The sequence below is a fragment of the Streptomyces sp. NPDC047841 genome (assembly GCF_040704085.1).
Taxonomy (GTDB): domain Bacteria; phylum Actinomycetota; class Actinomycetes; order Streptomycetales; family Streptomycetaceae; genus Streptomyces; species Streptomyces argyrophylli.
Genome location: NZ_JBEYRP010000007.1, coordinates 111,219 through 168,889, shown reverse-complemented (window position 1 = coordinate 168,889; position 57,671 = coordinate 111,219). Strand labels below are relative to the sequence as shown.

Here is a 57,671-nt window from a genome sequence, read left to right as displayed (position 1 = left end):
GGGACCCGTTCGCCGACCGGCTGAACTCCATGAAGAAGTACGTCGTGACCGACACGCTCGGCGAGTCCGAGCTGAGCTGGGAGAACACCGCGCGGATCCCGGGGGCGCGGGCCCTGGACACGGTGCGGGAGCTGCGGGCCGCCGAGGGCGGGGACCTGGCGATGATGGGCAGCCCCACGCTGGTGCGGGCGCTGATCTCGGCGGAACTCGTGGACGAGTTGCGGCTGGTGGTCATGCCCGTGCTGCTCGGAGGCGGGAAGTCGGTCTTCCCGGCCGACGGGGGGCTGCGCAGCTGGGAGCTGGTGTCGTCGGCCACCGCGAAGACCGGGGCGCAGGTGAACGTGTACCGGCCGGCCGGGCGCTCGTAGGCGTGGACGGGGGCGCGGGGGCGTCCTAGGCTCGGGGGAGCAGGATCTCTGACTGGGTCAAGCATCCGGGGGCGATCGTGACCGTCCAGGACGTCCGCGCTTTCAACCGGTTCTACACGGGTGTGATCGGCGCCCTCGACTACGAGCGCCACCTGTACGCCCCGTACACCCTGACCGAGGCCCGCGTGCTGTACGAACTCGCGCACGCGCCGTACCTCGACGCGGCCGACCTGCGCGGTGGGCTGGGGCTCGACGCCGGGTACCTGAGCCGGATCCTGAACCGTTTCGAGGAGGACGGGCTCGTCCGGCGGGAGCCGTCGCAGGACGACCCGCGGCGGCGCCGGATCACGCTGACCGCGCGCGGGCGTGAGACGGCCGCGCTGCTGGACGAGCGGGCCCGGGAGTCCGTCCGGGCGCTGCTCGACGGCGTCGCCCCGGCGGACCGGGACCGGCTGGCCGAGGCCATGCGGACCATCCGGGAGATCCTGGGCGGGCAGAAGCAGGCCGCGGACGTGGTGGTGCGGGAGCCGCGGGCCGGGGAGCTGGGGTGGATCGTGCAGCGCAACGGCGCGCTGTACGCGGCCGAGTTCGGGTGGAACACCGAGTACGAGGGGCTCGTCGCCCGGATCGTCGCCGACTACGCGGCGGATCACGATCCGGCTCTGGAGCGGGTGTGGATCGCGGAGCTGGCCGGGCGGCCCGTGGGCTGTGTGATGTGCGTACGGGACGACGCGCCCGGCACCGCGCGGCTGCGGCTGCTGCTCGTGGAGCCCGGGGCGCGCGGGCACGGCGTCGGCGACCGGCTGGTGCGGGCCGTGATCGACTTCGCCCGCGGGGCCGGCTACCGGGAGCTGGTGCTGTGGACCAACGACGTGCTCGGCAGCGCCCGCCGCCTCTACCAGCGGCACGGGTTCGTCCTGGTCGCCGAGCGGCCCCACCGCTCCTTCGGCAAGGACCTGGTCGGCCAGGACTGGCGACTGCCGCTGCGCGGACCGGGCGAGTGACGGCGTCGCCTCCGCCGCGGGCGACGGTTCCCGCCGGCCATACCCAGCACCCCTCACCCCGCCCCCGCTCCGTCCCCGCCACTGCCTCCCCCGGCCACGGCCCGGCCCCCGGCCAACCGAACCCGGTACCCGCCCCAGGCCACGGCACACCGCGCCCCGGCCCCCGGTCCGCCCGGCGCGGGGGGTCGTATCGTGTGGCGGGTGGGGCGGGTAGGGTCCCTGCCCATGAAGCTGGCGTTCTCCACTCTCGGTGTCCCCGGCCTGCCCCTCCCGGAGGTCCTCGCGCTCGCGACCGCGCACGGCTACCACGGTGTCGAACTGCGCGCCCACCCCGAGGAACCGGTGCACCCCGGCCTGAGTCCCGCCCGGCGAGCCGAGACCGCGGCCCTGTTCCGGGATTCCGGGGTCGAGGTGCTGGGCCTCGCCGGGTACGCGCGCGTCGCGGCCCCGGGCGACGACGCGCCCGTGCTGGAGGAGGTCCGGGACCTCCTGCGGCTGGCCCACGACCTCGGCGCGCCGTTCGTCCGGGTCCTCCCCGGCGCCGACCCGGACCGGCCCCGCGAGGAGTCGGACGCGATCGCCGCCCGGCGGCTCGGCACCGCCGCCGAGGACGCCGCCGCCCTGGGCGTCCGGATCCTGCTGGAGACCCACGACTCCCACCGCACCGGCGCCGACGCGATCCGGGTCCTCGGCCCGGTCGGGCACCGGCAGGTGGGGGCGCTGTGGGACGTGATGCACACCTGGCTGGGCGGTGAGCAGCCGTCGGACACCTACGCGGCCCTCGCCCCGCACCTGGGCTACGTCCAGGTCAAGGACATCGCCTCGGCCGAGGACACCACCCCGCTGCCGCTCGGCGCCGGGGTGCTGCCGCTCAGCGAGTGCGTGGACGTGCTGTCCCGGCACCACTGGGACGGCTGGCTGTGCTGGGAGTACGAGAAGCGCTGGTACGAGGAGGCCGCGCCGCTCGCGGATCTGCTCGACGCCGGTCGTGAGCACCTGCTGAGGTTGCTGGGCGAAGCCGCCTAGACTCCGCCGCTCCCTCCGCGGACAGCCGCTTCCCGCGCCGAATTCGCTGGCCGGGGCGTCGGCGTACGGTTACCCTCCCCCGGTGATCCAGCCACCGGGGCCGTGCGCCCGCCTCCGCTCATGAGCCTCACCCGCTCGCTCGTCGACGTACGCCCCCTGCGCACCTCACCCGTCTTCCGGCGGCTGCTGATCGGGCGGACCGTGTCCGTGCTCGGCGGGTTCATGACCATGGTGACGGTCATGTACCAGGTCTGGGACCAGACCGGCAGCACCGCGTGGACCGGAGCCGTCGGGCTGGCCCAGGCGCTGCCGCTCGTGGTGTTCGGGCTGTTCGCCGGGGCGTGGGTGGACCGGGCCGACCGGCGCCGCGTCTTCCTCGCGGCGACCGTCGGCCAGGCGGTCTGCTCGCTGCTGCTCGCCGCGCAGGGCTTCACCGGGCACGTGCCGCCGGCGGCCGTCCTGCTGCTCGTCGCCGTGCAGTCGGGCTTCGGCGCGCTGGGCGCCCCGGCCGCCGGGGTGTTCGTACCACGGCTGCTGCCCAAGGAGCAGGTGGCCGCCGGGCTGGCGCTCCAGCAGGTGAGCGGTCAGTCGATGATGCTGATCGGCCCCGCCCTGGCCGGGCTGCTGCTGGGCTGGTTCGGCATCGGCGTCTGCTACCTGCTGGACGCCCTCAGCTTCGGCCTCGCCTTCTACGGCGCCCGCGGGCTGCCCGCGCTGCCGCCGCAGGGCGAGCCGTCGCGGGCCGGACTGCACGGGGTGCTGGACGGGCTGCGGTTCCTGGCCGGGCACCGGGTGGTGCGGGGCGCGCTGGTCACCGACCTCGCCGCGACCGTGCTGTCGTTCCCGGTGAGCCTGTTCCCGCTGGTGAACGCCGAGCGGTTCGGGGACGATCCGCGCACCCTCGGCCTGTTCCTGTCGGCGCTGGCGGTGGGCGGGGTCACCGCGACCGCGCTGTCCGGCCCGCTGACCCGGCTCGCCCGGCCGGGCCCGGTGATGCTGTGCGCGTCCGCCACCTGGGGCGCGGCCCTGGTGCTGTTCGGCCTGGCCGGCGACCCCTGGCTGGGCCTGGTCCTGCTCGCGCTGGCCGGCGCGGCGGACGCCACGGCCGTGGTCTCGCGTTCCACGATCGTGCAGACCCGCACCCCGGACGCGCTGCTCGGCCGGGTCACGGCGGCCGAGCAGATCGTCGGGCAGGCGGGTCCCAGCCTCGGCAACGCGCGCGGCGGTCTGCTCGCCGGCTGGACATCGGGCACGACCGCCCTGATCAGCGGCGGCCTGCTGTGCGTGCTGGCGGTGGCGGCGGTCGCGACGACGACATCTGAACTACGGGACGGGGCTAGCGCGGTGCCGGACGTGCCGTGAGCGGCACGGTGCCGTCGACGCACCAGTCCAGGACCGCGGGCCAGGGGCCGTACCCGGCGTCCAGGTCGAGGTGGGCGGCGCCGGGCAGGATGTCGGCGGGGATGCCGAGGGGCTCGGCGAAGACCGTGTCCGCGCCCCCGGGGCAGTAGGGGTCGTCGTCGCCCGCGACCAGCCGGGTCGGCCCGGGCAGGGTGAAGCCGGGCGCGGGCGGGGCGAAGGCGGCCACCTCCGGGTACCGGGCGAGGACGGGACCGGACGGCGGGGAGACGAGCAGCACCCGGTCCGCGTACCGCTGCTGCTTCATGCCCCGGGCGGCGGCGTGCAGCCACAGCACGGCGGACAGGCTGTGGGCCACCACGACCCGCTCCTGAGGTCCGTTCAGCTCCTCCAGGTGGCGGGCGAGTTCGCCGAGCCAGACGTCCAGGTCGGGGTCGTCGGCGTCGGGCAGCTGCGGGTAGCCGACCCGGTGGCCGAGGGCGGTGAGCCGGTCGGCGAGCCAGTGCTGCCAGTGCGCCGGCGGGCGGTGGTTCTGCCAGCCGTGCAGGATCAGGTACGCGCGTGTGGTCATGCCGGTGATCCTCCACGGCGGGTGTCCACCGGTCCAGCGAGCCCCCCCCCGGAAGCCGGCGGAACGCCCGGACGCGCGCCGCGTGCGCGGCCAACCGCCCCCTCGGTGGTTACTGTGCATTCCCTTGACGGAAAGAAACTTCCCGGATATTGGTGACTCCTCGGAAGTTTCCTTCAGCGGTTCTCCTCGGGAAGGAGCGCACGTGCACCACACCAGCACGGGAAGCGGCACCGGCACGGGAAGCGGTGCGGAGGACTCCGCGCGTGCCGGCGGACGCACCGCACGGCCGTCCAGACGCGCCGTCCTCGCCGCGACCGCGGGCCTCACCGCCGCGCTGACCGTACCGGCGACCGCCCACGCCGCCACCCCCGACGACCGCCGGCTGCGCGCCCTGATCTCCCGCATGACGCTGGAGGAGAAGGTCGGCCAGCTCTTCGTGATGCGGGTCTACGGCCACTCCGCCACCGCCCCCGACCAGGCGGACGTCGACGCCAACCTCCAGGAGATCGGCGTCCGCACCGCCGCCGAGCTGATCGCCAAGTACCGGGTCGGCGGCATCATCTACTTCGCCTGGGCGCACAACACCCGCGACCCGCACCAGATCGCCGACCTCTCCAACGGCATCCAGCGCGCCTCCCTGGACCAGCCGCGCGGGCTGCCGGTGCTCATCGCCACCGACCAGGAGCACGGCGCGGTGTGCCGGATCGGCAAGCCCGCCACCCTCTTCCCCGGCGCCATGGCGATCGGCGCGGGCGGCTCCCGCTCCGACGCCCGCGCCCTCGGCCGGATCTCCGGTGCCGAGCTGCGCGCGATGGGCGTCAACCAGGACTACTCCCCCGACGCCGACGTGAACGTCAACCCGGCCAACCCGGTCATCGGCGTCCGTTCCTTCGGCGCCGATCCCGAGGCCGTGGCCGCCCTGGTGGCCGCCGAGGTGACGGGCTACCAGGCCGCGGGCGTCGCCGCGACCGCCAAGCACTTCCCGGGCCACGGGGACACCGCCGTCGACAGCCACTACGGCTTCCCGGTCATCACCCACAGCCGCGCACTGTGGGAGGAGCTGGACGCCGTGCCCTTCCGGGCAGCGATCCGGGCGGGCATCGACTCGATCATGACCGCGCACATCCAGTTCCCGGCGCTGGACGACTCCGGCGACCCGGCGACCCTCTCCCACCCGATCCTGACCGGCATCCTGCGCGGGGAACTCGGCTACGACGGTGTCGTGATCACCGACTCGCTCGGCATGCAGGGCGTGCGCACCAAGTACGGCGACGACCGGGTGCCGGTGCTCGCGCTCAAGGCCGGCGTGGACCAGCTGCTCAACCCGCCGTCGCTGGACGTTGCCTGGAACGCGGTGCTGAAGGCCGTGCGGGAGGGCGAGCTGACCGAGGCCCGCCTGGACGAATCGATCCTGCGCATCCTGCGCCTGAAGGCCCGGCGCGGGCTCTTCGACCGCCCCTGGGCAGACCGGGCGGACGTCGACCGCACGGTGGGCACCAAGGCCCACCTGGCCACGGCCGACCGCATCGCCGAACGCACCACCACCCTGCTGGTCAACGAGGACGCCACCCTGCCCCTGGACCGCCGCACGCGGCGCAGGCTCCTGGTCGTCGGCGCCGACCCCGCCTCCCCGTCCGGCACCACGGGCCCGCCCACCGGTGTCCTGGCCGCCGCCCTCACCGAACTGGGCTTCACCGCCACGGCCCTGTCCACCGGCACCGCGCCCTCCGCCGCGGTCATCGACCAGGCGGTCACCGCCGCGCGGGACGCGGACGCGGTGATCGTGGCCACGTACAACGTGACGGCGTCCAGCAGCCAGCGCACCCTGGTCGACCGCCTGCTGGCCACGGGCACGCCGGTGGTCGCGCTGGCCGTCCGCAACCCGTACGACGTCGCACAGCTCCCGTCCGTCCGCGCCTGCCTGGCCACGTACTGCTGGACGGACGTCGAACTGCGCGCCGCCGCCCGGGTGATCGCGGGCCGGGTGAGACCGCGCGGGAAGCTGCCGGTGCCGGTGCAGCGGGCGGACGACCCCACGCGGGTGCTGTACCCGATCGGCCACGGGCTGACCTACTAGGGGCACCCGTCCGGCGTCCGCTCCCTACGGCTCCCTCCCGGCCGCGCACGTGTCAGTGCCGGCCGGGACGGGGGCTACGGGCGCCCATTTCCACCAGGGGGAATTGCGCTCCGGATCAGCGGCCGGGCCCGGGGGCCGCGGTCAGCACAGGATCCAGCCCGAGCTGACGGAGTACTTGCCCACCGAGCCCTTGATCCACACGCAGCGGTGGCCGGCGTGCACGGTCACCGGGCCGGCGTGGTGCCGGTAGCGGCCCTTGTCGACGACCGGCCGGTTGCCGCGGGCCTGCACGCTGACCGACATGGACCGGCTGGGGCCGGGCTGTCTGGCGACGGTGACGGCGCAGACGTAGCCGTCGCGCTTGTAGACGTGGGTGATCCCGGTCGCGAACGGGAGCGTCCGCACCTCGCGCCCGGCGCAGCCGCTCGCCGACTCGGCCCGTGCGGTCCCCGTCGCCGTCAGCCCGAGCACCCCGGACGCGGCCAGCACGGCCGCAGCGAGCGCCAGCCGCCGGCGCGGACGCCGGCGTATCGCACCACTGTCCACTGTCGTCCTCCCCGTCCCGGTCACACACCGCGTGTCCGTACTGATGTACGGACGCACGGGTGTGCCGGATGGTTGCACGACCGTCACCGAGACGCCCCCGCGGCAGGGCCCGGGGCGGCGGCCCGGCCGGGCCCCTCAGCGGGAGGCGCCGACCGGCTCCTCCGGCTCGGGCTCGCCGACGAAGGTCTGCCACAGCTCGGCGTACAGGCCGCCGCGGGCCAGCAGTTCGTCGTGGGTGCCGTCCTCCGCGACCCGGCCGTGGTCCATCACCACCACCCGGTCCGCGCGGGCGGCGGTGGTCAGCCGGTGGGCGACCACCAGGGTCGTACGACGGCCCGCCAGCCGGTCGGTGGCCTGGTTGACCTGCGCCTCGGTGGCCAGGTCAAGGGCCGCCGTGGCCTCGTCCAGGAGCAGGATGTCCGGGTCGACCAGTTCCGCGCGGGCCAGGGCGATCAGCTGGCGCTGGCCCGCCGAGAGGTTCCGGCCGCGTTCGGCGACCTCGTGCAGATAGCCGCCCTCCAGCGTGGCGATCATCTCGTGCGCGCCGACCGCGCGGGCCGCGGCCTCCACCTCGGCGTCGGTGGCGTCGGGACGGCCGTAGGCGATGGCGTCGCGGACGGTGCCCGGGAAGAGGTACGCCTCCTGCGGGACGACCCCGAGCCGGTGGCGGTACGCCGTGAGGTCCAGGGCCCGCAGGTCCGTGCCGTCGACCGTCACCCGGCCCTGTGTCGGGTCGTAGAACCGGGCCACCAGCTTCACCAGCGTCGACTTGCCCGCGCCCGTCTCGCCGACGAACGCGACCGTCTGCCCGGCCGGGATCGTCAGGTCGATGCCGGACAGCGCCTCCTCCTCGTCGCCGTACGCGAAGCGCACGCCCTCGAAGGCGATGTCTCCGCGCAGGGACGGCACGTCGAGGGGTTCGTCGGCGGTCCGCGTGGACGTCGGCTCGCGCAGCAGCTCCTGGATGCGGCCGAGCGACACCGTGGCCTGCTGGTAGCCGTCGAAGACCTGGGAGAGCTGCTGGACGGGCGCGAAGAACAGGTCGATGTAGAGCAGGTACGCCACCAGGGCGCCGGTGGTCAGCGTGGCCGCCTCCACCCGGCCCGCGCCCGCGATCAGCACGGCCGCCGCGGCCACCGAGGACAGCAGCTGCACGAACGGGAAGTACACGGAGATCAGCCGCTGGCCGCGGACGCGGGCGCTGCGGTAGGCCTCGCTGCGCTCGGCGAACCGCCGCCCGCCGTCCCGTTCCCGCCGGAAGGCCTGCACGATGCGCAGCCCGGCCACGGTCTCCTGGAGGTCGGCGTTCACCGTCGACACCCGCTCGCGGGCGAGTTCGTACGCCTTCACGCTCGCCCGGCGGAAGAAGAAGGTGGCCACGAACAGCGGGGGCAGGGTGGCGAAGACGACGAGCGCGAGCCGGAGGTCGAGCACCAGCAGCGCGACCATGATCCCGAAGAAGGTCACGACCGACACGAACGCGGTGACCAGTCCGGTCTGCAGGAAGCTGGAGAGCGCGTCGACGTCCGTCGTCATCCGGGTCATGATCCGGCCGGTCAGCTCGCGCTCGTAGTAGTCCAGGCCGAGCCGCTGGAGCTGGGCGAAGATCTTCAGCCGCAGCGTGTACAGCACGCGCTCGCCGGTACGGCCGGTCAACCGGGTCTCGCCGGTCTGCGCGGCCCACTGGACGAGCACGGTCAGCAGGCCGAGCAGCGCCGCCGCCCAGACCGCGCCGATCGCCATCCTGGTGACGCCCGAGTCGATGCCGTGCCGGATCAGCACCGGCAGCAGCAGGCCGGCGCCCGCGTCGACGGCGACCAGCAGCAGGCTGGCGAGCAGGGGCAGGCGGAAGCCGCGCAGCAGGTGGCGCAGGCCGTAGGAGTCCTCGGGCAGGACGGCGCGGGCCTCGTCGATGTCCGGGGTGTCGGTGGCCGGGGGCAGCGCCTCGACCTGGGTGAGCAGCTCCGGGGTGGCCGGGGTGCCGGCCAGCGCCGTGTCCTCGGCGCTCTTGGAATCACGGTCGCCCGTCCACAGCCGCGGGGTGACGCCCCGCTCGGCGTCGAACTCGGCCTCCAGCTCGTCGCGGACGGAAGTGTCCTCCCGGCGCTCGGCGGGCAGGGCGCGGCCCGGGGAGACCCCGCCGAGCTCGTCCGGGTCGGTGAGCAGACGGCGGTACAGGGCGGAGCGCTCCTGGAGTTCCTCGTGGGTGCCGACGTCGGCGAGCCGGCCGCCGTCGAGCACGGCGATGCGGTCGGCGAGGTTGAGGGTGGAGCGGCGGTGGGCGATGAGCAGGGTCGTACGGCCCTCCATCACGTGCTTGAGCGCCTCGTGGATCTCGTGCTCGACGCGGGCGTCCACGGCCGAGGTGGCGTCGTCCAGGACCAGCAGGCGCGGGTCGGTGAGCAGGGCGCGGGCGAGGGCGACGCGCTGGCGCTGGCCCCCGGAGAGGGTGAGGCCCTGCTCGCCGACCTTGGTGGCGTAGCCGTCGGGCAGCTCCCTGATGAAACGGTCCGCCTGCGCGGCGCGGGCGGCAGCCTCGATCTCCTCATGGGTCGCGTCCGGGCGGCCGTAGGCGATGTTGTCGCGGACGGTGTCGGAGAAGAGGAACGAGTCCTCCGGAACCAGTCCGATCGCGGCCCGCAGCGAGTCCAGGGTCAGCTCGCGGACGTCGTGGCCGCCGATCAGGACGGCGCCGTGGGTGACGTCGTAGAAGCGCGGCAGGAGCAGGGAGAGGGTGGACTTGCCGGAGCCGGAGGAGCCGACGACGGCGAGGGTCTCGCCGGGGCGGATCTCGAAGCTCAGCCCTTCCAGCACGGGACGCTCGGGGTCGTAGCCGAAGGACACGTCGTCGAACTCGACGGTCGCGGGCGCGTCGGGCGGGAGGGTCTTGGTGCCGTCCCCGAGGGTCGGCTCGGTGTCGATCAGCTCCAGGACGCGCTCGGTGCCGGCGCGGGCCTGCTGGGCGACGGTGAGGAACATCGCGAGCATGCGGACCGGGCCGACCAGCTGGGCCAGGTAGGTGGAGAAGGCCACGAAGGTGCCGAGCGTGATGTGGCCGTGCACGGCGAGCCAGCCGCCGAGGGCCAGCATGGCGACCTGGCCGAGCGCGGGCACGGCCTGGAGCGCCGGGGTGTACCTGCTGTTCAGGCGGATCGTGCGCAGGCGTCCCGCGAACAGCCGGCGGCCGACCTCGCGCAGCTTGCCCGTCTCCTGGTCCTCCTGCCCGAACCCCTTGACCACGCGGACGCCGCTCACCGCGCCGTCCACCACGCCGGCCACTGCGGCGGCCTGGGCCTGCGCGTACCAGGTGGCCGGGTGCAGCCTGCTGCGGCTGCGTCTGGCGATCCAGCCGAGGGCGGGCGCGACGGCCAGGGCGACCAGGGTCAGCGGCAGCGACAGCCACGCCATGATCACCAGGGAGAGCAGGAAGAGCACGACGTTCCCGATGGTCATCGGGAGCATGAAGAGCAGGCCCTGGATCAGCTGGAGGTCGCTGGTGGCACGGCCGATGACCTGCCCGGTGGACAGCTCGTCCTGGCGGCGGCCGTCCAGCCGGGTGATCGTGCCGTACATCTCGGTCCGCAGGTCGTACTGGACGTCGAGGGCGAGCCGGCCGCCGTAGAAGCGGCGGATGTAGGTGAGGGCGTAGACGAGGACGGCGGCGCCCACGAGCGCGCCGGCCCAGGGGGCCATGGCGCGGGTGTGGGCGCCGATCACGTCGTCGATGATCACCTTGGTGATCAGCGGGACGACGGCCAGGACGGCCATGCCGGCGAGCGAGGAGGCGAGGGCGAGGACGACGTCCTTCGGATACCGCCAGGCGTACCCTGCCAGACGTCGTGTCCATCCCCGTTGCGCTGCCACGCCGGTGCCTCCTGGTTGCGGCCATGCTCTACCGGAAGGCGTCAACGCCGGGCGATGCGGATTTCATCCCTCCGCAACAAACCGCGGGCCGCGGTCAGACGCGTACCCGCAGGTAATAGAACCTGGTCGTCTGGGCCGCGTTCTGGTTGTCGTCGCTCACGAGGAGCACCTTCAGCCGGCCGGTGCGGTCGCGGCCCGTGATCGTCATCCCCTCGATGTTGTCCAGGAGGGGGTTGGGCTGGGGCTGCTTCGCCGTGGCGCCGAGGGAGGGGCAGGCGGCGATGTCGGCCAGGAGCGTCTTCCCTGCCAGGCGGACCTCCGGCTGACCGGTGAGGTTCTCGATGCCGCTCGTGTCGGTGGCGTGGCGGGGGTCGGCCAGGTAGAGGCGGACCGTGTTGCCGACGCCGGCGGTGAAGCCGCGCTCCAGGACGAGGAGGCGGCCGTCGGGGGTCGCCTGGACCTCGGGGACGCCGAGGCCGGTGTCGGTGCGGTAGGCGTACTGGGCGCCGGGCGTGAAGCGGCCGTGGTGGCGGGTCCACGTCTGGAAGCGGACGATGCCGGCCGAGTCGCCCGCGAGCGCGTACTCCATGGACGCCAGCAGGGTGTGGCCGCCGGGCAGCAGGGTCAGGCCCTCGAAGGTCTGGTTGGCGGTGGCGCGGCCGGCCGGGGCGACCTGGAGGGCGGGCGGGACCGGGAGGCGCTCGAGGAGCGTGCCGTCGCGGGAGTAGCGGCGGACGGACGGCTCGGTCTCGGAGGAGATCAGCCGGGTGCCGTCCCGGTCGATGACGAGGCCCTCGGAGTCGAGGTCGGCGCCCTTCTCGTCGGCGAGGCGGACGACCTCCCGCGGCTGGAGCGTACGGGCGTCCAGGCGGAACAGCGAGGAGCGGTCGGCCAGGGCCGCGAGCGAGCCGTCCCGGTCGACCGCGAGGGCGGAGAAGTTGCCGACGAAGGTGCCCTCGTACGTGGTCTTGTCGAGCGCGTCGGAGAAGCGGTCGACCGACACGGTGGCCGAGCAGGCGTGGCGCGCTGGGGCGCCGGCCGCGGGCCCGGCGGCCGCGGGCCCGGCGGCGGCCGGACAGGTGGCCGTCGCCAGGCCGGCGGTGAGGGTGGCGAGTAAGGTTCTCAGGCGCATGCCTCACACCGTAGGACCCGCCGTTGACGTGCGCGAGACCGCCTCGTGGGGGGTCAGCCCCGCGGCGGCACGGCGACGAACGCCTCGCGCGGGCGGCTGGTCGGGGTGTACCGGGTGACGCCGCTGGTGGTCGGCACCAGGTCCTTGTGGATCGCCTTGGCGACGTTCTGGATCGTGGTGACGCCGTAGCTCATGGTGCTGTTGTCCTGCGTCAGCACGGTGATCGTGTAGTCGTGGCCGGCGCCGTTGAAGGTGCCCAGGCTGTGCACCCGCCAGCCGTGCGTGGAGCGCTGCAGCCAGCCGTTCTTCACGTGCACGGAGACGGAGGACGGCGCGCCGGCCGGGGTGCCCCAGCGCTGCGAGGAGACGACCTGGCCCATCAGCTTCAGGATGTAGGCGCGGGAGTTGTCGCTCAGCACGCTGTTCTTGGCGGTGACGAGGCCGAGGAGCTTCTGCTCGTCGTTGACGTTCTCCTGGGTCAGGCCCCAGTAGCCGTTCGCGCCCGGCACGGTCTTGGTCATCCCGGCGGCGGCCAGGAAGCCCTTGATCTTCGTCATGCCGAGCTGCTTCCAGAGCTTGCTGGTCGCGTTGTTGTCGGACTGGGTGATCATGGCCTTGGCGAGCGACTGCTCGGTGCTGGTCAGGTACCGGTTGTGCTTCTTCGCGTCCCACAGCAGCGTGGCGAGGACGGTGACCTTGACCGTGCTGGCCGAGTCGTAGGCACTGGTGGCCCGCAGGGTGCAGGTGGTCTTGGTGCTGCGGTCGTACAGGCCGATGGCGACCGTGCCCTTGCGGTTGGTGAGGGCGGCCGTGATGTCCTTCTTCAGCTTGGCGGCCAGGCCCGCCTTGGCGGACGTACAGGCCACGGCGGGCGTGGCCGCGGCGGCCGGGGCGGCGGCGGTGACCGCCGGCACGAGCAGCGCGGCACTGACGGCGGCCGCGAGCACGCCGGCCCGGCCGGATATCCGGTGAGTCATGGAAAAGTTCCCCCTTGAACGTCGTACGGGCGTCCCCCTGAACGCCGTTGAGCGCACCCATGCGCTGCATCACTGGACTCGCCGGGGTGGTCGATAGTTGTACGCGCGTTCGGAGATGAGGAGTTGCTCACCATTGGCAGGGCCATGCCATGCAGGAAAGTACGGGTCCCCCGGTCCTACTAGTCCCACTTCTTCCCTCACACCGGCGAAGGCGGTCTCGCCGCCGGGCGTGTCCCGCCGGCCGGCCCCCACCATGGCGATGCCCGGCGCACTGCCGGGCGTCCCGACTCCCCTTCCTGGAGAGCCACATGAAGCAGCAGCTCCGCGCCTGGACGCTGGCCGCCGCCCTCGCCGTCACCGCCGTACTCGTGCCCGCCGGGACCGCCACGGCCCGCGCCGCCCAGCCCTCCTGCCCCGACGGCTCCGTCTGTCTCTGGAGCGGTGAGGGCTTCGGCGGCGCGTACTGGGAGTGGACGGCCCGCAGCGGCTACCGCGACCTGCCGCCGAGCCTGCACGACCACGTGGGCTCCTTCGTCGCCTCGACCCGCGCCTGCTTCGTCAACTGGGGCCCGGTGGAGAAGCGGGACGTGTTCAACGGCGACTGGCGCTCCCGCTACCTCGGCGACTTCGGCGGCCGGATGGACGGGTTGGGACCGGGCGGCTGCTGACCCCGCCGGAACCGGTGGGGCGCGTCAGCCGCCCAGGTGCGTCGGCGCGAACATCCTGAGCACGGCAGGGAGCACGACCACCGACGGGCCCGGGGTGCCGAGCGCCTTCGCCAGGTCCTGTTCCAGCGTCTGCGGGGTGGTGCGGACCCCCGGTACGCCGAAGGACTCCGCGAGGGCCACGTAGTCCGGGCGGGTCAGTTCCGTCGCCGTCGCCTGGCCGAAGGCGTCCGTCATGTACTCGCGCAGGATGCCGTAGCCGCCGTCGTCGACGATCAGCCAGGTGACGTTCAGGTCGTACTGGCGGGCCGTGGCCAGTTCGGCGATGGAGTACAGGGCGCCGCCGTCGCCGGACACCGCCAGCACCGGGCGCGTCGGGTCGGCCGCCGCCGCGCCCAGCGCCGCCGGGAAGCCGTAGCCGAGGCCGCCCGCGCCCTGGGCCGAGTGCATGGTGTTCGGGCCCTGCGCGTCGAACGCGGACCAGGCCCAGTAGGCCAGGATCGTCATGTCCCAGAAGGACGGGGAGCCGGCGGGCAGGGCGCGGCGGACCGAGGCCAGCACGTCCTGCTCCAGGGTCAGTTCCTGGGCGGCGATGCGCTCGGACACGCGGGCCAGGAGGTCCCGCACCCGCTCGGGAGCGGAGTCGTCCGTGCGCTCCTCCACCGTCTCCAGCAGCGCCTGGAGGGCCGGCCGGGCGTCCGCGTGGATGCCGAGGGCCGGGTGGTTGGACTCCAGTTTGCCGAGGTCCGCCTCGATCTGTATGACCCGTCCCCGGGGCTGGAACGTGTGGTAGTTGGAGGACAGTTCGCCGAGGCCGGAGCCGACCACCAGCAGGACGTCCGCGTCCTCCAGGAAGTCCGTCGTGTGCCGGTCCTCCAGCCAGGACTGCAGCGACAGCGGGTGGTGCCACGGGAACGCGCCCTTGCCGCCGAAGGTCGTCACGACCGGCGCCTGGAGCTTCTCGGCCAGCCGGAGCAGCTTGCCCGACGCGTCCGCGCGGACGACCCCGCCGCCCGCGATGATCGCCGGACGGGCGGCGCGGGACAGCAGGTCGGCCGCCACCGCCGTCAGTTCCGGGCGCGGCACCAGGTCCTCGGGGGTCGCGTCCATCGCCGTCACCACGGGCAGCGAGGTCTCGGCCAGCAGCACGTCCTGCGGGATCTCCACCCACACCGGGCCGTGCGGGGCCGTCAGGGCCGACTTCCAGGCCGCCGCGATCGCGGAGGGGATCTGGGAGGGGGTGCGGACCGGGTGCACCGACTTCACCACGCCCCGGAACGAGGCCGCCTGGTCCGGGAGTTCGTGGAGGTAGCCGTGCCGGCCGCCGCCCAGGCCCGCCGTCGGGATCTGGCTGCTGATGGCGAGCACCGGCGCGCTGGCCGCCGCCGCCTCCTGGAGCGCGGCCAGGGACGTCAGCGCGCCCGGCCCCGTCGAGAGCAGCAGCGGCGCCGCCTCGCCGGTGATCCTGCCGTACGCGTCCGCTGCGAAGCCCGCGTTGTTCTCCACCCGCAGGCCCACGTACCGCAGCGAGGAGCGGCGGAGCGCGTCGAACATGCCGAGGGCGTGCTGGCCGGGCAGGCCGAAGACGGTCGTCGCGCCCAGCCCGGCCAGCGTCTCCACGACCAGGTCTCCGCCGTTGCGCCCCGGGGGAGGGTTCAGGGCGGCGGTGATCTGCGCCGGCGTCGGGCGGAGTACCAGGTCGTGGTCGTGGGTCACTTCGCTTCCGCGTCCTTCCGGGCCGCCGCGATCTGGCGGCTCATGATCGTGGTCAGTTCGTACGCCGTGTGGGAGGCGGCGACCGAGGTGATCTCGGCGTGGTCGTAGGCCGGGGCGACCTCGACGACGTCCGCGGACACCAGGTTGCAGCCCGCCAGGCCGCGCAGGATCTCCAGCAGCTCGCGGGAGGTCATGCCGCCCGCCTCGGGGGTGCCGGTGCCGGGCGCGTGCGCCGGGTCGAGGCAGTCGATGTCGATGGAGATGTACAGCGGGCGGTCGCCGATGCGCTGGCGCAGCTGGTCGGCCACCTCGTCGGCGCCCCGGCGGTAGACGTCGGCGGAGGTGACGATGCCGAAGCCCATCTTCTCGTCGTCCGTCAGGTCCTGCTTGCCGTACAGCGGGCCGCGGGTGCCGACGTGGGACAGGGCGGAGGTGTCGAGGATGCCCTCCTCGACCGCGCGGCGGAACGGGGTGCCGTGCGTGTACTCGGCGCCGAAGTAGGTGTCCCAGGTGTCCAGGTGCGCGTCGAAGTGGAGCAGGGCGACCGGGCCGTGCTTCTTCGCCACCGAGCGCAGCAGCGGCAGCGCGATGGTGTGGTCGCCGCCGAGGGTCATCAGCCGGGCGCCGGTGCCGAGCAGGTCGTCGGCGGCGGCCTCGATGGTCTCGACGGCCTCGTTGATGTTGAACGGGTTCACGGCGATGTCGCCGCCGTCCGCGACCTGGGCGAGGGCGAACGGGGAGGCGTCCTGCGCCGGGTTGTAGGGGCGCAGCAGCCGGGACGCCTCACGGATGGCGTTGCCGCCGAAGCGGGCGCCCGGCCGGTACGAGACGCCGGAGTCGAACGGCACGCCCACGACGGCGACGTCGGCGGTGCCGACCTCGTCCAGGCGGGGCAGCCGGGCGAAGGTCGCGGGACCGGCGTACCGCGGGACTCGGGAGGAGTCGACGGGGCCGCGGGGCGTCTCGTTGCTGCTCATGGTGAAATGCCTTCTTCCTTGCGCTTCTTCGCGCATGTACTGCTTTCTCTGCGACTCTACTGGTGAGCCGGGACCGGTTCGGACGGGAGTTCGGGGGTGCGTCCGGCGAGGCGCTCGCGCCAGGTGGCGAGGACGGTCTCGTCGGTGGGCCTCGTGGCCAGGGAGACGGCGACGTAGGCGGCGAGGGAGGCCAGCAGGCCGTAGTAGACGGGCTCGTTGGCGAGGATGCCGTAGCCGGCCATCAGGCCGATGACCGCGAGGCCGCCGACGATCACGGAGGCCAGCGCGCCCTGGACCGTGCCGCGCTTCCACAGCAGGCCGCCCAGGATGGGCACGAGCAGGCCGCCGACGAGGAGGTTGTACGCCACGGTGAGCGCCTCGACCACGTTGTTCAGGGCGATCGCCGTGCCGATCACGGCCAGGCCCATGACCAGGATGAACACGCGGTTGCCCGTGACCTCGTCGTGGTCGTCGCCGTCCCGCCGCACGACCCCGCGCAGACGGGACCAGATGTCGTTGTTGGCGACCGTGGCGCAGGCGATCAGGGCGCCGGAGGACGTCGACATCACGGCGGCGAGGGCCGCGGCCAGGACCAGCCCGCGCACGCCGACGGGGAGTTCGTCCTTGACGATGGTGGCGAAGGCGTCGTCGGGGCTGCCCAGCTTGGGGTACATCACCTTGGCGGCCGTGCCGATCACCGCGCCGGCCAGGGCGTAGGCCAGACAGTAGGTTCCGGCCACGGTGCCGCCCCACCGGGCGGTCCTGTCGCTGCGGGCGGTGAACACGCGCTGCCAGATGTCCTGGCCGATCAGCATGCCGAACGTGTAGATCAGGACGTAGGTGAAGATCGTCTCGCCGCCGATGCCCAGCGGGTCGAAGTAGCCGGTCGGCAGCTTGGCCTTCATCTCGGAGAAGCCGCCGGCCTTGACGACCGCGATCGGCAGGAGCAGGAGCAGCACGCCGATGGTCTTGACGACGAACTGGACCATGTCGGTGAGGGTGATGGACCACATGCCGCCGAGGGTCGAGTAGGCGACGACGATGGCGCCGCCGAGGATGATCGCGACCGTGCGGTTGATGTCGAAGAGCACGTCGAAGATCGTGGCGTAGGCGATGGTGGAGGTCACCGCGAGCATGAGGGTGTACGCCCACATGACCACGCCCGAGATCACGCCGGCCCGGCCGCCGTAGCGCAGGTCGAGCATCTCGGAGACCGTGTACACCTTCAGGCGGGCGATGCGGGCCGAGAAGAAGACGGAGAGGGCGAGCAGGCCGAGGCCGATGGTGAAGACCATCCACGCACCGGAGAGGCCGTACTGGTAGCCGAGGCCCACGCCGCCGATGGTGGAGGCGCCGCCGAGGACGATCGCCGCCATGGTGCCGGAGTACATGGCGGGCCCGAGGCGGCGGCCGGCCACCAGGAAGTCGCTCTTGGACTTAGCGCGGCGCATGCCCCACCAGCCCATGGCGAGCATGCCGGCGAGATAGACGACGATCACTGTGTAGTCGACGGCCATGGGGCCCTCCTTCGCGCACTGTCCGGTGGCGTGTCGTGCAGGTTCTTCGCAGATGCGCCGGCAGCGGCTCGCGGGGACATCCGCCCGTACCCACGGCTGCCGTGCCCCTTGAGGCTAGGTGGCCGGAAAGCGACTGCGAAGTGTACGTTTCATCCATATGTACGGGGCGGGATGGAGGGAACGCACACCATGCCCGAGACGATCGCCCCGGCGGTCCCGCCGACCCCGCCGGTCACACTCCAGGCGCTGCTGGCCCGGGACGACCTCGCGCTGCGGCAGATCGCCGGGCCCGCGGACCCGGGGACCGTGATCCACTGGGCGCACACCTCGGAGATGGCCGACCCCTACCCCTATCTGCTGGGCGGCGAGCTGCTGCTCACGGCCGGGGTGCACATCCCCGAGGCGGCCGGCTCGGGCACCTACTTCGACGACTACGTCTCCCGGATCGTGGCCGCGGGCGGCGCGGCCCTCGGCTTCGGGGTGGCCCCCGTGCACGACACGGTCCCGCGCGCCCTGGTCGCCGCCTGCGACCGGTACGGGCTGCCGCTGCTGGAGGTCCCGCCGCAGACCACGTTCTCCGGGGTGGCCCGCGCGGTCTGGCAGCTGATGGCGCAGGCCCGGCTGGCCGAGCTGCGCCGGGTCACCGAGGCGCAGCAGAGTCTCGCGGCCGCCGCCTCCCGGCCGGACCCGGTCCCCTCGGTGCTGCGCCAGCTGGCCCAGCGCCTGGGCGGCCGGGCGGTGCTCTACGGGCCCGACGGCACGGAGATCGCGGGCGCGGGCCGGGAGGCACCGCAGGGCGCGCGGACGGCGCTGGCGGAGCTGGCGGGCGTGGTCAGGCACCCGGCCGCTCCCCCACCGGCCGTGCCCCGCGGCCGGCCGCACCCGGTCCCTTCCGCACCGGGCAAGCCGGGCACGCCGGGCGCCCAGGGCACAGCCGGAACAGGGCACGCACGGAGCACACCCGGCACGCCGGCCCCCCGCCCGCACCCCGCCTCCGCCACCGACACCCACGGCACCACCCACCTCGCCGTCTACGCCCTCGGCGCCGGGGAGGGGTTCGTGCTCGGGGTGGCCGCGCCCCGGCGTGACCCGGGTGACCACACCATCGCCTCCGTCGCCGCCGTCCTGCTGGCCCTGCTGACCGGGGAGCACCACAGCGGTGCCGGGGCCGCCCGGTCCTCCGCGCTCGTCCGGCTGCTGCTCGGCGCCCCGCCCGAGGAGGTGGCGCCCCTGCTCGGCACCGGGCAGTGGCTCGTGGTGCACGCGCGGCCGGAGGTCCAGGCCCCGGACGCGGTCGCCGCCTCCGCGCTGGGCGCCGCCCTGGGCTCGCCGCTGGTCGACCTCGCCCGCGACGTCGTACGGGTGCTGGTGCCGGCGGACCGGGAACCGGGGCCGCAGCCCGGCTGGACGCTCGGGGTGAGTGCCGCGGCCGGGCCCCGGGAGTGGCCGGCCGCCGACACCCAGGCCGCCCGTGCCCTGGCCCGGGCCCGCGCCACCCGCACCCCGCTGGTCCGGCACGCGGCCCGCCCCGCGCTGGCGGACCTGGTGCCGCGGGCGGACGCCGAGACCCACGCCCGTGCGCTGCTCGGCCCCCTCGCGGGGCAGGCCGCGCTCGCCGACACACTGCGCACCTGGCTGTCCCTGCACGGCAGTTGGGACCGTACGGCGGTGGCGCTCGGCGTGCACCGCAACACCGTGCGGCAGCGGATCGCCCGCTGCGCCGCCCTGTTGGCCGCCGACCTGGACGATCCGGACGTGCGCATGGAGCTGTGGTTCGCGCTGCGCCGGGACTGACGGCGACCGTGGGTGACCCCCGTCCCAGCGGACGGTACGCCGAGGACGCGTGCCGGGCACTGCCCCACAATGGGAGGCATGCCGATATCCGGGACACCCAGCCGCGCCCAGCTCGTCGACCACCTGGTGCGCACGCGTATCGCGGGGGACGTCGCCACGCCCCGCGAGAACAACCTCTCCCACTACCGTCAGCTCGCCAACGGTGTCCGCAACTACTGGCTCGGCCTGGAACTGGGCGACCGCTGGACGGACGAGCAGGACGTGCTCGCGGTCATGGCCGAGCGGGTGGGCGTCAACGACGACCCGGAGTACCGGTACGGGCAGGACACCATCGACCCCGAGCTGACGGTGGACGCCCTCGACCGCATGGCGGCGCGGCTGCGCAAGGCGGCCGAGGACCGGCAGCGGGTGCTGTTCGCGACCGGGCACCCGGGCGGTCTGCTGGACGTCCACCGGGCCACGGCCGCCGCGCTGCGCGCCGCCGGCTGCGAGATCGCCGTCATCCCGGACGGGCTCCAGACGGACGAGGGGTACGTGATGCAGTTCGCGGACGTGGCCGTGCTGGAGCACGGGGCGACGCTGTGGCACACGCACTCCGGTGAGCCGATGCGGGCCATTCTGACGGGACTTGAGCGGGAGGGGCGCCCGCTGCCGGACCTGGTGGTCGCCGACCACGGCTGGGCCGGGTACGCGGGGCAGCACGGTGTCGACTCCGTCGGGTACGCCGACTGCAACGACCCGGCGCTGTTCCTGGCCGAGTCCGAGGGCACCGTGCAGGTCGTCGTCCCGCTGGACGACCATGTGGTGAGCCCGCGTCACTACGATCCGATGACCGCGTACCTGCTCGCCGCGGCCGGTCTGGTCTGACACCGTGTCGCGCCGGGGATCCCACGCTCCGGCGCGGAAAGAGGTGCGGCCCCGCGAACGGGGCCGCACGTCGTCAGTCAGTGGCCGGCTCAGTGGCCGCCGCCACCTCCGCCGCCGCCGTGGCCACCGCCACCGCCGCCGCCGTGACCGCCGCCACCGCCGCCGTGACCGCCACCGCCGTAGCCGCCACCGCCGTGACCGCCACCGCCGTAGCCGCCACCGCCGTGACCGCCACCGCCGTAGCCGCCACCGCCGTAGCCGCCACCGCCATGGTCACCGCCGCCGTAGCCGCCGCCGTGGTCGCCGCCATAGCCGCCGCCGTGGTCGCCGCCGTAGCCGCCGTAGCCGTTGTCTTCATCGCCCCAGTTCCAGCTGTAGGAACCGCGGTCGCTGTGGGTCGAGGCTGAGGCGGTTCCGGCGGTACCGATCGCGGCTCCGCCGGCCAGCAGCAGGCCGCTGGCGGAAATCGCGACAAGACGCCTCACGCGCTGTGATCGCATAGGAATACCTTCCATCTCCATCGTCTCTCACGGCTCCCTGGGGGAGACGCGAGGTGGATGGCCGTCGCCGCTGCGAAAGGGGAAGAGTGCGGCGCGGTCTTCAGATGTCACCGCAGACAGTTGGAACCGATACGGTGCCTGGCACCTCACACTCGGGTCTGCCGGGCATGCCGTTCACTGCGGCCTTCACTCAGAGAGCCTAGTCCCACATGGGTCACGCGTCATCTCGGAGAGCACGCCGGTCACGGCCGTCTCGGCACCCGGACGACACCTTCCTGGATGACCGAGATGGCGAGCCGCCCGTCCTGGGTGTAGATACGGGCCTGGCCGAGGCCCCGGCCGCCGTGCGCGGACGGTGACTCCTGGTCGTACAGCAGCCATTCGTCGGCCCGGAAGGGGCGGTGGAACCACATCGCGTGGTCCAGGGACGCGCCGACGACGTCCCCGACGGCCCAGCCGCCGCGCCCGTGCGCCAGCAGCACCGAGTCGAGCAGGGTCATGTCGGAGACGTAGGTGGCGAGGACGACGTGCAGCAGGGGTTCGTCGACGGGGCCGCCGAGCTTGCCGTTGGTGCGGAACCACACCTGGGAGTGCGGCTCGCGCGGCTCGCCGTACCGCCCGTACGGCGGCTCGTCCACGTACCTGAGGTCGATCGCCTCGCGCGCCTGGAGGAACCGCTCCACGACGTCGGGGGCGAGGTGGCCGTAGCCGCGCAGCCGCTCCTGGGAGGTCGGCAGGGTCACCGGGTCGGGCGCGGGTGGCATGGGCGCCTGGTGCTCCAGCCCGTCCTCGTACGCCTGGAAGGACGCCGACAGGTGGAAGATCGGCTTGCCGTGCTGGACGGCGACCACCCGGCGGGTGGTGAAGGACCGGCCGTCGCGGATGCGGTCCACGGTGTAGACGATGGGCGCGCCCGGGTCGCCGGGGCGCAGGAAGTACGCGTGCAGGGAGTGGGCGGGCCGGTCCGCGGGGACCGTCCGCCCGGCGGCGACCAGCGCCTGCGCCGCCACCTGCCCGCCGAAGACGCGCGGGACGACGGCGGGGCGGGAGCGGCCGCGGAAGATGTCCTCCTCGATCTGCTCCAGGTCGAGCAGATCGAGGAGGTCCTGGAGTGCCTGGCTCATGTGTCCTGGTGTACCGGCCAGTGATCGCGTGTCGGTGTCCGGGGCCTTACAGGCCCATGTCCTTGGCGATGATCGTCTTCATGATCTCGCTGGTGCCGCCGTAGATGCGGTTGACACGGTTGTCCGCGTACAGGCGGGCGATCGGGTACTCGTTCATGTAGCCGTAGCCGCCGTGCAGCTGGAGGCAGCGGTCGATGACGCGGTGCGCGACCTCGGTGCAGAACAGCTTCGCGGAGGCGGCCTCGGCGGGGGTCAGCTCACCGGCGTCCAGGGCCTCCAGGGCGCGGTCGGCGACCGCCTCGGCGGCGTCCACCTCGGCCTGGCAGGCGGCCAGCTCGAACTTGGTGTTCTGGAAGTGGGCGACCGGCTTGCCGAAGACGGTGCGCTCCTGCACGTAACTCTTGGCGAACCGGACGGCGGCCTTGGCCTGGGCGTAGGCGCCGAAGGCGATGCCCCAGCGCTCGGAGGCCAGGTTGTGGCCGAGGTAGGAGAAGCCCTTGTTCTCCTCGCCGAGCAGGTCCTCGACCGGGACCTTGACGTCGACGAAGGCCAGCTCCGCGGTGTCGGAGGTGCGCAGCCCCAGCTTGTCCAGCTTGCGGCCGATGGAGTAGCCCTCGGACTTGGTGTCCACGGCGAACAGGGAGATGCCGTGGCGGCGGTCCTCGGCGGTGGGCGCGGCCGTGCGGGCGCAGACGATCACCTTGTCGGCGTGCACACCGCCGGTGATGAAGGTCTTGGCGCCGTTGAGGACGTAGTGCGTGCCGTCCTCGGAGAGCTTGGCGGTGGTCTTCATGCCCGCGAGGTCGGAGCCGGTGCCCGGCTCGGTCATCGCGATGGCCCACATCTCCTCGCCGGTGACGAACTTCGGCAGGTAGCGCTTCTTCTGCTCGTCGGTGGCGAGCATCTTGATGTAGGGCAGGGCGAGCAGCACGTGTACGCCGGAGCCGCCGAACTGGACGCCGGCGCGGGCGGTCTCCTCGTAGAGGACGGCCTCGAACTTATGGGTGTCCAGACCCGCGCCGCCGAACTCCTCGGGCACGCTGATGCCGAAGATGCCCAGCTCGCCGAGCTTGTAGTAGAAGTCGCGCGGCGCCTGGCCGGCGGCGAACCACTCGTCGTACACCGGCACGACCTCGGCCTCGATGAAGGCGCGAAGGGTCTCCCGGAACGCCTCGTGATCCTCGTTGAACACCGTACGGCGCACGCCGTCCACCTCCACGTACCTGACATCGGCATGTCTAAGCGCTTGCTCACTCAACCGTACCGGCGAGTACGGAACCCCGTCCAGGGGGATCCCGCCGTAACGCTCGTCACGCCCGGTCGCCCTCGGGCCGCAGGCCCACCTGCCAGTCCAGGTCCTGCCGGTACTCCACGGCGCCCTGGCGGTACCAGACGCGATAGCCGGACAGGTCCTCGTGGACGGGGCCGGTCACCTGCACCCGGGCGAGCGCGTAGGCGTCCGCCCGGCCGTGCGGCGGCACCCGGACCGGCCGGGCGGCGTGCACCCGCGCCCCGGGCACGGCCCGCGCGAAGTCCTCGTCGTCCGAGGCGAACAGCCCCTGGCCGCCCGTCTCCTCGACCGTGACGACGCCGTAGCGCAGCACCCGCAGGCCCGCCGGCACGTGCAGCCACTCGGTGCGCAGCAGCGTGAGCGGCCGGCCGGTGACGTTCTCCTGGACGGGCATGCTCACCCAGTACGCGGTGCCGACCCGGGCGTGCGGGAAGCCGATGGCGTTCCCGGTCCCGGCCAGGCCGCGCCCCTGCGCGTAGTCCCGCGCCCGGTCGCCCCCGGCCGCGGCCGTCAGCGCCCCCGCGACGACGAGCGCGGCGACCGCGCGCAGCGCTCTCGTACGCCTCTTCCCACGGGCCGTGCCGATTCCCACGGCTTCCCCCTCCACTCGGCGCAGGGGAACATCAGTTCACGTCGCTGACCTGCGGGAACAGCCCGGTCCGCTACTCCTCGCCGGCCGCCTCGAACGCGCCCCGGGCCATGCGGTGCAGCAGGGCCGCCGTCGTGCCCCGGCCGGGGAGCGTGCCGGCGCGGCCGAGGTGCGGGGTGGAGTTGAGCAGGCCGAAGACCGAGTGGACGGCCGAGCGGGCGGCCGGTTCGGTCAGGCCCGGGTACACCGCGCGGACCACCTCCACCCACAGCTCCACGTACTGCCGCTGGAGCTGCCGCACCAGCTTGCGGTCGCTGTCCCGCAGGCGATCCAGCTCGCGGTCGTGCAGGGTGATCAGCGGGCGGTCGTCCAGGGCGAAGTCGATGTGGCCCTCGATCAGGGAGTCGAGGATCCGGGTCGCGGGGACCCCGTCGGCCTCGGCCAGCCGGCGCTTGGCACCGGTGAGCAGCTGCCCGCTGATGCCGACCAGCAGCTCGGCGAGCATCGCGTCCTTGCCCGGGAAGTGCCGGTAGAGGCCGGGGCCGCTGATGCCGACCGCGGCGCCTATCTCGTCGACACCGACGCCGTGGAACCCGCGCTCGGCGAACAGCCGGGCGGCCTCCTTGAGGATCTGCTCGCGGCGGGTCGGGGCGTCGGTTCTGGTGGCCATGCAGACAATTCTAGACAGCGAGGTTAGCGGTCGTTAACCTGATGGTGATGGTTAACGCTCATTAACAGGTTCGATCACCGGTGAGGGGAACCGCAGGATGCAGGAGGCACCGGAGCTTCACAGCGCGGCAGATCCCGCGTCGGAGGCCTGGCGGGCCAACGAACAGGCGCATCTGGCCCTCGTGGAGGAGCTGCGCGCCAAGCTGGCCGCGGCGGCCCTCGGCGGCGGCGAGAAGGCCCGCGCCCGGCACACCGCGCGCGGCAAGCTGCTGCCGAGGGACAGGGTGGACGCGCTGCTCGACCCGGGCTCGCCCTTCCTGGAGCTGGCCCCGCTCGCGGCCGACGGGATGTACGAGGGGCAGGCCCCGGCGGCCGGGGTGATCGCCGGGATCGGCCGGGTCAGCGGGCGCGAGTGCGTGATCGTCGCGAACGACGCCACCGTCAAGGGCGGCACGTACTACCCGATGACGGTGAAGAAGCACCTGCGCGCGCAGGAGGTGGCCCTGGACAACCGGCTGCCGTGCGTCTACCTGGTCGACTCCGGCGGGGCCTTCCTGCCGATGCAGGACGAGGTCTTCCCGGACCGGGACCACTTCGGGCGGATCTTCTACAACCAGGCCCGGATGTCCGGCGCGGGCATCCCGCAGATCGCGGCCGTGCTCGGCTCCTGCACGGCCGGCGGGGCGTACGTCCCGGCGATGAGCGACGAGGCCGTGATCGTCCGCGGCCAGGGCACGATCTTCCTGGGCGGCCCGCCGCTGGTGAAGGCGGCCACCGGCGAGGTCGTCACGGCGGAGGAGCTGGGCGGCGGCGAGGTCCACTCGCGCGTCTCCGGGGTCACCGACCACCTCGCCGAGGACGACGCGCACGCCCTGAGGACCGTCCGGAACATCGTCGCCACGCTCCCGGCCCGGCAGTCCCCGCCCTGGGAGGTCGTGCCCGTCGCCGAGCCCAAGGTCGATCCCCACGGGCTCTACGGCGCGGTCCCCGTCGACTCCCGCACCCCCTACGACGTCCGCGAGATCATCGCGCGCGTGGTCGACGGCTCCCGGTTCGCCGAGTTCAAGAGCGAGTTCGGGCAGACCCTGGTCACCGGCTTCGCGCGCATCCACGGCCACCCGGTCGGGATCGTCGCCAACAACGGCATCCTGTTCTCCGAGTCCGCCCAGAAGGGCGCCCACTTCATCGAGCTGTGCGACCAGCGCGGCATCCCGCTGGTGTTCCTCCAGAACATCTCCGGCTTCATGGTCGGCAAGGACTACGAGGCGGGCGGCATCGCCAAGCACGGCGCCAAGATGGTGACCGCGGTCGCCTGCACCCGCGTGCCGAAGCTGACGGTCGTCGTCGGCGGCTCGTACGGCGCGGGCAACTACTCGATGTGCGGCCGGGCCTACTCCCCCCGCTTCCTGTGGATGTGGCCCAACGCCAAGATCTCCGTCATGGGCGGCGAGCAGGCCGCGTCCGTGCTGGCGACCGTCAAGCGGGACCAGCTGGAGGCGCGCGGCGAGCAGTGGCCCGCCGAGGACGAGGAGGCGTTCAAGGCGCCCGTGCGCGCCCAGTACGAACGCCAGGGCAACGCCTACTACGCCACCGCCCGGCTCTGGGACGACGGCGTCATCGACCCGCTGGAAACCCGTCAGGTGCTGGGCCTCGCCCTGACGGCCTGTGCCAACGCGCCCCTGGGAGACCCCCAGTTCGGCGTCTTCCGGATGTGAGGAGGGGAACCGTGTTCGACACAGTGCTGGTGGCCAACCGGGGCGAGATCGCCGTACGCGTCATCCGTACGCTCCGCTCGCTGGGCGTGCGCTCGGTGGCGGTCTTCTCCGACGCCGACGCCGACGCGCGGCACGTCCGGGAGGCCGACACGGCGGTACGGATCGGCCCGGCGCCGGCCGCCGAGAGCTATCTGTCGGTGGAGCGGCTGCTTCAGGCCGCCGCCCGCACCGGCGCCCAGGCCGTCCACCCCGGCTACGGCTTCCTCGCGGAGAACGCGGGCTTCGCCCGCGCCTGCGAGGAGGCGGGGCTGGTCTTCATCGGCCCGCCGGCGGACGCGATCGCGCTCATGGGCGACAAGATCCGCGCCAAGGAGACGGTGCAGGCGGCCGGGGTGCCGGTGGTGCCGGGCGGCCGGGACCCCGAGCTCGCCGAGGCGGCCCGCGCGCTGGGCGCGCCCGTGCTGCTCAAGCCGTCCGCCGGCGGCGGCGGCAAGGGCATGCGGCTGGTGCGGGACATGACCGTGCTGGAGGAGGAGATCGCCGCCGCCCGCCGCGAGGCCCGCGCCTCCTTCGGCGACGACACCCTGCTGGTGGAGCGGTGGGTCGACCGGCCCCGGCACATCGAGATCCAGGTGCTGGCCGACGGCCACGGCAACGGGGTCCACCTGGGCGAGCGCGAGTGCTCCCTCCAGCGGCGCCACCAGAAGATCATCGAGGAGGCGCCGAGCGTGCTCCTCGACGAGCGGACCCGGGCCGCGATGGGCGAGGCGGCCGTGCAGGCGGCGCGCTCGTGCGGGTACCGGGGCGCGGGCACGGTGGAGTTCATCGTCCCGGGCGGCGATCCCTCGCAGTACTACTTCATGGAGATGAACACCCGCCTCCAGGTGGAGCACCCGGTCACCGAACTCGTCACCGGGCTGGACCTGGTGGAGTGGCAGCTGCGGGTGGCCGCCGGGGAGCCGCTGGGCTTCGCGCAGGAGGACCTGCGGCTGACCGGCCACGCGGTGGAGGCCCGGATCTGCGCGGAGGACCCCGCGCGCGGGTTCCTGCCCTCCGGTGGCACGGTCCTGCTGCTGGGCGAACCGCAGGGCGACGGCGTGCGCACCGACTCCGGGCTCACCGAGGGCACCGAGGTGGGCAGCCTGTACGACCCGATGCTGTCCAAGGTGATCGCGTACGGCCCCGACCGCGCGACGGCGCTCAGGAAGCTGCGCTCGGCGCTCGCGGAGACGGTCACGCTGGGCGTGCAGACCAACGCCGGGTTCCTGCGCCGGCTGCTCGCGCACCCGGCGGTCGTCGCGGGCGAGCTGGACACGGGCCTGGTCGAGCGGGTCGTGGACGACCTGGTCCCCACGGACGTCCCCGAGGAGGTCTACGAGGCGGCGGCGGCCGTACGCCTGGAGCGGCTCACGCCGCGCGCGGAGGGCTGGACCGACCCCTTCTCCGTGCCGAGCGGCTGGCGGCTCGGCGGCACCCCGAAGCCGCCGGCCTTCCACCTGCGGGCGCAGGAGCCGGTGACGTACACCCCCCGGGGCACCCACACCGTCACCGGTGACCGCGTGACCGTCACCCTCGACGGCGTCCGGCACACCTTCCACCGGGCCGGTGACTGGATCGGCCGGGACGGGGACGCCTGGCAGGTGCGCGACCACGACCCGGTGGCCGCGTCCCTGAACCGCGCGGCCCACGCGGGTGCCGACTCGCTCACCGCGCCCATGCCCGGCACGGTGACGGTGGTCAAGGTGGCCGTCGGCGACGAAGTGGCCGCCGGGCAGAGCCTGCTGGTGGTGGAGGCGATGAAGATGGAGCACGTCATCTCCGCCCCGCACGCCGGCACGGTCGCCGAGCTGGACGTGACACCGGGTACGACGGTCGCCATGGACCAGGTGCTGGCCGTCATCGCCCCGAAGGAGGCGGCGGAATGAGCGTCGACGGTCTGCCCATGGTCGTACCGGCCCCGGGCCTGCCCGCGCGGGTGCGGATCCACGAGGTCGGCGCGCGGGACGGGTTGCAGAACGAGAAGACGGCCGTGCCGACCGCGGTGAAGGCGGAGTTCATCCGGCGGCTGGCCGGCGCGGGCCTGACCACGATCGAGGCGACGAGCTTCGTGCACCCCAAGTGGGTGCCCCAACTGGCCGACGCCGAGGAGCTGTTCCCGCGGGTGAGCGACCTGCCCGGGGTGGCCCTGCCGGTGCTGGTCCCCAACCGGCGCGGCCTGGACCGGGCGCTGGCCCTCGGCGCCGGGCGCGTCGCCGTGTTCGCCAGCGCCACCGAGTCCTTCGCGAAGGCCAACCTCAACCGCACGCTGGACGAGTCGCTGGCGGTGTTCGAGCCGGTGGTGCGGCAGGCCAAGGACCAGGGCGTGCACGTGCGCGGCTATGTGTCCATGTGCTTCGGCGACCCGTGGGAGGGCGCGGTGCCGGCGCCGCAGGTGGCCCGGGTGTGCACGGCCCTGCGGGACATGGGCTGCGACGAGCTGAGCCTCGGCGACACGATCGGTGTGGCCACGGCCGGTCAGGTGCGCGAGCTGCTCGCGCTGCTCAACGACCGGGGCGTGCCGACGGAAGTGATCGGCGTGCACTTCCACGACACCTACGGCCAGGCGCTCGCCAACACGCTGGCGGCGCTCCAGCACGGCGTCACCACGGTCGACGCCTCCGCGGGCGGCCTCGGCGGCTGCCCGTACGCCAAGTCCGCCACCGGCAACCTCGCCACCGAAGACCTCGTCTGGATGCTGCACGGGCTCGGCATCGCGACGGGGGTCGACCTCGGCCGTCTGACCGCCACGAGCGTGTGGATGGCCGAACAGCTGGGCCGGCCCAGCCCGTCCCGTACCGTCCGCGCTCTCTCCCACAAGGACCAGTGATCAGCATGGACCACCGTCTCAGCCCCGAGCTGGAGGACCTCCGCCGTACGGTGGAGGAGTTCGCGCACGATGTCGTGGCGCCGAAGATCGGCGACTTCTACGAGCGGCACGAGTTCCCGTACGAGATCGTCCGGGAGATGGGCCGCATGGGCCTGTTCGGGCTGCCGTTCCCGGAGGAGTACGGCGGTATGGGCGGCGACTACCTGGCGCTCGGCATCGCGCTGGAGGAGCTGGCCCGGGTCGACTCGTCGGTGGCCATCACCCTGGAGGCGGGGGTCTCGCTGGGCGCGATGCCGCTGCACCTGTTCGGCACGGAGGAGCAGAAGCGCCGGTGGCTGCCCCGGCTGTGCTCGGGTGAGGTCCTGGGCGCGTTCGGCCTGACCGAGCCGGACGGCGGCAGCGACGCGGGGGCGACCCGTACGACGGCCCGCCTCGACCCGGACACGGACGAGTGGGTGATCAACGGCACGAAGTGCTTCATCACGAACTCGGGCACGGACATCACGGAACTGGTGACCGTCACCGCCGTCACCGGCCGCAAGCCGGACGGCCGGCCGGAGATCTCGGCGATCATCGTCCCGTCGGGCACGCCGGGCTTCACGGTGGCGGCGCCCTACTCGAAGGTCGGCTGGAACGCGTCGGACACCCGTGAGCTGTCGTTCGCCGACGTCCGCGTCCCCGCCGCCAACCTCCTGGGCGAACAGGGCCGTGGCTACGCCCAGTTCCTGCGCATCCTGGACGAGGGCCGCATCGCGATCGCGGCCCTGGCGACGGGGCTGGCCCAGGGCTGCGTGGACGAGTCGGTGAAGTACGCCAGGGAACGCCGTGCCTTCGGCAAGCCCATCGGCGCCAACCAGGCGATCCAGTTCAAGATCGCCGACATGGAGATGAAGGCCCACACCGCCCGGCTCGCCTGGCGCGACGCCGCCAGCCGGCTGGTGGCGGGCGAGCCATTCAAGAAGGAGGCGGCCCTGGCCAAGCTCTACTCCTCCACGGTCGCCGTCGACAACGCCCGCGAGGCGACCCAGATCCACGGCGGCTACGGCTTCATGAACGAGTACCCGGTGGCCCGCATGTGGCGCGACTCCAAGATCCTGGAGATCGGCGAGGGCACGAGCGAGGTGCAGCGCATGCTGATCGCGCGCGAACTGGGGCTGGTGAGCTGAGCGGTACGGGACCGGTGGCGCACGGCCGCCGGTCCCGTGACGGACGGTCACCCGCCCCCTGGACATCAGCTGAGGTTAGGCTAACCTACCTTCGAACTTGTCCGGCGGGCGCTTCGCCCCGTTCGAAAGCAGTCATACCCATGCCCCATGCCCGTGCCACCCACCTCACTCGCCGCGGCCTGCTCGCCGCCGGCGGCGCCCTCGGACTCGGTGCCGCGCTCGCCGCCTGCGGGGACGACAAGGGCAAAGACGGCGGCTCCGGCACGGAGGCGAAGGCCGGCACGTCCGGGCCCTGGTCCTTCAAGGACGACCGCGGCACGACCGTGAAGCTGGACAAGGTCCCCGCGAACATCGTCGCGTTCACCGGTGTGGGCGCCGCGCTGTACGACTACGGCATCCAGGTGAAGGGCGTCTTCGGCCCGACGAAGACCGCCGCCGGCAAGCCTGACGTCCAGGCCGGCGACATGGACATCAGCAAGGTGACGGTCCTCGGCAACACCTGGGGCCAGTTCAGCGTCGAGAAGTACGCCTCCCTCGCCCCGGACGTGCTCGTCTCCACGCTGTTCGACAGCGCCGGCACCCTCTGGTACGTCCCCGAGGAGTCGAAGAAGAAGATCGCCCAGCTGGCCCCGAGCGTCGGCATCTCCGTCTACGACCGCCAGCTCACCGAGCCGCTCCAGCGCATGTGGGACCTCGCCGCATCGCTCGGCGCGGACATGAAGGCCGCCGCGGTCACCGACGCCAGGAAGCGGTTCGAGGAAGCCGCCGCCCGGCTGCGCGCCGCCGCCAAGGCCAAGCCCGGCATCAAGGTGATGGCCGGCAGCGCCAGCGACCAGCTGTTCTACGTCTCCGGCACCAACCTCTCCGTCGACCTGGAGTACTTCAAGGCCCTCGGGGTGAACTTCGTGGAGCCGCCGGAGAGCGCCAAGAAGCAGGGCGGTGGCTGGTACGAGTCGCTGAGCTGGGAGAACGTCGACAAGTACCAGGCCGACATCATCATGATGGACGACCGCACCTCGGCCATCCAGCCCGCCGACATCACCAAGGCCACCTGGAAGAAGCTGCCCGCGGTGAAGGCGGGTCAGGTCATCGCCCGCTCCCCCGAGCCGATCCTGTCCTACGACAAGTGCGTGCCGCTGCTGACGAACCTGGCGGAGGCCCTGGAGAAGGCCAAGAAGGTCAGCTGACCCGTAAGCACCCCGGACAAAGCCCTGACCCCACTCTCAGGAGCCACACATGACGACGGCCGTAGCCGCCCCGTTCCGTTTCTTCTCCCTCCAGGTCGTACGGACGAGGCGGCTCGGTCCGTCCCTGGTCCGGGTCACCTTCGGCGGAGCCGATCTGCACGCCTTCCACTCCGACGGGCGGGACCAGTCCCTGTCGCTCTTCCTGCCGCATCCCGGGCAGAGCGAACCCGTCGTCCCGCTGGAGCTGGGCGAGGGCTGGTGGCAGGGGTGGCGGGAACTCCCGGACGACGTGCGGGCGGTGATGCGCTCGTACACGCTCCGGGCCCTGCGCCGCGACCCCGACGAGATCGACATCGACTTCGCCCTGCACGGCGTGGAGCCGGGCGCGGCCACGCCCGCCGGTCCCGCCTCCCGCTGGGCCGCCCGCGCCGCCGCCGGTGACCGCGTGCTGCTGCTCGGCCCGGCCGTCGCGGACAACCGGGCGATCCGGTTCCGCCCGCCAGGGGACACCGGTCCCGTCGTGCTGTGCGGCGACGAGACCGCCGTACCCGCCGCGACGGCGATCCTGGAAGCCCTGCCCGCCGGCACCCGGGTCCGGGCCTGGCTGGAGGTGCCGCACGCCGGTGACATCCAGGACGTGCGCACGCGGGCGGACGCGGAGATCACGTGGCTCGTACGGCGCGACGGGTCCCCCATGACCGTCGACGCCGTACGAGCCGCCCCCCTGCCGGACGCCGGGCGGGCGTACGTGTGGATCGCCGGCGAGTCCGGCCAGGTGAAGGCGCTGCGGCGGCACTTCGTCGCCGAGCGCGGGGTCGACCGGCGGCGTGTCACGTTCGTCGGCTACTGGCGGCAGGGGATGACGGAGGAACAGCTCCGGGCCGCGGAATAAACCTGACGTGCCGTGGCATCGGTCACGGGCCACGGCATGTCCCGCACCTTGGAAGTTAGGTTAGGCTAACCTAAGTTGATCTCGCACGGACCGTCCCCTCGGAGGACCCCCACATGCGCTCGCACCTGCTCAATGGCCTCACCGCGGAGCACTACCGCCGCTCCGTGACCGAAGGAGTCGAGCGGGTGGCGGCCAAACTCGCCACCACCGACCGTCCGTTCACCGGCGTCACCGTGGACGCCCTCTCCCCCACCGTCGACGCGATCGACCTCGACCGTCCGCTAGGCGACACCGCCGCCGTCCTGGACGAACTGGAGGACGTCTACCTCCGGGACGCGGTCTACTTCCACCACCCCCGCTACCTCGCGCACCTCAACTGCCCGGTCGTCATCCCGGCGGTGCTCGGCGAGGCCGTGCTCTGCGCGGTCAACTCCTCGCTGGACACCTGGGACCAGTCGGCCGGCGGCACCCTCATCGAGCGCAGGCTCATCGACTGGACGGCCGCCCGCATCGGCCTCGGCCCGGCCGCCGACGGCGTCTTCACCTCCGGCGGCACCCAGTCCAACCTCCAGGCACTGCTGCTGGCCCGGGAGGAGGCGAAGAGCCACTCGCTCGGCCGACTGCGCGTCTTCGCCTCCGAGGCGAGCCACTTCAGCGTCAGGAAGTCCGCGAAACTGCTCGGGCTCGGGCCGGACGCCGTCGTCACCGTCCCCGTCGAGCACGACAAGCGCATGCGGACGGTCGCCCTCGCCCGCGAGCTGGAGCGCTGCGCACGGGACGGCCTGGTCCCCATGGCCGTCGTCGCCACCGCCGGCACCACCGACTTCGGCTCCATCGACCCGCTCCCGGAGATCGCCGGGCTGTGCGCCCAGTACGGCGTCTGGATGCACGTCGACGCGGCGTACGGCTGCGGGCTGCTCGCCTCCCTGAAGTACCGGGACCGGATCGACGGCATCGAGCGCGCCGACTCGGTCACCGTCGACTACCACAAGTCGTTCTTCCAGCCGGTCAGTTCGTCCGCCGTGCTGGTCCGGGACGCGGCCACCCTGCGGCACGCCACCTACCACGCGGAGTACCTCAACCCGCGCCGCATGGTGGAGGAACGCATTCCCAACCAGGTCGACAAGTCCCTCCAGACCACCCGCCGCTTCGACGCCCTCAAACTGTGGATGACGCTGCGCACGATGGGCGCCGACGGCGTCGGGCAGCTCTTCGACGAGGTCTGCGACCTGGCCCGGGAGGGCTGGGAGCTGCTCGCGGCCGACCCCCGCTACGACGTCGTCGTCGAGCCCAGCCTGTCCACCCTCGTCTTCCGCTACGTCCCGGCCGCCGTCACCGACCCCGCCGAGGTCGACCGCGCCAACCTCCAAGCCCGCAAGGCCCTGTTCGCCTCCGGGGACGCCGTGGTCGCGGGCACCAAGGTGGACGGCCGCTACTACCTGAAGTTCACCCTGCTCAACCCTGAGACACGGGCGGCCGACATCGCCGCCGTCCTCGATCTGATCGCCGGCCACGCCGAGCAGTACCTGGGAGAGTCCCTTGACCGCGCGTCCTGAAGCCCACGGCAGGACCTACGACTTCGTGGGGATCGGGCTCGGCCCCTTCAACCTCGGACTCGCCTGCCTCACCGAGCCGATCGCCGAACTGGACGGCGTCTTCCTGGAGTCCAAGCCCGACTTCGAGTGGCACGCCGGCATGTTCCTGGACGGCGCCCACCTCCAGACCCCGTTCATGTCGGACCTGGTCACCCTGGCCGACCCGACCTCGCCGTACTCCTTCCTGAACTACCTGAAGGAGAAGGGCAGACTGTACTCGTTCTACATCCGCGAGAACTTCTACCCGCTGCGGGTCGAGTACGACGACTACTGCCGCTGGGCCGCGAACAAGCTGAGCAGCGTCCGCTTCGGCACCACGGTCACCGAGGTGACGTACGAGGACGAGCGGTACGTCGTCCGCACCGGCGCCGGGGACACCTACCGGGCCCGCCACCTGGTCCTCGGCACCGGCACGGTCCCCTTCGTGCCGCAGGCGTGCCAGGGGCTGGGCGGCGACTTCCTGCACACCTCCCAGTACATGCACCGCAAGGCGGAACTGCTGGAGAAGGAGTCCATCACCATCGTCGGCAGCGGCCAGAGCGCGGCGGAGATCTACCACGAGCTGCTCGCCGGAATCGACGTCCACGGTTACCGGCTCAACTGGGTCACCCGCTCCCCGCGGTTCTTCCCGCTGGAGTACACGAAGCTGACCCTGGAGATGACCTCCCCGGACTACGTCGACTACTTCCGGGCGCTGCCCGAGGAGACCCGCTACCGGCTGGAGAAGCAGCAGAAGGGCCTGTTCAAGGGCATCAACTCGGACCTCGTCGACGCGATCTTCGACCTGCTGTATCAGAAGAACGTCGAGAGCGGCGACCGCCCGGTCCCCACCCGGCTGCTCACCAACTCCACGCTGCGCACGGCGACGTACCGGGACGGCGCGTACACCCTCGGCTTCCACCAGGACGAGCAGGACAAGGACTTCGAGATCCGCAGCGAGGGCCTGGTCCTGGCCACCGGCTACCACTACACCCCGCCGGCCTTCCTCGCCCCGGTCCAGGGCCGGCTCCGCTTCGACGGCCACGGCCGCTTCGACGTCGCCCGCAACTACTCCGTCGACGTCACCGGCCGCGGTGTCTTCCTGCAGAACGGCGGCGTCCACACCCACAGCATCACCAGCCCCGACCTGGGCATGGGCGCGTACCGGAACGCGTACATCATCCGTGAGCTGCTCGGCACGGAGCACTACCCGGTGGAGAAGACCATCGCCTTCCAGGAGTTCGCGGTATGACCGGCACGACCACGACCACGACCTTCACCTTCCGTCCCGTCGACCCGCCGGCGGACGCCGGACTGCTGCACTCCTGGGTCACCCATCCCAAGGCGGCCTTCTGGATGATGCGGGACGCGCGGCCGGAGGACGTCGAGCGCGCCTACAGGGAGATCGCGGCGGACGAGCACCACCACGCGCTGCTCGGGCTGCGCGACGGCACTCCCGTCTTCCTGATGGAGACGTACGACCCCGCGCACCGGGAGCTGGCCGGGCTGTACGAGGCGCGGCCGGGCGATGTCGGGATGCACTTCCTGACCCCGGCCACCGACACCCCCGAGCACGGGTTCACCAAGGCCGTCATCACCGCCGTCATGGCCCGTCTGTTCGAGGACCCGGCGGTGCGGCGGGTCGTCGTCGAGCCGGACGTGCGCAACACGGCCGTGCACGCGCTGAACGCGGCCGTCGGGTTCGTGCCCGAGCGGGAGATCGACACACCGGAGAAGCGGGCGCTGCTGAGCTTCTGCACCCGCGAGCAGTTCGAGAAGGCGGTGACCGCATGACCCTCGCCGACGCCGTGGCCCATCTGTCCCCCGAGCGCTGGGCGACAGCCAACCGGCTGCTGCTGCGCAAGGCGCTCGCCGAGTTCGCGCACGAGCGGCTGATCACGCCCGAGGAGGACGGCGACCGGTACGTCGTCCGCAGCGACGACGGGCTCACCACCTACCGGTTCGGCGCCGTGCGGCGGGCCCTGGACCACTGGGAGATCGACGCCGGCTCCCTCACCCGGCACCGCGACGGAGCCGAACTCCCGCTCGCCGCCCTGGACTTCTTCATCGAGCTGAAGGAGTCACTGGGGCTGAGCGACGAGATCCTGCCGGTCTACCTGGAGGAGATCTCCTCCACCCTGTCGAGCACCTGCTACAAGCTCACCAAGCCCCGCGTGACCTCCGCCGAGCTGGCCCGCGGCGGCTTCCAGGCGATCGAGACGGGGATGACCGAGGGCCACCCGTGCTTCGTCGCGAACAACGGGCGGCTCGGCTTCGGCGTCCACGAGTACCTGTCGTACGCCCCGGAGACGGCGAGCTCGGTGCGGCTGGTGTGGCTGGCCGCGCACCGCTCGCGGGCCGCGTTCACGGCCGGCGCCGGGATCGAGTACGAGTCCTTCCTGCGGGGCGAGCTGGGCGAGAAGACGGTGGAGCGGTTCCGCGCCGTCCTCACCGACCAGGGGCTGGACCCCGCCGACTACCTGTTCATCCCGGTCCACCCCTGGCAGTGGTGGAACAAGCTCAGCGTCACCTTCGCCGCCGAGGTGGCCCGCCGGCACCTGGTCTGCCTGGGCGAGGGCGACGACGAGTACCTGGCCCAGCAGTCGATACGCACCTTCTTCAACACCAGCGACCCGGCCAAGCACTATGTGAAGACCGCCCTGTCGGTGCTCAACATGGGCTTCATGCGGGGGCTGTCCGCCGCCTACATGGAGGCGACCCCGGCCATCAACGACTGGCTGGCCCGGCTGATCGACGGCGACCCGGTGCTGAGGTCGACGGGCCTGTCCATCATCCGGGAGCGGGCCGCCGTCGGCTACCGGCACCTGGAGTACGAGCGGGCCACCGACCGCTACTCGCCGTACCGCAAGATGCTCGCCGCGCTGTGGCGGGAGAGCCCGGTGCCCTCGCTGCGGGACGGCGAGACCCTCGCCACCATGGCCTCGCTGCTGCACGTGGACGACGAGGGCGCCTCCTTCGCGGGCGCCCTGATCGAACGCTCGGGCCTGGCCCCCGTCCAGTGGCTGCGGCAGTACCTGCGGGCCTACTACGTTCCGCTGCTGCACACCTTCTACGCCTACGACCTGGTGTTCATGCCGCACGGCGAGAACACGATCCTGGTGCTGCGGGACGGGGCCGTGCAGCGCGCGGTCTACAAGGACATCGCCGAGGAGATCGCCGTCCTGGACCCGGACGCGGCCCTGCCGCCGGAGGTCCGGCGGATCCGCGTCGAGGTCTCCGAGGACAGGAAACTGCTGTCGGTCTTCACGGACGTCTTCGACTGCTTCTTCCGCTTCCTCGCCGCCCGCCTCGCCGCCGAGGGCGTCCTGGAGGAGGACGGCTTCTGGCGCACGGTCGCGGAGGTCACCCGCGAGTACCAGGAGGCGAACCCGCGACTGGCCGACCGGTTCCGCCAGTACGACGTGTTCGCCCCCGAGTTCGCGCTGTCCTGCCTGAACCGTCTCCAGCTGCGCGACAACAGGCAGATGGTGGACCTCGCCGACCCCTCCGGCGCGCTCCAGCTCGTCGGCACCCTCAAGAACCCGATCGCCGGGTTCTGAGGGCACCACGGTCCTGACGGGCACCCCGCGGTACGGTCCCGCGGGGTGCCCGCCGGCTTCCGGTCAGCGTGCCGGCCAGGGCACCTGCGGTGAGCGGTAGTAGTGGATGCCGAGGGCGTCCCAGCGGGGGCCCTGGGCCGCCAGCCGCGCCCGGTAGGCGTTCCAGTCGTGGGTGGCCGCCGGTGACCAGCCCAGCTCGGCCGCGCCGGCGAGCCGGGGGAACGCCATGTACTCGATCTCGGCGGTGTCCGTCACGTTCTCCGTCCACAGGGGCGCCTCGACGCCCCGGACCGCGGAGGCCGGCACCCCGGCGAGATAGGCGCCCGGATCCCAGTCGTACGACCGCTTCACCTCGACCAGGCCCGCCCAGTCCTGACCGGGGCCGGTGTTCCGCGTGTACTTCATGTCGAGGTAGGTCCGGTCGGCCGGGGACAGGACCAGGCCCGTGCCGTTCCGGGCGGCCTCGGCGACCTGTGCCTTCTCCGCCGCGCTGGTGTCGTCCAGGCCCCAGTACTGCGCGAGGGCGCCCTTCGCCGGGTGGGCGCCGGTGAGCTGGTGCCAGCCGATGACGGTCTTGCCGTAGCGGGCGACGACCGGCTGCACCCGGTCCATGAACGTCACGTAGTCCGCGTGGCTGGTGGAGTGCGCCTCGTCGCCGCCGATGTGCAGGTAGCGGCCGGGGGTGAGGGCGGCCACCTCCCGCACGACGTCGTCCACGAAGTCGTAGGTGGCCTTCGCGGACACGCACAGCGAGCTGAAGCCGACCTCGGTCCCGGTGTACAGCGGTGGTGCGACGCCGTCGCAGTTGAGCCCGGCGTAGGAGGCGAGGGCCGCGTTGGTGTGGCCGGGCATGTCGATCTCGGGCACGACCTCCAGGTAGCGGGAGGCCGCGTACCGCACGATCTCCCGGTAGTCGGCCTTGGTGTAGTGACCGCCCGGGCCGCCGCCGACCTGGGTCGAGCCGCCGTAGGAGGCCAGGCGCGGCCAGGAGTCGACGGCGATGCGCCAGCCCTGGTCGTCGCTGAGGTGCAGATGCAGCTCGTTGACCTTGTAGAGGGCCAACTGGTCGATGTACCGCTTGACTTGGGCGACCGTGAAGAAGTGCCGGGAGACGTCGAGCATGGCGCCCCGGTAGGCGAAGCGGGGGCGGTCCCGCACGGTGCCGCCGGCGATCGTCCAGGGGCCGGGCTGGACGGTCTTCTTCTCGACGGCCGCCGGGAGGAGCTGGCGCAGGGTCTGCACGCCGTGGAAGAGGCCCGCGGGGGTGCGCGCGGTGAGGGTGACCCCGCCCGCGTCGCTGTGCAGCCGGTAGCCCTCGGCGCCGAAGTCGCCCCGGGCCAGGGCGAGCCGGATGCCGCCGGCGCCGTGGCCGGTGACCGGCAGCGGATAGCCGGTGGCCGGGCGCAGCAGGCCGGCCAGGTAGCCGCCGACGCGGCGGACCTCGGCGGACCCGTCGACGCGGATGCGGGTCTGGCGGGTGATGCGGTAGGGCGTTCCGCCGGGCGTGACCGAGGCGGGGGCCGGGACCACCCGGTTCAGCGGGGTCGGGGCGGCGGCCTGCGCCGTGCGGTCCGCGCCGAGGGTGACGACGCCGGCCGCCGCGAACAGCAGCAGGGAACCGAGGACGTGGGAGAGGCGGGGAGTCGTGCCGTGGTTCCGTCTCACAAGCGCTCCCTTCGGAAGGGGTGACCGTCAGACTTGGTCGGGACCACTGTCCCGCGGATCGGGTGGAACAATCCCCGCATGGCGGAGATCATCCAGAAGGACGGTACGTGGGCCTTCGACGGGGACGCCCTGCGCCTCACCCCGGGCCGGGACAAGAACGTGGGCCTGCTCCGCCGTGAGCTGGGTGAACTCATCGTACCGCTCGGTGCGTTGGCCGGTGTCTCCTTCGAACAGGGCCGGACGACGGGGCGGCTCAGGCTGCGGCTGCGCGACGGCGCCGATCCGCTGCTGCAGGTCACCGGGGGCCGGCTCGCCGAGCCGCACGACCCGTACCGGCTGACGGTGGAGCCCGACCGGTACGGCGTCGCCGGGTACGTCGCCGACGAGGTGCGCAACGCCCTGCTGCTGGAGGGGGTTTCCGCGGAGCCGGCCGACGCGTACCTTCTGCCGGGTCCGTCCTTGCCGGTGTCCGCCTCGGCCGGGGACGGCACGGCGGGCTTCGACGGGGAGCGGGTGCGGCTGGAGTGGAACTGGAAGACCGAGGCGTCCAAGGCCTCGGCCGGGCCGCGCACGATCCCCCTCGCGGACGTCACCGGCGTGGAGTGGCAGCCCGCGGCCGGACTGGAGAACGGGCACCTGCGGTTCCTCGTGCGCGGCGCTCCGGTCAGCGCACCGCCCAAGTACGACCCGAACGCGGTCGAGCTGTGGGGCTTCAAGAAGGACCCGCTGATGGCCCTGGTCGCGGCGGCGGTGCAGGCGCGGCTGCCCCACCCCTCGGCCCCGCGTCCGCCGGCGGCGGAGCCGGACGTACGGCAGGACGCCGCCCGGCCGGCCGGGGAGGGCGCCGGGGAGGGCCACGACGCGCTGCTGCGCCGGCTGCGCGAGCTGGGTGAGCTGCACCGTGACGGGGTGCTGACGGACGAGGAGTTCGCCCTGGCCAAGCGGGCGGTCCTCAAGCGCCTGTGAGGAAGGCTCCGGCGAGGAGAGCGCCGGTGAGGACCGCCCGCCGGGGGCCTAGTTGGCCTTGCGGGACACCGTGAAGTGGTCGATGCGGTCGCCGGTCTCGGCGATGCCCGACACCGTCAGCGTGGTCTGCCGGCCCTTCGGCGCGGGCGTGACGTCCACGCGCAGGAAGGAGTAGTTGAGGTAACGCACCCGGGACCAGGCGACGGTCTCGTTGACCTTGCCGTCCTTGGTGTTGACGAACGAGGCCACGGAGTCGGTGTCGTGCTCGTGACCCTCGTAGGAGTCCGGGGCGGAGAACGCGTACAGGCTGCGGCCGGCGGCGCCCGCGGTGACGTAGACCACGCCGTCGGTCTCGGGGTAGGCCGTGCCGCCGATCGGCAGCTTCTTGGTGACCTTGCCCGCCTTGATGACGTCGGTGCGCTCGTACTGGTGGTTGTGGCCGTTGATGACCAGGTCCACCGTGTACTTCTCGAACAGCGGCACCCACTCCTGGCGCACACCGCCCTCCGACGCGTGCGCGGTGGAGGTGCAGTAGGCGCAGTGGTGGAAGAAGACGACGACGAAGTCGACGTCCTTGGCGGCGCGGAACTTCTTCAGCTGGCCTTCCAGCCACTTTGTCTGGGTTCCGCCGGATATGCCCAGGTTCGCCGGGATCTCGAAGGAGACGTCGTTGGCGTCGAGCGAGATGACCGCCGTGTTGCCGTAGACGAAGGAGTAGACGCCCGGCAGGTTCTTCTTGTCGGGGCCGTTGTCCGGGAGGTTCCAGCGGGCCTCCTCGCCGCCGTAGCCGTTGGGCGAGTACCAGGCCTCCATGTCGTGGTTGCCGTACGCGGGCATCCACGGGATCTGCTTGGCGACCGACTCGGTCTGGGCGAGGAAGGAGTCCCAGGTGCGCGAGTCGAAGCCGGTGTCGGCGGTCTTGCCGGCGCCGGACGGGTCGGCGTAGGCGATGTCGCCGGCGTGCAGGTGGAAGGCCGGGTTCTGGCCGAGCAGCAGGCTGTTGTTGGCCAGGCCGTGGTAGCCGACGCCCTCGTCGCCGAAGGCGGTGAAGGTGAACGGCGCCTTGTGGGCGGGGGCGGTGGTGAACGTGCCCACCGTGCCCAGCAGGTGCGGCTCGGCCGGGTCGAAGCCCTGGTGGCCGACGCCGTAGTAGTAGGTCTTGCCGGGGCGCAGGTGGGTCAGCTTGGCGTGCAGGTAGTACTGGGTGTGGTCGCCGCTCGCGCCGACGCCGGCCGGGGTGTAGAGGGTGCGGACCTCGGCGTCGATCCTGCGCGAGAGGTCCCAGGGGTGGGCGCCGATGCGGATGAAGGGCTTCTTGACGGCGACCGGGACCTGCCAGGAGACGGTGATCTCCGTGCGCGGGTCGTTGCCCCAGGCCAGGTGGCGGCCGAAGGGGGCGACCAGGGCGCCGTCGACGTGCTGGGCGGCGGGGGCGGAGCTCCGGGTCGGCACGGCGGCCTGGGCGGTGGCGCCCGGTACGAACGCGCCACCCGCGACGGCGCCCAGCGTGACCGCGCCGCCCCTGATCATGGTGCGCCGCGAGAATCTGGCGCGCAGGTACTCGTGCTGTTCGGCCATGCTCATGCGCGCGGCCAGCTTGTCGGGTACTCCCATACGAGGAATGTCCATGGCGTCTGAAACTCGCCTGTTCGGGCAACGGGTCGCAGGACGCAGGATGGACGGCTCACGAACAGAGCCCCATAAGAGTTTCAACAGCCGCTTGCCCGGAATCGGGCACGATTCTTGCGAAACAGGCGTCGGTACTCCAGGATCTACCGGGTGCACGACGAACTTCTCGATCACCTGACGCGGTCCACGCCCCTCAGCCGGGGCGAGGCGCTGCGCGTGGTCCAGGACGTGCTCGCCTACTTCGACGAGACGATCCAGGAGTTCGTCCGCCGCCGCCACCGCGAACTCCAGGCCCAGGGCCTGGTGAACGCGGAGATCTTCGAACGGATCGGGGCGGACCTGAAGTACCGGGCGGTGGCGCCGCCGGAGCTGACGCTCAGGCAGCTGCGCCGCATGGTCTACGGCTGAAACCAGCCGGAACCCGGCCGGCGGCAGCCCGGCCCAGCGACAGCCAAGGGATACCTCTATACATGTGCGGAATTGTCGGATACATCGGCAAGCGTGACGTCGCCCCCCTCCTCCTGGAGGGCCTCCAGCGCCTGGAGTACCGCGGCTACGACTCCGCGGGCGTCGTCGTCACCTCCCCGAAGACGCCCGGCCTGAAGATGGTCAAGGCCAAGGGCCGGGTGCGCGACCTGGAGGCCAAGGTCCCGGCGCGCTTCAAGGGCACCACCGGCATCGCCCACACCCGCTGGGCCACCCACGGCGCCCCGTCCGACGTGAACGCCCACCCGCACATGTCGGCCGACAACAAGGTCGCCGTCGTCCACAACGGCATCATCGACAACGCCGCCGACCTGCGCCGCAAGCTGGAGGCCGACGGCGTCGAGTTCCTCTCCGAGACCGACACCGAGGTCCTCACCCACCTGATCGCCCGCTCTCAGGCCGAGAAGCTGGAGGACAAGGTCCGCGAGGCCCTGCGGGTGGTCGAGGGCACGTACGGCATCGCGGTCATGCACGCCGACTTCTCCGACCGCATCGTGGTGGCCCGCAACGGCTCCCCGGTCGTCCTCGGCATCGGCGAGAAGGAGATGTTCGTCGCGTCGGACATCGCCGCCCTGGTCGCCCACACCCGGCAGATAGTGACGCTGGACGACGGCGAGATGGCCACCCTCAAGGCCGACGACTTCCGCACGTACACCACCGAGGGCACCCGCACCTCGGCCGAGCCGACCACCGTGGAGTGGGAGGCGGCCTCCTACGACATGGGCGGCCACGACACCTACATGCACAAGGAGATCCACGAGCAGGCCGAGGCGGTCGACCGCGTGCTGCGCGGCCGCATCGACGACCGGTTCTCCACCGTGCACCTCGGCGGCCTCAACCTGGACGCCCGCGAGGCCCGGCAGATCCGCCGCGTGAAGATCCTCGGCTGCGGCACCTCGTACCACGCGGGCATGATCGGCGCCCAGATGATCGAGGAGCTGGCCCGCATCCCCGCCGACGCCGAGCCCGCCTCCGAATTCCGCTACCGCAACGCGGTCGTCGACCCCGACACCCTGTACATCGCGGTCTCGCAGTCCGGTGAGACGTACGACGTGCTGGCCGCCGTGCAGGAGCTCAAGCGCAAGGGCGCGCGGGTCCTCGGCGTGGTCAACGTCGTCGGCTCCGCGATCGCCCGCGAGGCCGACGGCGGCATCTACGTGCACGCGGGCCCCGAGGTCTGCGTGGTCTCCACGAAGTGCTTCACCAACACCACGGTCGCCTTCGCGCTGCTCGCCCTGCACCTCGGCCGCACCCGCGACCTCTCGGTCCGCGACGGCAAGCGGATCATCGAGGGCCTGCGCAGGCTGCCGCAGCAGATCACCGAGATCCTGGAGCAGGAGGAGGAGATCAAGAAGCTGGCGGAGAGCTACGCCGACGCCCGCTCGATGCTCTTCATCGGCCGCGTCCGGGGCTACCCGGTGGCCCGCGAGGCCTCCCTGAAGCTCAAGGAGGTCTCCTACATCCACGCCGAGGCCTACCCCGCCTCCGAGCTGAAGCACGGCCCGCTGGCCCTCATCGAGCCGGCCCTGCCCACGGTCGCGATCGTCCCCGACGACGACCTGCTGGAGAAGAACCGCGCGGCCCTGGAGGAGATCAAGGCCCGTGAGGGCAAGATCCTGGCGGTGGCCCACCAGCACCAGGAGAAGGCGGACCAGACGATCCTCGTCCCGAAGAACGAGGACGAGCTGGACCCGATCCTGATGGGCATCCCCCTCCAGCTCCTGGCGTACCACACGGCGAAGGCCCTGGGCCGGGACATCGACAAGCCCCGCAACCTCGCCAAGTCGGTGACGGTGGAGTAGCGGACAGGACGGACCGGACAGGACGGACCCCCACGTGGCCACCTCTCACGTGGGGGTCCTCTCCGTGCTGCTCGTCTCAGCCGGCGGCCGTCACCCCCCGGCCCGCAGCACGTCCCGGGAGGGCCGTCGGCCAGTGGGCGAGCGCCGCCGTCGCCGCGTACCAGGCCACCGCCCCCGAGACGACGGCCACCCATCCCCCCACCTTCGCGAGGGCGGAGCTGTCGGCGAAGGCCGCCACGGCCAGCACCACCATCGCCAGGAACAGCAGCCCGTGCGTGAGCTGACCGAGGGTGTCCCCGCCGGCGACGGTCAGCGTGAGGGCGACCAGGGCGAACAGCAGCAGCAGGAGTCCGGCCGCGTCGGCCGAGCCGGGGTCGGACACGGCCCAGGTGAACCACAGGGCGCCGAGGGCGGCGTACCCCGCGCCGAAGGCGCCGTCGCGCAGGGCCAGCAGGCCGACGAGGAAGAGGGCGACCCCGCCCACGTAGTGGGCCACGGTCACGGCGTCGGAGGCACCCACGCCGTCGATGACACCGGTCGTACCGAGTCCGAACGCCAGCAAGGTGATCGCCAGGGCCAGTCGGCCGGCCACGGTGGTGCTCACGATTCCCGCGGAGACGTCATTGTCCACGGCGGGCTCCCTTCATGCATGTGCAGTTGTGCGGTGACCGGTATATGCCCTTCACAAGGGCACAAACCACCTCTACGCACGAGTAGTTTCCCGCTGCACAAAGGGAGTTGACGAAGCGTGAGACGTCAGGGGATGCGAGGGGGACGTCGGGGGGACGTCAGGGAATGACGATCACGGGCCGCTGGGCCCGCTTGGCGAGCCGCCCCGCGACCGAGCCGAAGATCCGGCCGACGATGCCGTGCGTGGAGCCGACCACGATCGCGTCGGCCTCGTACTCGCGGCCGACCTCCTCCAGTTCGTGGCAGATGTCCCCGCCCCGCTCGACCAGGATCCACGGGACCTCGGCCAGATAGTCCGCGCAGGCCAGCTCCAGCCCCAGCACCTCCGTGCGGTGGTCCGGCACGTCCACGAAGACGGGCGGCTCACAGCCGGCCCACACCGTGGTGGGCAGCCGGTTGGCGACGTGCACGATGATCAGGCCGGAACGGGAGCGGTGGGCCATGCCGATCGCGTAGGCGAGGGCGCGCTCACTGGAGGTGGAGCCGTCGAAGCCGACGACGACTCCGTGCCGGAAGGCGGGGTCGCAGGAGGGGCGTGACTCGGCCGCCGCCTGGGGATCGGCCGCCGTGGGGTCGGCGACCGGCCGCTTGCGGTCCGCGGGTTCGGAGAATTCGTGACCGGCCATGGCTGTCTCGGCGTTGTGATCCTTTATGGGTGGGACAGTGTGCTGCGGAAGCGTGCTGCGGAGCTGTGTCCGGGAAACATCTTCCCAAGCCCATACCCCCAAGGGTACGGCGGCAAGCCTCCTGAGCCCAGATCCCGCGCACGCTCCGTGAGCGGTCCCCGACGTCCGCCGGGGTTCACCGGAGCATGCACGAGCCGCGCCCGTAACGCAATGGTTGCTGCCCCGTACAGGCGGTTTGCACAGCGTTCACAGATGCGCGTTCGGTGACCGACCGGTCGGACGGACGTTGAACCGGGGTGAGCCACCGCCACAGGGAGTACGAGATGCCCGCAGCCCGACCCCGCCGCGACCCGCGCCCCGCACCGGACAGCGCGAACGATGTGATCCGCTGGGCCGCCTTCAGCTGCGTGCTCGTGCCCGTGGTCCTGCTCTGGTACGGCACCTCGCTGGCCGGCGCCACGGGCACCGCGCTGGGCCTCGCCGCCGTCACGGCGGCCTGCCGGGTGCTGCTGCGCCGCTCCGAGCGCTGTGCCGAGCGTTGCGCCGCGCAAAGAGGCGGACGTCACACCCGGGAGCAGACACCGGTCGACTGACCTGTTTCCATACCTAGGAACGCTGGTTTTCAGCCAACTTCTGGATATCGCCCAGGAGGGGCCCGAACCACCCCCCAACCCCCGTTCCACCTGCACGGAAAGGGTCTACGGACCGCTGCGCACCCTACGCGGTTTGGCCACTGCCACAAGGCGCACTTCCCTGCGCGCCTCGCGAGTGCAACGCTTCGTGATCGAATGCTTCACGCCAAGTTGTCATGTCGACAATGTGCCGCGTGTGGAACTGGTCACCGCACGACCGCGGGAGCCAGTAGATTCGATCTTGACTGTCTTACGGCGGGGGACTCGTGCAGGACCGAGGGGAAACGTGCAGGAGCGACACAACCGAGGAGCCGCGACCACCGAGGGGGGCTTAGCAGTATGAGCCACGACTCCACTGCCTCGCCGGACGCCGCAGCCCGGAAACTGTCCGGGCGACGCCGCAAGGAGATCGTCGCGGTGCTGCTGTTCAGCGGCGGCCCCATCTTCGAGAGTTCCATTCCGCTGTCGGTGTTCGGGATCGACCGCCAGGACGCCGGCGTGCCGCGCTACCGCCTTCTGGTGTGTGCCGGCGAGGAGGGCCCGCTGCGGACCACAGGGGGCCTGGAACTCACCGCGCCGCATGGGCTGGAGGCGATCTCACGCGCCGGGACGGTCGTCGTACCGGCCTGGCGTTCGATCACCTCGCCGCCGCCGGAGGAAGCACTGGACGCGCTGCGCCGCGCACACGAGGAGGGCGCCCGCATCGTCGGGCTGTGCACGGGCGCGTTCGTGCTCGCGGCGGCCGGACTGCTGGACGGCCGCCCGGCGACCACGCACTGGATGTACGCGCCGACGCTGGCCAAGCGCTACCCGTCGGTGCACGTCGATCCACGCGAGCTGTTCGTCGACGACGGCGACGTACTGACGAGCGCGGGCACGGCGGCCGGAATCGATCTCTGTCTGCACATCGTGCGGACGGACCACGGCAACGAGGCGGCCGGCGCGCTCGCCCGGCGCCTGGTGGTCCCGCCGCGCCGGTCGGGCGGCCAGGAACGCTACCTCGACCGATCTTTACCGGAGGAGATCGGCGCCGACCCGCTCGCCGAGGTCGTCGCCTGGGCACTGGAACACCTCCACGAGCAGTTCGACGTGGAGACGCTGGCGGCACGCGCCTACATGAGCCGCCGTACGTTCGACCGCCGGTTCCGCTCGCTGACGGGCAGCGCGCCGCTGCAGTGGCTGATCACACAGCGCGTGCTCCAGGCCCAGCGTCTGCTGGAGACCTCCGACTACTCCGTGGACGAGGTGGCGGGCCGGTGCGGGTTCCGCTCGCCGGTGGCCCTGCGCGGGCACTTCCGCCGCCAGCTCGGCTCGTCCCCCGCCGCCTACCGGGCCGCCTACCGCGCCCGCAGGCCGCAGGGCGACAAGCCGGGTGACGCGGAGGCGGCCGTACCGCCGGCCGGCCAGCAGGGCGCGCCCGCGGGCCTGTCCGGCCCCGGCCCGGTCGGCCCGGCCCCCCTGCTGCACGAGCACCGCGACAGCGGGGTGCCCCTGCAGAGCCGCCGCGCCACGGCGGGCGCGGTGGGCCTGCTGCCGGGGCCGCGCAGCGGTAACTGAGCGCGACTGTCAGGGGGACGGGAGCATCCCGTCCCCCTGACGTCCCTCCCGCCACTTCCCGCGGAGCACGGGGGCACGCAAAAGCCGAGGCCCGCTTTAGGGTGGTCGCATGAACGATCGCATGGTGTGGATCGACTGCGAGATGACCGGCCTCTCGCTGTCCGACGACGCTCTCATCGAGGTGGCCGCCCTCGTCACCGACTCCGAGCTGAACGTACTCGGCGAGGGGGTGGACATCGTCATCCGCCCGCCGGACCGGGCGCTGGAGACGATGCCGGAGGTGGTGCGTCAGATGCACACCGCGTCCGGGCTGCTCGCCGAGCTGGAGGGCGGCACGACCCTGGAGGACGCCGAGGCGCAGGTCCTCGCCTACGTCCGGGAGCACGTGAAGGAGCCCGGCAAGGCCCCGCTGTGCGGCAACTCGGTGGGCACCGACCGCGGCTTCCTCCTGCGGGACATGCCGACGCTGGAGGACTACCTCCACTACCGCATCGTCGACGTCTCCTCGGTCAAGGAGCTGGCCCGCCGCTGGTACCCGCGGGCGTACTTCAACAGCCCGGAGAAGAACGGCAACCACCGGGCCCTCGCCGACATCCGCGAGTCGATCGCCGAGCTGCGCTACTACCGCGAGGCCATCTTCGTGCCGCAGCCCGGGCCGGACTCCGACACCGCCAAGGCGATCGCCGCCAAGCACGTCCTGCCCGCCCGGTAGCCGCCACCGGGGACCGCGCGAAAACGTGTGCGCGAGCACCCCTTCCGACCCTGTAGACTTCTTCTCGGCCGGTCGGGGAGAGCACTCCTCGGACAGCCGGTCGTGGTGGGTGTAGCTCAGCTGGTAGAGCACCTGGTTGTGGTCCAGGATGTCGCGGGTTCGAGTCCCGTCACTCACCCTGAGTAATCAGCCGGTGACGCCGTCGTGAGACGGGTCACCGGCTGTTTCGTTGTCCGGGTGCCCCGCGCGCCGACGTCCCGCACGGGCCGGGGCGTGGGTCACCGGCCGGCGGGGGACGTCACGACGACGCGCGGACCATCAGTTCCGTCGACAGCACCGCCTGCCGGCGGTCGGCGCCACGGGACGCCGCCGGGCGGCGGTCGGCGATCTCCGTGAGGAGGAGGTCGATCATCGCGCGGCCCATCTCCTCGATGGGCTGGCGGACGCTGGTGAGCGGCGGGTCCATGTGCCGGGCGATGGCGGAGTCGTCGTACCCGACCAGCGCGACGTCGTCGGGGATGCGGCGGCCCGCCTCGCGGAGCACCTGCCGGGCGCCGGCCGCCATCACGTCCGAGCCGGCGAAGACGGCGTCCAGGTCGGGGTGGCGGGACAGCAGGGTCGTCATCGCCCGGCGGCCTCCCTCGTCGGTGAAGTCACCCGGCGCGATGAGGAGTTCGTCCACCGGGTGGCCCGCGTCGCGCAGGGCGTCGCGGTAGCCGTCGACGCGGCGCTGGGCGCCGTAGACGTCCAGGCGGCCGGTGATGTGCGCGATCCGGCGGCGGCCCCGGCCCAGCAGGTGCTCCACCGCCGAGCGGGCGCCGCCGTAGTTGTCGGAGTCCACGGAGGGGAGCGGCTCGGCCGCCGAGCGGGGGCCGCTGATCACGGCCGGGATCTCCAGCTGGGCGAGCAGGTCCGGGAGCGGGTCGTCGGCGTGGACGGAGACCAGCAGCACCCCGTCGACGCGGTGGGCCGCCAGGTACTGGGCCAGGCGCTGCCGCTCGCGGTCGCTGCCGGCGAAGATCAGCAGCAACTGCATCTCGGTGTCGGAGAGTTCGGCGCCGACCCCGCGCAGCATGTCGGAGAAGTACGGCTCGGCGAAGAACCGGGTCTCCGGTTCGGGGACGACCAGCGCGATGGCGTCGGTGCGGTTGGCCGCGAGGGCGCGGGCGGCGGTGTTGGGCACGTAGCCGAGTTCGGCGACGGCCGCCTCCACCGCGGCGCGGGTGGCGTCGCTGACCCGGGGCGAGCCGTTGATCACCCGGGAGACGGTGCCCCGCCCGACCCCGGCCCGGGCGGCGACCTCTTCCAGGGTCGGCCGCCGGCCGCCCCGGCCTCTCCCACCGTTGCCTGCCATGGTCGCCGCCTTCCGTTCACCGCCGTTCAGGCCAGGAATGTAACAGCCGTGACCGGGGCGCTTCCCTTCCGTCCGCGGCCGCGGGCACGGCCGGTGCCTCCCGGCCGTGCCGCCGCGGGCGTGGGTCAGGCGGGCAGGGCGTTGTCGCGGATCACGCCGGCGTACCAGTGGGCGCTGGCCTTGGGGATGCGGCGCTGGGTGGCGTAGTCGACGTAGACGGCGCCGAAACGCTTCGAATAGCCGTAGGACCACTCGAAGTTGTCCAGCAGCGACCACAGGAAGTAGCCGCGCACGTCGGCGCCGTCGGCGATGGCGCGGCGGACGGCCTCCAGGTGGGAGTGGAGGTAGGCGATCCGCTGCGGGTCGTTGACCCGTCCCTCCGGGGAGACGTAGTCGTCGAAGGCGGCGCCGTTCTCGGTGACCATCAGCGGCAGCCGCGGGTGCGAGGCAGCCAGTCCGGTCAGCAGGGTGTGCAGACCGCTCGCGTCGATGGCCCAGTTCATCGCGGTCAGGTCGTCGTTGGCGAGGTGGAAGGCGACGTGCTCGGAGCCGGTCCACGGGGAGTGGTCGCTGGCGCCGTGGCCGTCGTTGCGGGTGCCGGCGGAGCCGTCGGCGGGCAGGGAGACCACGGTCGGCGAGTAGTAGTTGACGCCGAGGACGTCGATCGGCCGGGAGATCTCCGTCAGGTCCCCGTCGTGCACCAGCTCTGCCCAGTCGACCAGGTGCGCGGTGTCGGCCAGCAGGTCCTCGGGGTAGGCGCCGTCCAGGAGGGGGCCGGTGAAGATCCGGTTGCCGACCGCGTCGATGCGGCGCGCGGCCTCGGCGTCCCCGGGGCTGTCGGTGAGCGGGCGCACCTGGTGCAGGTTCAGGGTGATGGAGGTCTGCGCGGACGCCGGCAGGACGGCGCGCAGCGCGCCGACGGCCTTGCCGTGGGCCAGGTTCAGGTGGTGCGCGGCGCGCAGGGTGGCGGCCGGGTCGGTCCGCCCCGGCGCGTGCACGCCGGAACCGTAGCCGAGGAACGCCGAGCACCACGGTTCGTTGAGGGTGGTCCACACGCCGACCCGGTCGCCGAGGGCCCGGGCCATGATGTCGGCGTAGTCCGCGAAGCGGTGGGCGGTGTCGCGGTGCGGCCAGCCGCCGACGTCCTCCAGCTCCTGCGGCAGGTCCCAGTGGTAGAGGGTGGCGACGGGCGTGATGCCCGCCTCCAGGAGCTCGTCGGTGAGGCGGCGGTAGAAGTCCAGGCCGCGCTCGACGGCGGGTCCGCGGCCGGTGGGCTGCACCCGGGACCAGGAGACGGAGAAGCGGTAGGCCTTGAGGCCGAGTTCCTTCATCAGGGCGACGTCGTCGCGGTACCGGTGGTAGTGGTCGGCGGCGATGTCACCGGTGTCGCCGTTGCGCACCTTGCCGGGGGTGTGGCTGAAGGTGTCCCAGATGGAGGGGGTGCGGCCGTCCTCGGCGGCGGCGCCCTCCACCTGGTAGGCGGCGGTGGCGGCACCCCAGACGAAGCCGGTCGGGAAGGAGGTGTCCGCGGCCGGCTGGGCCGTGGTCTCGGGTCGTACGGCGGTCATGGTGAGAACGCTCCCAAAGGGGGTGAGAAACGGACGACGGACGGCGGTCCGGCGGTGCGGGAGTAATAAGGGGGGTGGAGGGAGGGCGGGGTGCGCGGGCGGGGCGCGGTTCGGGTGGCGCCCGGTCCGGTACGGCCCGCTGCGGGGCGGCCTGTGCGGGCGGTACCGGACCGGACACGGCGGCGGGCCGACGGGACGCGGCGCGCGCCGGCCTCGGGGGGCGGGGCCGGCGCCGTGGCGGCCGGCCCCGCGGCACCGGCTGGGCTCAGCCCTTGACGGCGCCCGCCATGATCCCTCCGACGATCTGCTTGCCGAAGACGACGAAGACAAGCAGCAGCGGCAGGGTGCTGATCAGCGCACCGGCCATGACGATGCTCTGGTCGGGGGTGTAGGAGGCGCTGAGCTGGCCGAGCGCCACCTGGATGGTGGGGTTCTCCTGGTTCAGCGCGAGGAAGGGCCAGAAGAAGTCGTTCCACGCCTGGACGAAGGTGAGCATGCCCAGCACCATCATCGCGGGCCGGGCCACGGGCAGCACCACGCTCCACACGATGCGGATGTTGCTCGCCCCGTCGACCTTGGCCGCTTCGATCAGCTCGTACGGCAGGGCCTCGATCAGGTACTGGCGCATGAAGAAGACGCCGAAGGCGCCGACCAGGGTCGGGAAGATCACCGACTCCAGCTTTCCGCCCCACCCGATGTCGGACATCATCATGAACAGCGGGACGACGCTGAGCTGGGGCGGGATCGTCAGCGTGGCGATCACCGCGGTCATCAGCACGCCACGGCCACGGAAGCGCATCTTGGCGAAGGCGTAGCCGGCGAGGGTGCAGAAGAACAGGGTGGCGACGGTGATGCAGCCGGCCACGATGACGCTGTTGACGATGGCCTTGCCCAGGTGGGCCTGGTCCCAGGCCGCCTGGAGGTTGTGCCACAGTTTGCCGCCCGGCACGAGCGGCGGCGGGGTGTCCAGGACCCGCTGCTGGTCGTGCGAGGCGGCCACCAGGGTCCAGTACAGCGGGAAGATCGATCCGAGGCCGACGACGACGAGGGCGACGTAGGTGAACGGACCGCCCCTGAGCTGCTGGCCGGCTCCTATCCTGAAGCGGGCGCGGCCCTTGCCGGGCTCGGTGGGAAGCGGTGCCGGGCCGAGGTCCGGCGCGGTCGTGGTGGGACTGGTCGTGGTCATCGATGTCGCTCCCGTCAGGCCGCGCTCTTGCGCATGAACCGGCCGACGATCCAGTTGATCAGGGCGATGAGCAGCAGCAGGACGAGCATGGCCCAGGCCACGGCCGCCGCCGGACCCAGATGGCCCAGCTTCCAGCCGTAGTTGAAGAGGTAGATGCTGAGCGTCTCGTACTGGTGCTCGCTGCCGCCGATCGAGCCGAGGGTGCCGCCCTGGAGCAGCAGCGGCTCACCGAACAACTGCATCGAGCCGATGGTCGAGATCACGATGGTGAACAGGATCGTGGGCCGCAGCGAGGGGATGGTCACCTTGCGGAACTGCTGCCACCGGCTCGCTCCGTCGATCGAGGCGGCCTCGTACAGGTCGGTGGGGACCGCCTGCATGGCCGCCAGGTAGATCAGGGCGTTGTAGCCGGTCCACCGCCAGATGATGATGACCGAGATGGCGATCTTGGAGGTCCACTCCCCGTCGGCCCAGTCGATGTTGCCGGCGCCGAAGAAGTGCAGCACCCAGTTGAGGATGCCGCCGTCGGCGCGGAAGACCAGCGCGAAGACCAGGGCCGCGGTGGCCACCGAGGTGGCGTACGGGGTGAGGATGACGGTGCGCCAGAAGGTGCTGGCGCGCAGCTTGTAGTTGAGCAGGTGGGCCAGGCCCAGCGCCACGAGCAGCTGCGGGACGGTGGAGATGACACCGATGACGAAGGTGTTGGTGACGGCCGTCCAGAACTCGGAGTCCTGGAGGATCCTGGCGAAGTTGTCCCAGCCGACCCACTGGGACTGGTCCAGGCTCGTCATCTCCACGCGGTGCAGGGCGATCCAGCCCGTGTACAGCAGTGGGTAGAGCCCGAAGGCGCCGAAGATCAGGAAGAAGGGGGCTATGTAGGCGTACGGCGAGGCCTTGTCGTCGAAGCGCCACAGCCGGCTGCGCCAGGTGCCGCGTCCGTTCGACGCGGCACCTGTGCCGCCGGGCGGCGGGGTGTAGGCGCCCCGGGCGGGGGTTGTCGTTGCCACGGAGGGAGTCCTTCCCTGGAGGTCTCGGCCGGGTGGGGCGGGAAGCGCGTTCGGGGACCGGGGTCGGTCCGCCCCTCCCCGCGCGGATCGGTACGGTGGCGGACGGCCCACGCCGCGGCCTGACGTGCGTGTGAGGCGGAGCCCGGCCGTCGGCTGCCGGGTCCCGCCGGGTGGTGCCGTGGGCGGCGCCCGCCGTCGGGCACCGCTCACGTCGTCGAGCGCGTGTGGGTGCGGGCACCCGGTGGGCCCCCGCACCCGGTACGGCTAGCCGAGCGCCTTGTCGATCGAGTCGGTAGCGGCCTTCCACGCGTCGGCGGGCTTGGTGCCCCGCTTCTCCATGTTGTTGATCTGGTTGGAGATCGTGTCCTTGATCACGCCGTCCTTCGCGCCGAGCACCGCCTCGGGGATGGACTTGGCCTCCTCGGCGTAGATCTGGCCGATGGGAGCGTCACTGAAGTACGGCAGCTTGGCGTTCTTCACGTCGGCCAGCTCGTAGGCGCCCTTGTTGGACGGGAAGACGCCGATCGCCTTGAACACCGCGGCCTGCTGCTCCGGGGCGGTCAGCCACTTGACGAGCTCGGTGGCCTCCTTGACGTGCTTGCCGCCCTTCGGGACGGCGAGGAAGGAGCCGCCCCAGTTGGCCGCGGTCGAGCCGGGGGCGCGGGAGATGTCCCACTTGCCCTTGAAGGAGTCGCCGGAGTTGACGGAGATCTGGGCGGCCATCCAGGCGGGGCAGGCCACGGTGGCCACGGTGCCCTTGCGGAGCGCCGCGGTCCAGGCGTCGGTGAACTGCGGCAGGCCCTGGGTCAGCTTCTTGTCGGCGGCCTCGGCGGCCAGGTTCCAGCCCTGCTGCACGGACGGGCTGTCCTTGTAGACCGGCTTGCCGTCGGTGTCGTAGTACTGCTTGGAGGAAGAGCTGACGACCGCGTTGTACATGGCGGACGCGGAGTCCATGAAGTAAGTGCCCGAGGGCGCCTTCTTCTTGTACTGCTCGCCGAGCTTGAGGTAGTCCTCCCAGCCGCCGGCGACGGCCTTGGCGACGGCCTCGCGGTCGCTGGCCAGGCCCGCCTTCTGGAAGAGGTCCTTGCGGTAGCACAGGGACATGGGGCCGATGTCGGTACCGGCGCCGATCACCGTGCCGTCCTTGGCGGTGGCCTGCTTCTCCTTCCAGGACACCCAGTCGCTCACGTTGATCGTCTTGCTGAGGTCGGCGAACTTGCCCGACTGGGTGTCCACGACCTCCTTGATGCGCCCGACTTCGATGCCCGTGACGTCCGCGAGGCCGCTGCCGGTGTTCAGCTGCTGAAGGAGCTTCGGGTAGTAGTCCTGCTCGTTGGCGGTGGTCTCTTCCTGGACCGTGATGTTCGGGTGCAGCTCGTGGTACTTGGCGAACAGCCCGGCCTCCTTGTAGCCGAACTGCCCGAAGTCGGCCACCTTGAGGGTGATCTTCCCGTTGGCGTCCGAGCTGTCCGAGTCGTCGTCACTGCTGCAACCGGTCAGCAGCAGCGCGGAGGCCGTCAGGACCGTCGTGGCCAGTGTCGCCGTTCTGCGGCCGTGACCACCGCCGGTACGGGTGATGCGCATTCCACTACTCCTTGTTCCAGTGGGCAACGGGACCTCAGGAATCGGACCGCCGGACACGGCGGTCCGGACCTGCCCTCTCGGTTCGAGCAGCGGCTAGCCAACAGCACACGTAGTGCGATGGAAAGGTGCTGGTCAAAGGTGCGCCATGCAAGGTAGAGGGGAAGGCCATGAGTGGTTCGATCCGAACGGAAGAGAGCCCCGGTCGCCCTGTGGGACCGCTCCCACGCGGCATGCCGGAAGACTCGTTGGTGCCAGGCCGGGTGTCAAGTCTTGAAGACGCCCTTGTTGCGTAAGCGTGTTCAGCGCGTCACGTGAACGTGTCGTGCGCCGGGACGCAACCAGCCCGTCATCCGGGCGTTGCCCACGACGTCGGAGCAGGTCACGGGCGGGACGATCGCCGCATGCGGCCAACTGCGCCCGCGCCCGGACCGGTTGCCGGAATCCCTGGGTCAGAATGAAGCTCCCCCGCACCGGACCACCGGAAGGTGAACGATGAGCCCTGCCGAACAGCCGCAGCCGCACAGGACCGCGGACGTCCGGCGCCCGACCCTGAACGCCGTGGCCGCACGCGCCGGCGTGGGCCGCGGCACGGTCTCGCGGGTGATCAACGGCTCCCCGAAGGTCAGCGCGCGCTCCCGGGCGGCCGTGGAACAGGCCATCGCGGAACTCGGCTACGTCCCCAACCGCGCCGCCCGCTCCCTGGCAACCCGGCGCACGGACACGGTCGCGCTGGTCGTGCCCGACGCCGGGAACCGGCTCTTCTCCGAACCGTACTTCTCCGGGATCATCCGGGGCGTCTCCACCGGACTCGCCGGTGCCGGGATGCAGTTGCTGCTGGTGCTCACGGGCCACGAGAAGGAGCACGGCCGGCTCGCCGCCTACCTGGCCGCCCATCGGGTGGACGGCGTCCTGATGATGGCGGTCCACGGGGACGACACCCTGCCCGACCGGCTGGAGGAACTGGCCGTGCCGACCGTGCTGGCCGGGCGGCGCAGCGACCGCGAGCGGCTCGGCCATGTCCGCGCGGACAACCGGGGCGGCGCCCGGCTCGCCGTCCGGCATCTGCTGGCGGGCGGCCGCCGGTCCATCGGCACGATCACCGGTCCGCTGGACATGGACGTGGCGCGGGCGCGGCTGGAGGGCTACCGGGAGGCGCTGCGCGAGGCCGGGGTCGCCGCCGCGGACGACCTCATCGCGGCGGGCGACTTCACCGAGGAGGGCGGGCGCGTGGCCATGCGGGAACTGCTGCGCCGGCACCCGGACCTGGACGCCGTCTTCGCCGCCTCCGACGTGATGGCCTCCGGCGCGGTGCTGGAACTGCGCGCGGCGGGGCGCCGGGTGCCGCACGACGTGGCGCTGATCGGCTTCGACGACTCGATCGTGGCCCGGCACATCGACCCCCCGCTGACCAGCGTCCGCCAGCCGCTGGAGGAGATGGGCCGCACGATGGCGAGCCTCCTGCTGGAGGAGATCACCCACCGCGGCACCGGCCGGCGGGAAGTGGTACTCCCGACGGAACTGGTGGTACGGGCGTCGGCTTGAGGGGGGCTCGGGGGCGGCGGCTCGGGGGCAACCTGAGGCGGGGTGGCCCGAGGAGCGGGCGTCGGCCCGCGAACACGCGCGTCGGTCCGGGTGCCGCCGCCGGCATGTCGATCGAGCCCGACCCCTTTCGTCGTGGGAGCGCTCCCATGCATAATGCGTGCACTCGACCCAGGGGAGAGCCCTCATGCCCGAACCGACGACCGTGGCCTTTCCTCCCGCCTTCCTCTTCGGCGCCGCGACCTCGGCGTACCAGATCGAGGGGGCGGTGCGGGAGGACGGCCGCACCCCCTCGATCTGGGACACCTTCAGCCACACGCCGGGCAGGACGGCCGGCGGCGAGACCGGGGACATCGCCGTCGACCACTACCACCGCTACCGCGACGACGTCGCGCTCATGGCGGAGCTGGGCCTGACCGCGTACCGCTTCTCCGTCTCCTGGTCCCGGGTGCAGCCGACGGGCCGGGGGCCGGTGGTCCAGCGGGGCCTGGACTTCTACCGCCGGCTGGTCGACGAGCTGCTGGCCCGGGGCATCACCCCGGCGCTCACCCTCTACCACTGGGACCTGCCGCAGGAGCTGGAGGACGCGGGCGGCTGGCCGCACCGCGACACCGCGTTCCGGTTCGCCGAGTACGCCCGGTTCGTCGGCGAGGCGCTGGGCGACCGGGTGGAGCAGTGGATCACCCTCAACGAGCCCTGGTGCAGCGCCTTCCTGGGCTACGCCTCCGGGGTGCACGCCCCCGGCCGGACCGACCCGGCGGCCTCGCTGCGCGCGGCCCACCACCTCAACCTGGGGCACGGGCTGGCCGTTTCCGCCCTGCGCACGGCGATGCCGGCCGGCAACCGGATCGCGATCAGCCTCAACTCCTCGGTCGTCCGGCCCCTTTCCCAGGACCCGGCCGACCTCGCCGCGGCCCGCCGGATCGACGACCTGGCCAACGGCGTCTTCCACGGGCCGATCCTGCACGGGGCGTACCCGTCGTCGCTGCTGGAGGCCACGCGCTCGGTGACCGACTGGTCGCACGTCCTGGACGGCGACGTCCGTACGATCAACGCCCCGCTGGACGCGCTCGGC

Annotated in this window: 48 protein-coding genes and 1 tRNA gene (2 of these 49 cut by a window edge); 27 read left to right on the top strand and 22 right to left on the bottom strand. The window is 72.3% G+C overall.

The genetic code is table 11. The features are described 5' to 3' along the window. The 4 genes from AB0947_RS13235 to AB0947_RS13220 form a co-directional block, all read left to right on the top strand. On the top strand, positions 1-368 hold the 3' portion of the coding sequence (locus AB0947_RS13235; RefSeq protein WP_366750447.1) for a dihydrofolate reductase family protein. 229 nt of this gene lie to the left of the window's left edge; 368 of the gene's 597 nt are visible here — the last part of the coding sequence; the start codon falls outside the window, past its left edge; its stop codon occupies positions 366-368. A 77-nt stretch (positions 369-445) separates the two neighbouring features. Continuing rightward, positions 446-1,372 carry a bifunctional helix-turn-helix transcriptional regulator/GNAT family N-acetyltransferase gene (locus AB0947_RS13230; RefSeq protein ID WP_366750446.1) on the top strand — a complete coding sequence of 309 codons (927 nt, stop codon included), beginning with the start codon at positions 446-448 and terminating at the stop codon, positions 1,370-1,372. Between the two features lie 225 nt (positions 1,373-1,597). After that, positions 1,598-2,398 carry a sugar phosphate isomerase/epimerase family protein gene (locus AB0947_RS13225; protein WP_366750445.1) on the top strand — a complete coding sequence of 267 codons (801 nt, stop codon included), beginning with the start codon at positions 1,598-1,600 and terminating at the stop codon, positions 2,396-2,398. 120 nt (positions 2,399-2,518) lie between these two features. Next, positions 2,519-3,760 carry an MFS transporter gene (locus AB0947_RS13220; RefSeq protein WP_366750444.1) on the top strand — a complete coding sequence of 414 codons (1,242 nt, stop codon included), beginning with the start codon at positions 2,519-2,521 and terminating at the stop codon, positions 3,758-3,760. Here AB0947_RS13220 and AB0947_RS13215 read toward each other — a convergent pair. Next, a complete protein-coding gene (locus tag AB0947_RS13215) occupies positions 3,735-4,328 on the bottom strand; it encodes an alpha/beta hydrolase (protein ID WP_366750443.1) in 594 nt (197 codons plus the stop codon). The genes AB0947_RS13220 and AB0947_RS13215 overlap by 26 nt on opposite strands. 202 nt (positions 4,329-4,530) lie before the next feature. On the opposite strand from AB0947_RS13215, the gene AB0947_RS13210 reads away from it, so the two are divergent. After that, on the top strand, positions 4,531-6,405 hold the full coding sequence (locus AB0947_RS13210) for a glycoside hydrolase family 3 protein (RefSeq protein ID WP_366750442.1): 1,875 nt from the start codon (positions 4,531-4,533) through the stop codon (positions 6,403-6,405). A gap of 141 nt (positions 6,406-6,546) precedes the next feature. Here AB0947_RS13210 and AB0947_RS13205 read toward each other — a convergent pair whose 3' ends face one another. From AB0947_RS13205 to AB0947_RS13190, 4 genes are all read right to left on the bottom strand, one after another. Next, complete coding sequence (locus AB0947_RS13205; RefSeq protein ID WP_366750441.1) at positions 6,547-6,951, bottom strand: hypothetical protein; 405 nt, start codon at positions 6,949-6,951, stop codon at positions 6,547-6,549. 135 nt (positions 6,952-7,086) lie between these two features. Continuing rightward, positions 7,087-10,815 carry an ABC transporter ATP-binding protein gene (locus AB0947_RS13200; protein ID WP_366750440.1) on the bottom strand — a complete coding sequence of 1,243 codons (3,729 nt, stop codon included), beginning with the start codon at positions 10,813-10,815 and terminating at the stop codon, positions 7,087-7,089. A gap of 94 nt (positions 10,816-10,909) precedes the next feature. Continuing rightward, entirely contained in the window at positions 10,910-11,947 is a 1,038-nt protein-coding gene (locus AB0947_RS13195) for an esterase-like activity of phytase family protein (RefSeq protein ID WP_366750439.1), read from the bottom strand. Between the two features lie 53 nt (positions 11,948-12,000). Continuing rightward, the gene (locus AB0947_RS13190) at positions 12,001-12,924 is read right to left on the bottom strand and encodes a serine hydrolase (protein WP_366750438.1); all 924 of its coding nucleotides are present in this window, start codon (positions 12,922-12,924) and stop codon (positions 12,001-12,003) included. Between the two features lie 308 nt (positions 12,925-13,232). Here AB0947_RS13190 and AB0947_RS13185 point away from each other — a divergent pair, with 308 nt between their 5' ends. After that, complete coding sequence (locus tag AB0947_RS13185) at positions 13,233-13,592, top strand: peptidase inhibitor family I36 protein (protein ID WP_366750437.1); 360 nt, start codon at positions 13,233-13,235, stop codon at positions 13,590-13,592. A gap of 24 nt (positions 13,593-13,616) precedes the next feature. Here the strand turns inward: AB0947_RS13185 and AB0947_RS13180 are convergent, their stop codons facing one another. The 3 genes from AB0947_RS13180 to AB0947_RS13170 are packed head-to-tail and all read right to left on the bottom strand — an operon-like array spanning position 13,617 to position 17,799. Further along, positions 13,617-15,305, bottom strand: coding sequence for a thiamine pyrophosphate-binding protein (locus AB0947_RS13180; protein WP_366750436.1), 1,689 nt, complete (start codon positions 15,303-15,305; stop codon positions 13,617-13,619). Next, positions 15,302-16,282: an agmatinase gene (gene speB, locus AB0947_RS13175; RefSeq protein WP_132786127.1), complete on the bottom strand. Its 981-nt coding sequence runs from the start codon at positions 16,280-16,282 to the stop codon at positions 15,302-15,304. The genes AB0947_RS13180 and speB overlap by 4 nt, the downstream gene beginning before the upstream one ends. 56 nt (positions 16,283-16,338) lie before the next feature. Continuing rightward, positions 16,339-17,799: a sodium:solute symporter gene (locus AB0947_RS13170; RefSeq protein ID WP_366750435.1), complete on the bottom strand. Its 1,461-nt coding sequence runs from the start codon at positions 17,797-17,799 to the stop codon at positions 16,339-16,341. A 189-nt stretch (positions 17,800-17,988) separates the two neighbouring features. Here AB0947_RS13170 and AB0947_RS13165 point away from each other — a divergent pair, with 189 nt between their 5' ends. Then, on the top strand, positions 17,989-19,593 hold the full coding sequence (locus tag AB0947_RS13165; protein ID WP_366750434.1) for a PucR family transcriptional regulator ligand-binding domain-containing protein: 1,605 nt from the start codon (positions 17,989-17,991) through the stop codon (positions 19,591-19,593). A gap of 78 nt (positions 19,594-19,671) precedes the next feature. Further along, the gene (locus AB0947_RS13160) at positions 19,672-20,460 is read left to right on the top strand and encodes a phosphatase (protein ID WP_366750433.1); all 789 of its coding nucleotides are present in this window, start codon (positions 19,672-19,674) and stop codon (positions 20,458-20,460) included. A gap of 89 nt (positions 20,461-20,549) precedes the next feature. Here AB0947_RS13160 and AB0947_RS13155 read toward each other — a convergent pair whose 3' ends face one another. The 5 genes from AB0947_RS13155 to AB0947_RS13135 form a co-directional block, all read right to left on the bottom strand. Continuing rightward, complete coding sequence (locus AB0947_RS13155; protein ID WP_366750432.1) at positions 20,550-20,945, bottom strand: hypothetical protein; 396 nt, start codon at positions 20,943-20,945, stop codon at positions 20,550-20,552. Between the two features lie 257 nt (positions 20,946-21,202). Next, positions 21,203-22,084, bottom strand: a complete 882-nt coding sequence (locus AB0947_RS13150; protein ID WP_366750431.1) for an acyl-CoA thioesterase II — start codon at positions 22,082-22,084, stop codon at positions 21,203-21,205. Positions 22,085-22,130: 46 nt separating this feature from the next. Then, positions 22,131-23,288: an acyl-CoA dehydrogenase family protein gene (locus tag AB0947_RS13145; protein WP_014672877.1), complete on the bottom strand. Its 1,158-nt coding sequence runs from the start codon at positions 23,286-23,288 to the stop codon at positions 22,131-22,133. A 106-nt stretch (positions 23,289-23,394) separates the two neighbouring features. Further along, positions 23,395-23,967 carry a hypothetical protein gene (locus AB0947_RS13140; protein WP_366750430.1) on the bottom strand — a complete coding sequence of 191 codons (573 nt, stop codon included), beginning with the start codon at positions 23,965-23,967 and terminating at the stop codon, positions 23,395-23,397. A gap of 70 nt (positions 23,968-24,037) precedes the next feature. Beyond that, entirely contained in the window at positions 24,038-24,634 is a 597-nt protein-coding gene (locus AB0947_RS13135; protein ID WP_014672878.1) for a TetR/AcrR family transcriptional regulator, read from the bottom strand. A 97-nt stretch (positions 24,635-24,731) separates the two neighbouring features. On the opposite strand from AB0947_RS13135, the gene AB0947_RS13130 reads away from it, so the two are divergent. From AB0947_RS13130 to AB0947_RS13085, 10 genes are all read left to right on the top strand, one after another. Next, a complete protein-coding gene (locus tag AB0947_RS13130; protein WP_366750429.1) occupies positions 24,732-26,348 on the top strand; it encodes a carboxyl transferase domain-containing protein in 1,617 nt (538 codons plus the stop codon). 11 nt (positions 26,349-26,359) lie between these two features. Next, entirely contained in the window at positions 26,360-28,273 is a 1,914-nt protein-coding gene (locus AB0947_RS13125; RefSeq protein WP_366750428.1) for a biotin carboxylase N-terminal domain-containing protein, read from the top strand. Further along, the gene (locus tag AB0947_RS13120) at positions 28,270-29,214 is read left to right on the top strand and encodes a hydroxymethylglutaryl-CoA lyase (RefSeq protein ID WP_366750427.1); all 945 of its coding nucleotides are present in this window, start codon (positions 28,270-28,272) and stop codon (positions 29,212-29,214) included. Before AB0947_RS13125 ends, AB0947_RS13120 begins: the two co-directional genes overlap by 4 nt. A 5-nt stretch (positions 29,215-29,219) precedes the next feature. After that, positions 29,220-30,380 carry an acyl-CoA dehydrogenase family protein gene (locus AB0947_RS13115; protein ID WP_366750426.1) on the top strand — a complete coding sequence of 387 codons (1,161 nt, stop codon included), beginning with the start codon at positions 29,220-29,222 and terminating at the stop codon, positions 30,378-30,380. 140 nt (positions 30,381-30,520) lie between these two features. Then, positions 30,521-31,567 carry an ABC transporter substrate-binding protein gene (locus tag AB0947_RS13110; RefSeq protein ID WP_366750425.1) on the top strand — a complete coding sequence of 349 codons (1,047 nt, stop codon included), beginning with the start codon at positions 30,521-30,523 and terminating at the stop codon, positions 31,565-31,567. Positions 31,568-31,616: 49 nt separating this feature from the next. Further along, positions 31,617-32,459, top strand: a complete 843-nt coding sequence (locus AB0947_RS13105; RefSeq protein ID WP_366750424.1) for a siderophore-interacting protein — start codon at positions 31,617-31,619, stop codon at positions 32,457-32,459. Positions 32,460-32,572: 113 nt separating this feature from the next. Beyond that, positions 32,573-34,015 carry a lysine decarboxylase DesA gene (gene desA, locus AB0947_RS13100; protein WP_366750423.1) on the top strand — a complete coding sequence of 481 codons (1,443 nt, stop codon included), beginning with the start codon at positions 32,573-32,575 and terminating at the stop codon, positions 34,013-34,015. Next, positions 33,999-35,285: a lysine N(6)-hydroxylase/L-ornithine N(5)-oxygenase family protein gene (locus tag AB0947_RS13095; protein ID WP_366750422.1), complete on the top strand. Its 1,287-nt coding sequence runs from the start codon at positions 33,999-34,001 to the stop codon at positions 35,283-35,285. Before desA ends, AB0947_RS13095 begins: the two co-directional genes overlap by 17 nt. Beyond that, positions 35,282-35,827 carry a GNAT family N-acetyltransferase gene (locus AB0947_RS13090; RefSeq protein WP_366750421.1) on the top strand — a complete coding sequence of 182 codons (546 nt, stop codon included), beginning with the start codon at positions 35,282-35,284 and terminating at the stop codon, positions 35,825-35,827. Before AB0947_RS13095 ends, AB0947_RS13090 begins: the two co-directional genes overlap by 4 nt. Beyond that, on the top strand, positions 35,824-37,593 hold the full coding sequence (locus AB0947_RS13085; RefSeq protein WP_366750420.1) for an IucA/IucC family siderophore biosynthesis protein: 1,770 nt from the start codon (positions 35,824-35,826) through the stop codon (positions 37,591-37,593). Before AB0947_RS13090 ends, AB0947_RS13085 begins: the two co-directional genes overlap by 4 nt. A gap of 63 nt (positions 37,594-37,656) precedes the next feature. Here AB0947_RS13085 and AB0947_RS13080 read toward each other — a convergent pair whose 3' ends face one another. After that, positions 37,657-39,258 (bottom strand): beta-N-acetylhexosaminidase, encoded by a 1,602-nt coding sequence (locus tag AB0947_RS13080; protein WP_366750419.1) that lies wholly within the window; start codon positions 39,256-39,258, stop codon positions 37,657-37,659. 78 nt (positions 39,259-39,336) lie between these two features. Here AB0947_RS13080 and AB0947_RS13075 point away from each other — a divergent pair, with 78 nt between their 5' ends. Beyond that, a complete protein-coding gene (locus tag AB0947_RS13075; RefSeq protein ID WP_366750418.1) occupies positions 39,337-40,224 on the top strand; it encodes a DUF4429 domain-containing protein in 888 nt (295 codons plus the stop codon). Positions 40,225-40,272: 48 nt separating this feature from the next. Here AB0947_RS13075 and AB0947_RS13070 read toward each other — a convergent pair whose 3' ends face one another. Then, the gene (locus tag AB0947_RS13070; RefSeq protein ID WP_366750417.1) at positions 40,273-41,838 is read right to left on the bottom strand and encodes a metallophosphoesterase family protein; all 1,566 of its coding nucleotides are present in this window, start codon (positions 41,836-41,838) and stop codon (positions 40,273-40,275) included. Positions 41,839-42,003: 165 nt separating this feature from the next. Here AB0947_RS13070 and AB0947_RS13065 point away from each other — a divergent pair, with 165 nt between their 5' ends. Both AB0947_RS13065 and glmS read left to right on the top strand, forming a co-directional pair. After that, complete coding sequence (locus tag AB0947_RS13065; RefSeq protein ID WP_171155966.1) at positions 42,004-42,261, top strand: hypothetical protein; 258 nt, start codon at positions 42,004-42,006, stop codon at positions 42,259-42,261. A gap of 62 nt (positions 42,262-42,323) precedes the next feature. Further along, on the top strand, positions 42,324-44,141 hold the full coding sequence (gene glmS / locus AB0947_RS13060) for a glutamine--fructose-6-phosphate transaminase (isomerizing) (RefSeq protein ID WP_366750416.1): 1,818 nt from the start codon (positions 42,324-42,326) through the stop codon (positions 44,139-44,141). Positions 44,142-44,217: 76 nt separating this feature from the next. On the opposite strand, the gene AB0947_RS13055 is transcribed toward glmS, so the two are convergent. Then, a complete protein-coding gene (locus AB0947_RS13055) occupies positions 44,218-44,772 on the bottom strand; it encodes a hypothetical protein (protein WP_366750415.1) in 555 nt (184 codons plus the stop codon). Between the two features lie 157 nt (positions 44,773-44,929). Next, a complete protein-coding gene (locus AB0947_RS13050; protein ID WP_366750414.1) occupies positions 44,930-45,457 on the bottom strand; it encodes a universal stress protein in 528 nt (175 codons plus the stop codon). Positions 45,458-45,780: 323 nt separating this feature from the next. Between AB0947_RS13050 and AB0947_RS13045 the strand changes: the two genes are divergently transcribed. The 4 genes from AB0947_RS13045 (at position 45,781) to AB0947_RS13030 (ending at position 48,536) form a co-directional block, all read left to right on the top strand. Beyond that, positions 45,781-46,050 (top strand): hypothetical protein, encoded by a 270-nt coding sequence (locus AB0947_RS13045; protein WP_366750413.1) that lies wholly within the window; start codon positions 45,781-45,783, stop codon positions 46,048-46,050. Between the two features lie 378 nt (positions 46,051-46,428). After that, entirely contained in the window at positions 46,429-47,646 is a 1,218-nt protein-coding gene (locus AB0947_RS13040) for a helix-turn-helix domain-containing protein (protein WP_366750412.1), read from the top strand. A gap of 109 nt (positions 47,647-47,755) precedes the next feature. Beyond that, positions 47,756-48,358 (top strand): oligoribonuclease, encoded by a 603-nt coding sequence (gene orn / locus AB0947_RS13035; RefSeq protein WP_171155958.1) that lies wholly within the window; start codon positions 47,756-47,758, stop codon positions 48,356-48,358. A gap of 105 nt (positions 48,359-48,463) precedes the next feature. Further along, positions 48,464-48,536 (top strand) — tRNA-His (locus tag AB0947_RS13030). 120 nt (positions 48,537-48,656) lie between these two features. On the opposite strand, the gene AB0947_RS13025 is transcribed toward AB0947_RS13030, so the two are convergent. From AB0947_RS13025 to AB0947_RS13005, 5 genes are all read right to left on the bottom strand, one after another. Further along, complete coding sequence (locus AB0947_RS13025) at positions 48,657-49,712, bottom strand: LacI family DNA-binding transcriptional regulator (RefSeq protein WP_366750411.1); 1,056 nt, start codon at positions 49,710-49,712, stop codon at positions 48,657-48,659. A 125-nt stretch (positions 49,713-49,837) separates the two neighbouring features. Then, positions 49,838-51,280, bottom strand: a complete 1,443-nt coding sequence (locus AB0947_RS13020; protein ID WP_366750410.1) for a GH1 family beta-glucosidase — start codon at positions 51,278-51,280, stop codon at positions 49,838-49,840. A gap of 265 nt (positions 51,281-51,545) precedes the next feature. Then, positions 51,546-52,466 carry a carbohydrate ABC transporter permease gene (locus AB0947_RS13015; protein WP_366750409.1) on the bottom strand — a complete coding sequence of 307 codons (921 nt, stop codon included), beginning with the start codon at positions 52,464-52,466 and terminating at the stop codon, positions 51,546-51,548. Positions 52,467-52,480: 14 nt separating this feature from the next. Continuing rightward, a complete protein-coding gene (locus tag AB0947_RS13010) occupies positions 52,481-53,473 on the bottom strand; it encodes a sugar ABC transporter permease (RefSeq protein WP_366750408.1) in 993 nt (330 codons plus the stop codon). A gap of 264 nt (positions 53,474-53,737) precedes the next feature. Continuing rightward, positions 53,738-55,057 (bottom strand): extracellular solute-binding protein, encoded by a 1,320-nt coding sequence (locus tag AB0947_RS13005; protein ID WP_366750407.1) that lies wholly within the window; start codon positions 55,055-55,057, stop codon positions 53,738-53,740. A 492-nt stretch (positions 55,058-55,549) separates the two neighbouring features. Between AB0947_RS13005 and AB0947_RS13000 the strand changes: the two genes are divergently transcribed. Then, on the top strand, positions 55,550-56,599 hold the full coding sequence (locus AB0947_RS13000) for a LacI family DNA-binding transcriptional regulator (RefSeq protein ID WP_366750406.1): 1,050 nt from the start codon (positions 55,550-55,552) through the stop codon (positions 56,597-56,599). Positions 56,600-56,783: 184 nt separating this feature from the next. Beyond that, positions 56,784-57,671, top strand: partial view of a GH1 family beta-glucosidase gene (locus tag AB0947_RS12995; protein ID WP_366750405.1) — the 5' portion only. 540 nt of this gene lie beyond the right edge of the window; only the first 888 of its 1,428 coding nucleotides appear in the window; the start codon lies at positions 56,784-56,786; the stop codon falls past the right edge of the window.

Excerpts from the sequence above, each read along its gene's own strand:
- AB0947_RS13225 (WP_366750445.1), top strand. The coding sequence starts at position 1,598 with ATGAAGCTGGCGTTCTCCACTCTCGGTGTCCCCGGCCTGCCCCTCCCG.
- AB0947_RS13220 (WP_366750444.1), top strand. The coding sequence starts at position 2,519 with ATGAGCCTCACCCGCTCGCTCGTCGACGTACGCCCCCTGCGCACCTCA.
- AB0947_RS13215 (WP_366750443.1), bottom strand. The coding sequence starts at position 4,328 with ATGACCACACGCGCGTACCTGATCCTGCACGGCTGGCAGAACCACCGC.
- AB0947_RS13195 (WP_366750439.1), bottom strand. The coding sequence starts at position 11,947 with ATGCGCCTGAGAACCTTACTCGCCACCCTCACCGCCGGCCTGGCGACG.
- AB0947_RS13190 (WP_366750438.1), bottom strand. The coding sequence starts at position 12,924 with ATGACTCACCGGATATCCGGCCGGGCCGGCGTGCTCGCGGCCGCCGTC.
- AB0947_RS13185 (WP_366750437.1), top strand. The coding sequence starts at position 13,233 with ATGAAGCAGCAGCTCCGCGCCTGGACGCTGGCCGCCGCCCTCGCCGTC.
- speB (WP_132786127.1), bottom strand. The coding sequence starts at position 16,282 with ATGAGCAGCAACGAGACGCCCCGCGGCCCCGTCGACTCCTCCCGAGTC.
- AB0947_RS13170 (WP_366750435.1), bottom strand. The coding sequence starts at position 17,799 with ATGGCCGTCGACTACACAGTGATCGTCGTCTATCTCGCCGGCATGCTC.
- AB0947_RS13165 (WP_366750434.1), top strand. The coding sequence starts at position 17,989 with ATGCCCGAGACGATCGCCCCGGCGGTCCCGCCGACCCCGCCGGTCACA.
- AB0947_RS13160 (WP_366750433.1), top strand. The coding sequence starts at position 19,672 with ATGCCGATATCCGGGACACCCAGCCGCGCCCAGCTCGTCGACCACCTG.
- AB0947_RS13150 (WP_366750431.1), bottom strand. The coding sequence starts at position 22,084 with ATGAGCCAGGCACTCCAGGACCTCCTCGATCTGCTCGACCTGGAGCAG.
- AB0947_RS13135 (WP_014672878.1), bottom strand. The coding sequence starts at position 24,634 with ATGGCCACCAGAACCGACGCCCCGACCCGCCGCGAGCAGATCCTCAAG.
- AB0947_RS13130 (WP_366750429.1), top strand. The coding sequence starts at position 24,732 with ATGCAGGAGGCACCGGAGCTTCACAGCGCGGCAGATCCCGCGTCGGAG.
- AB0947_RS13120 (WP_366750427.1), top strand. The coding sequence starts at position 28,270 with ATGAGCGTCGACGGTCTGCCCATGGTCGTACCGGCCCCGGGCCTGCCC.
- AB0947_RS13115 (WP_366750426.1), top strand. The coding sequence starts at position 29,220 with ATGGACCACCGTCTCAGCCCCGAGCTGGAGGACCTCCGCCGTACGGTG.
- AB0947_RS13110 (WP_366750425.1), top strand. The coding sequence starts at position 30,521 with ATGCCCCATGCCCGTGCCACCCACCTCACTCGCCGCGGCCTGCTCGCC.
- AB0947_RS13105 (WP_366750424.1), top strand. The coding sequence starts at position 31,617 with ATGACGACGGCCGTAGCCGCCCCGTTCCGTTTCTTCTCCCTCCAGGTC.
- desA (WP_366750423.1), top strand. The coding sequence starts at position 32,573 with ATGCGCTCGCACCTGCTCAATGGCCTCACCGCGGAGCACTACCGCCGC.
- AB0947_RS13090 (WP_366750421.1), top strand. The coding sequence starts at position 35,282 with ATGACCGGCACGACCACGACCACGACCTTCACCTTCCGTCCCGTCGAC.
- AB0947_RS13085 (WP_366750420.1), top strand. The coding sequence starts at position 35,824 with ATGACCCTCGCCGACGCCGTGGCCCATCTGTCCCCCGAGCGCTGGGCG.
- AB0947_RS13075 (WP_366750418.1), top strand. The coding sequence starts at position 39,337 with ATGGCGGAGATCATCCAGAAGGACGGTACGTGGGCCTTCGACGGGGAC.
- AB0947_RS13070 (WP_366750417.1), bottom strand. The coding sequence starts at position 41,838 with ATGGGAGTACCCGACAAGCTGGCCGCGCGCATGAGCATGGCCGAACAG.
- glmS (WP_366750416.1), top strand. The coding sequence starts at position 42,324 with ATGTGCGGAATTGTCGGATACATCGGCAAGCGTGACGTCGCCCCCCTC.
- AB0947_RS13050 (WP_366750414.1), bottom strand. The coding sequence starts at position 45,457 with ATGGCCGGTCACGAATTCTCCGAACCCGCGGACCGCAAGCGGCCGGTC.
- AB0947_RS13045 (WP_366750413.1), top strand. The coding sequence starts at position 45,781 with ATGCCCGCAGCCCGACCCCGCCGCGACCCGCGCCCCGCACCGGACAGC.
- AB0947_RS13040 (WP_366750412.1), top strand. The coding sequence starts at position 46,429 with ATGAGCCACGACTCCACTGCCTCGCCGGACGCCGCAGCCCGGAAACTG.
- orn (WP_171155958.1), top strand. The coding sequence starts at position 47,756 with ATGAACGATCGCATGGTGTGGATCGACTGCGAGATGACCGGCCTCTCG.
- AB0947_RS13025 (WP_366750411.1), bottom strand. The coding sequence starts at position 49,712 with ATGGCAGGCAACGGTGGGAGAGGCCGGGGCGGCCGGCGGCCGACCCTG.
- AB0947_RS13020 (WP_366750410.1), bottom strand. The coding sequence starts at position 51,280 with ATGACCGCCGTACGACCCGAGACCACGGCCCAGCCGGCCGCGGACACC.
- AB0947_RS13015 (WP_366750409.1), bottom strand. The coding sequence starts at position 52,466 with ATGACCACGACCAGTCCCACCACGACCGCGCCGGACCTCGGCCCGGCA.
- AB0947_RS13005 (WP_366750407.1), bottom strand. The coding sequence starts at position 55,057 with ATGCGCATCACCCGTACCGGCGGTGGTCACGGCCGCAGAACGGCGACA.
- AB0947_RS13000 (WP_366750406.1), top strand. The coding sequence starts at position 55,550 with ATGAGCCCTGCCGAACAGCCGCAGCCGCACAGGACCGCGGACGTCCGG.